The sequence below is a fragment of the Mycobacterium genavense ATCC 51234 genome, from assembly GCF_000526915.1.
GTDB classification, from domain to species: domain Bacteria; phylum Actinomycetota; class Actinomycetes; order Mycobacteriales; family Mycobacteriaceae; genus Mycobacterium; species Mycobacterium genavense.
This window is the reverse complement of the sequence record NZ_JAGZ01000013.1, coordinates 1-56,740: the sequence shown is the minus strand read 5'-3', so window position 1 is coordinate 56,740 and position 56,740 is coordinate 1. Positions and strand designations below refer to the sequence as shown.

The following is a 56,740-nucleotide window of genomic DNA, read 5'->3' as shown; positions in this document are numbered from 1 at the left end:
TGGGGGGTGCTGTCGGAGGCCTCGCCGTTGTTCGCGCCGTACAACGCGTCCAAGGCCGCCCTGTCCGCGGTGAGCCGCGTCGCCGAAACCGAGTGGGGCCGACGGGGTGTGCACTCGACGACGCTGTACTACCCGTTGGTGGCCACCCCGATGATCGAGCCGACCAAGGCCTACGACGGGTTGCCGGCGCTGACGGCGGAGGAGGCCGCCGAGTGGATGGTCACCGCCGCGCGCACCCGGCCGGTGCGGATCGCGCCGCGGATGGCGATCGCGGCCCGGGCGCTCGACACCATCGGGCCCCGGTGGGTGAACACCCTGATGCAGCGCCAGAACCTGCAGCCCAACCGCGCCTCCGACGGTTGAGCGTGGTCGGACCACAGACGTGATAGACACGAGGCCATGGAGATCTTGTTCAGCCGGATGCTGCTGCGGCCGGCTGATTATCAGCGGTCGTTGACGTTCTACCGCGACGAAATCGGACTGGCCATCTACCGCGACTATGGCGCCGGCACAGTGTTTTTCGCGGGTCAGTCGTTGCTGGAGCTGGCCGGCTGGAGCGACACCGACCACTCCGGCGGACCCTTCCCCGGCGCGTTGTGGCTGCAGGTCCGCGACATCGAGGCGACCCAGGCCGAACTGACCGGGCGCGGGGTGCCGATTGCCCGTGCGGCGCGCCGCGAACCGTGGGGCTTGAAGGAGATGCACGTGACCGATCCGGATGGCATTACCCTCATCTTCGTCGAGGTCCCGGGCGACCACCCGCTACGCCGCGACACCCGGGGTGAACAACAAGGAACGACCGGTTGACTGACAGGTAACATCTGGCGACGGTTCAAAAATTACCTGAGTTTCACCGCGGTCAGCATTCGACAATTTAATCCCCCTACCACCAGAATCAGGCCCTGTGGACATACAACTGTTCCTCTTGATCATTGTCGTAGTCACGGCATTGGCTTTCGACTTCACCAACGGCTTCCATGACACCGCGAACGCGATGGCGACCTCGATCGCCAGTGGCGCGCTGAAGCCCAAAACAGCCGTCGCGCTCTCCGCGGTTTTGAACCTGATCGGTGCGTTCCTGTCGACCACCGTCGCGGCCACCATCGCCAAGGGCCTCATCGATTCCAGCATCGTGTCGCTGGAACTGGTGTTCGCCGGCCTGGTCGGCGGCGTCGTCTGGAACCTGCTGACCTGGCTGTTCGGTATCCCCTCGAGCTCGTCGCACGCGCTGGTCGGAGGCATCATCGGTGCCACGATCGCGGCGGTGGGAACGCGCGGGGTGATCTGGTCGGGCGTGATGTCCAAGGCGATCATCCCGGCCATCGTGTCGGTGTTCGTGGCCCTGCTGGTCGGCGCGTGTGCCACCTGGGCGGTCTTCCGGATCACCCGCGGCCTGCAGAAGGACCGGACCGAAGCCGGGTTCCGGCGCGGCCAGATCGGCTCGGCGTCGCTGGTCTCGTTGGCGCACGGCACCAACGACGCGCAGAAGACGATGGGCATCATCTTCCTGGCGCTGATGTCCTACGGCTCGGTCAGCAAGAGTGCCGCGGTCCCGCCGATGTGGGTCATCGTGTCCTGCGCCATAGCGATGGCCACGGGTACCTACCTGGGCGGCTGGCGAATCATCCGCACCCTGGGCAAGGGGCTCGTCGAGATCACGTCGCCGCAGGGCATGGCCGCCGAATCGTCTTCGGCCGCAGTCATTCTGCTGTCCGCTCACTTCGGCTACGCGCTGTCCACCACCCAGGTTTGCACCGGCTCGGTGATGGGCAGCGGACTGGGCAAGCCCGGTGGCGAGGTCCGCTGGGGCGTGGCCGGCCGGATGGCCGTCGCCTGGCTGGTGACGCTTCCGCTGGCCGGCCTGGTCGGCGCGATCACCTATTGGATCGTCCACTACATCGGCGGATACCCCGGCGCCGTCGTCGGGTTCGGGCTCCTGGTCGGGACCTCGGCCGCCATCTACATCCGGTCGCGCAAGAACAAGGTCGACCAGCACAACGTCAACGACGAGTGGAAGGGCGACCTGACCGCCGGCCTTGACGAGAACAAGCCGCCCAGCGGTGCCAAGGTGGGCGCCACTGCCGGTTCCGACGACGTGAGTGTGGGGTAGCGTCCGATGAGCGAATTGAGCGAGTGGTTTAACTACGAAGCAACCCTGAAGATCCTGATCTTCAGCATGCTGGCCGGCGCCTTCCTGCCCGGGCTGTTCGCCGTCGGGATCCGGCTGCAGGCACTCGGCTCCGGCGGCGTCGGCGCTGACGGCACCACGTCGCAGCCGAACCCGGTGCTGTCCGGCCTGGCTTGGCTGATCTACGCGTTGGTGGTGGCCGTGATCATCATCGGCGTGCTGTTCATCGCCCGCGACTTCATCGCGCACCACACCGGGTATCCGTTCCTCGGGGCCAAAGTAGCATCGAATCGTCGTCCCGAACTACCGAGCCCCCGGGCGGAGTTGATCGAATGAACCGATTCCTTAACTCGGTCGTCTCGTGGTTGCGCGCGGGCTATCCGGAGGGCATTCCGCCGACGGACACCTTCGCCCTGCTGACGCTGCTGGCCAACCGGTTGACCAACGACGAGGTCAAACTCGTGGCCAACGCGCTGATGGAACGCGGCGACTTCGACAACATCGATATCGGCGTGATGATCAGCAAGCTGACCGACGAGCTGCCGTCGCCGGAGGACATCGAGCGAGTCCGGGCCCGGCTGGCCGCCCAGGGCTGGCCGCTGGATGACCCGCACGATGACGAGCACGACGACCTCGAGGGCGGAGCGCACGCATAGCAGTTCTGCGTGCGCTCACCGTCTCGCCCGGCTCGGCTGCCGCAGTGCTGCTACCCGCGTTGGAGCGGGTGCTGGTGGGTTGCGAGTCGGCCTTCGTTGCGGTGCAACCGGATTGCGAGCTGCCCGCATTGCGGATAGGCGAGGCGATCGACGACGACGTCGCGTTGGTGGTCACGACGTCGGGCACCACCGGTAAACCCAAGGGCGCCTTGCTGACTGCCGCGGCACTGGCCGCCAGCGCGGCCGCCACCCATGACCGTCTCGGCGGACCGGGCAGCTGGCTGCTGGCCCTGTCGCCGCATCACATCGCCGGAATCCAGGTGCTGGTGCGCAGCGTCCTGGCCGGTTCGGCGCCCGTCGAGCTGGACGTCTCCTCCGGCTTCGACACCGCCGAATTACCGAGTGCGGTAAGCAAATTGGGTACCGGCCGACGGTACACCTCGCTGGTCGCCACCCAACTGGCCAAGGCTTTGGCCGACCCGCCGGCCGCGGCCGCGCTCGCCGAACTGGACGCCGTTTTGCTCGGCGGCGGGCCGGCACCGCGACCGGTGCTCGAAGCCGCGGCGGCCGCGGGAATCACGGTGGTGCGCACCTACGGGATGAGCGAGACCGCGGGAGGGTGCGTCTACGACGGTGTACCACTGGACGGACTGCGGCTGCGGGTCGACGACGGGCGCATCGTCATCGGGGGCGCCACCGTGGCCAAGGGCTATCGCAACCCGGTTGATCCCGACCCGTTCGCCGAGCCGGGCTGGTTCCGCACCGACGATCTGGGCTCGATCGATGCCGGGGTGCTGACCGTGCTGGGCCGCGCCGACGACGCGATCAGCACCGGCGGGCTGACGGTGTTGCCGCACCCGGTCGAGGCCGCGCTGGGCACCCACCCCGCCGTCGCCGACTGCGCGGTATTCGGCCTCGCCGACGACCGGCTGGGGCAACGGGTGGTCGCGGCGATCGTGGTGCGGGACGGGTTCGGCCCGCCGACGCTGGACGCGCTGCGCGCACATGTCGCCGGCACCCTGGACGCCACCGCCGCGCCGCGCGAGCTGCACATCGTCGACGCGCTGCCGCGCCGCGGCATCGGCAAGGTGGACCGGGCGGCGCTGGTGTGCCGGTTCGGCGCCGGTCAATAGGCTGGTCGACCGTGAGGATTGCCCGCCGGGACATGCTGGCCGTCGCGGCCAGCGCCGCCCTGGTCGCGGCGGCGGTGGTGCTGCCGTCGCTGGGTTGGGGCGTCAGACCGCGCCTCGATCTCGGCCCGGAGCGCTTCGCCACGCATGAACAATCCGCACCGCTGTTCGGCGCCTGGGAGGTGCACGCCAGCTGGGGAACCGGGCCGGCGATTCTGCTCGCGGTGGCCGTCGTGGTGTGGGGACCCGTTGTCGCACAGCGACTTTCGTGGCGAACATTGACGCTGGGCAGCTGGGTGCTGGCCTGCGGGTGGGCGTTCGCGCTGGCGATGGTCGACGGCTGGCAGCGCGGCTTCGCCGGCCGGTTGACCACCCGGGACGAATACGTGACCCAGGTGCCCGGCATCACCGACATCCCGGCGACCGTACGCACGTTTTCCACCCGGATTCTCGACCACCAGCCCAACTCCTGGATCACCCATGTGTCCGGGCATCCGCCCGGCGCGCTGTTGACGTTCGTCTGGCTAGACCGGCTCGGCCTGCACGGCGGCGCATGGGCGGGTCTGCTGTGCCTGCTGGCCGGCTCGAGCGCCGCGGCGGCGGTGCTGGTCGCCATCCGCGCGCTGGGCGACGAGCGGACGGCCCGGCTGGCCGCCCCGTTCGTCGCGCTAGCGCCGACCGCGATCTGGGTGGCGGTCTCGGCCGACGGCTACTTCGCCGGTGTCGCGGCGTGGGGCATCGCACTGCTGGCGGTGGCCGTGCATCGACAGGTTCGCTTTCCTGCGCTGGTCGCGGCCGCCGCCGGGTTGCTGCTCGGCTGGTGTGTCTTCCTCAGTTACGGCCTGGCGCTGTTGGGCCTGCCCGCAGCGGCGGTGTTGGTGTCGGCCAGCGACTTTCGACGCGCGCTGCGGGCTCTGGCCCCGGCCGGCTTGACCGCATTGGCGGTGGCGGTGACCTTCGCCGTCGCCGGGTTTTACTGGTTCGACGGCTATACGCTTGTCCAGCAACGCTATTGGCAGGGGATCGCCCACGACCGGCCGTTCCAGTATTGGTGGTGGGCCAACCTGGCCTGCGTGGTATGCGCGATCGGCCTGGGCGGGGTCGCGGGCATCACCCGGGTGTTCGACGCTGCCGCCATCCGCCGCCGTTCGGGATTGCACTTGCTGTTGCTGGCCATGCTGGCCGCGATCGTCTGCGCCGACCTGAGCACGCTGAGTAAGGCCGAGATGGAACGGATTTGGCTGCCGTTCACGATCTGGCTGACCGCCGCGCCCGCGCTGCTGCCGGTGCGGTCGCACCGGCTGTGGCTGGCGATCAACGCCGTCGGTGCGCTGGTGGTCAACACCGTGATGGTCACGCACTGGTAGGTGGACGTGGAAGATCAGCCCGGGCTGGCGCGCCGGCTCAATACGACCGACGCGGTGGTGATCGGGCTGGGTTCGATGATCGGCGCCGGGGTGTTCGCCGCGTTCGGCCCGGCCGCGCGGGCCGCCGGCGCGGGGCTGCTGATCGGGCTGGCGCTGGCCGCGGTGATCGCCTACTGCAATGCCACCTCGTCGGCGCAACTGGCCGCGGTGTATCCGACATCGGGTGGAACGTATATCTATGGCCGTGTTCGCCTCGGCCCGTGGTGGGGTTTCATCGCCGGGTGGGGATTCGTGATCGGCAAGACCGCGTCCTGCGCGGCGATGGCACTCACCGTCGCCGCCTACGCGGTTCCCGGCGCGGACGTATGGGTGCAGCGACTTGTCGGGATCGCCTCCGTGGTGCTGCTGACCACGCTGAATTACCGCGGCGTCACCAAGACCGCAATGCTGGCCCGGATTCTGTTGGCCTGCATCCTGATTGCCCTGGCCGCCGTCGTCGTGGGCATCGCGCTGGGCCGGCCGGACCCGTCGCAGCTGAGCGGCTCCTGGTTCCGCGGCTCGATCTACGGGGTGCTGCAGTCGGCGGGGCTGCTGTTTTTCGCGTTCGCCGGGTATGCGCGGATCGCGACGATGGGTGAGGAAGTCCGCGACCCGGCCCGCACCATCCCCCGGGCGATCACCATCGCCCTGGCGATCGCGGTGGCGATCTATCTGGTTGTCGGGGTGGCCGCGCTGCTAGCCGCCGGGCCCGAGCGGCTCGCGAATGCCGTTGCGCCACTGGCCGAGGCGGTACGGGCCGCCCGCGCCCCTGCCGCGCTGGTGCCGGTGGTCTCGGTCGGGGCGGCGCTGGCCAGCCTCGGCGCACTGCTGGCGCTGATCGCCGGGCTCGGGCGCACCACGCTGGCGATGGCCCGGCAGCGGGATCTGCCCGGCTGGCTGTCGGCCGTACACCCGACCCACCGGGTGCCACACCATGCGGAGCTCGCGATCGGGGTAGTGGTCTGCCTGCTGGTCGGCACCGTCGATTTGCGTGGCGTGATCGGCTTTTCGTCGTTCGGCGTGCTGATCTACTACGCGATCGCCAACGCCGCCGCGTATACGTTGCACCGGCGCCGCGTGGTGAATGCTTGCGGGCTGGCCGGGTGCCTGTTGCTGGTCGCCACCTTGCCGTGGGCGTCGGCGGCCGCCGGGCTAGCGGTCTTCGCCATCGGGATCGCCGGGCGCGCCGCGGTTTCGAGCCGACGCGCCTAGCGCACGCAGCCCCGGCGTTTGATGGGTCGGCCATCGGTGCACAATCCCGCGCTGACCGCCAGCGGCGCCGCTCAGTTCGCGACGATCTCCGCGATGTCATACTGCCCGAAACAACTCGAGGAGGGTATCGGCGGGAAGGGTTGAGTGCGCGGCTTCAGGCGGTCGTTAGAGTCCGGCCGCGCGGGTGACGCGGGCGAAGCGACTGCCGGGCCCGCAGGCCTCTCGCACCGTGGCGACGTCGGCCAGCACGTCGAAGTCGCTCGGCTGGCGCACCGCTATAACATCAACACCGTTGTCGTGCAAGGCTTTTCGTGTGAGATCGGCCGTGTCGGGTACCGACATCGGCACGGTCCGCAGGCATTCGGCCTTGGCCGGGCTGCGCACCCCGAGCACCCACCAACCGCCGTCGTCGGCCGGCCCGAGCACGGCCGGCGCGGTTAGCAGCCGGCGCGCGCAATCGGTCAGGAATTCGGCGGTCACCTGCGGGGTGTCCATGCCGATCTGCAACACCGGAAAGCCCTCGGCGGCGTCGGCGTGGGCATTGGCGAAGCGGTCGGCGAAGCCGTCACCGCGTTGCTCGATCACGGTGAACGACTCGAGCCGCCACCGGATCTGCAGCGCGGCGGCGGCCGCGTCCAGGTCGCCGGTCAGCGCCACGACCCACGAGCGCACCGCCGCGGCGGACACCGCATCCAGCGTGTCCAGCAACGCCGCGGCGGCGATCTCGGCGGCGACCCGATCCCCGACCGTGGCGGCGAGCCGGGTCTTGGCCAGGCCCGGATCCGGCGCCTTGGCGACCACCAGCAGCTCGGTCATGATATCACTTTCCAGAAGTCCAGGATGGCGGTGATGCTGCCGCGCAGCGAACCGCTGACCTTCGACTTGCCGCCCGTGCGGGGGCCGTAGCTGACGTCGAGCTCGACCACGCGCCACCCGGCCGCCGCCGCGCGCACCAGCAGTTCCAGCGGAAACCCCGAGCGCCGATCGACGACGCCCAGACTCAACAACGCCTCCCGCCGGGCGACTCACATCGGCGCGATGTCGTGGACCGGCAAGCCGTGGCGGGTGCGCAGCCGCCAGCTCATCACCACCGTGCCGCGCCACCCACGGCCAATGCAGCCCGGCCACGGGCCGGCGTCGACCGGTTGCCAGGTCCGCGCCCTGCTCGAGCGCGGCGACCAATCGCGGCAGGTCGCCGGCGTCCATCGAGCCGTCGGCGTCGATGACCGCGACGATCGGAGTCGTCGCGGCGACCACCCCGGCGTGCACTGCCGACCCGTATCCGGGCCGAGGTTCGGCGACGACGTCGGCGCCGTGCCGGACGGCGACGCCCGCCGTGTCGTCGGTGCTGTTGTTGTCCACCACGAGCGCCCGATAGTCGTCGGGGATCCTCGCCAGCACCCCCGGCAGCGACTCCTCCTCGTTCAGACACGGCAGCACCACCGTGACCAGTTCGCCGGGCATCGCTTGGCGATCAGGATCCGGACGACGAGTGACCGCCCCCGCCACCGGATGGCACCCGCGGGGCCATGGTCTGCGGCGGCGGCTTCGGCGCGACGGTCTGCTGCTGGGTAGGCGGTTTCGGCGCGACGGTTTGCTGCTGGGTGGGCTGTTGCGTCGGCTGCTGGGTGGGTTGCTGCGTGGGCTGGACCGTCTGTGTCGGCTGGACCGTCTGGGTCTGCTGGGTCTGGGTTTGCGGCTGGGTCTGGGTCGGTTCCGTCGGGGCGACCGTGGTGGGCGCGACCGTCGTCGTCGGCGTGATCGGCGTGTAGGGCGTCGTCGTCGGGGCGACGGTCGGCGTCGGCGTGATCGGGGTATACGGCGTGGTCGTCGGCGTCGACGGTGTGGTCGGCGTCAACGTCGTCGGCGGCGTATACGGCGGATACCACGGCGGCTGTGGTCGCCAGCCCGGGTACGGGATGATGACCGGCACCGGGATCGGGATGGGCCCGTTGGGGTTCGGCACCGGCCCGGGAACAACCGGTGCGACCGGCGCACCCGGAGCGGGTGCCGGGCCGACACCGGGCACGGGAGCCTGCGGCACGGCCGGGGCCGGAATGACCCCACCCTGGTAGCCGGCGTTGGGCGCTTCGGGCGGCGGCGGGGGCACCGGCGCCTGCTGCTGGGTCGGCAGCAGCGGCATGAACTTGCCCGGGGCGGCGTTCTGGTGGCCGATCACCGGCTGCTGGGCCGCGGTCGGCCGGACGGCAACCACCACCGCGACGGCCAGCGAGGCCACCCCGATCACCGCGAACGCGATCACGGCATTGCCGACCAGTAGCGACCGTCGGCTCAGCTTCAGCGGGCCGGTCTCGGCGTCGGGATCGTCGGAGTAGAAATCGTCGAACTCGTCATACTCGCCGGGCAGCAGGTCGTCGTCATCGTCGGCCATCGAGTAGGCCAGCTGCTCGTCGGCCGCGGGGGGATCACCGAACCCGGCCGGGGCCAGCGCGGTCTCGTCGCCGGTGAGCCCCGGGGCCAGCGCGGTGGCACCGCCGGTCAGCCCGGCCGCCGGGGCCATCGCGGTCGCATCGCCGGTTACCGGTGCGGCGGCGATCGCGGCGCCGCGGGCCAGCGCGAAGGTGGGGTCTTCGGGAATCTGCACCCGCACCGTCGCGTCGCGAAGCTGGTCGGCGACCCCGGCCAGGTCCGACGACGAGCCCACCAGGAACACGTCGTTGTGCGCGTCCGGGTGCGCGCCGAGGCGGGCCATCATCGTGTCCAACGTGCCGGTCGCGTCACCGCCCAGCAGTTCGCTGGCCAACATCGTCAGCGGCGCGTCCGGATCGCCGTCGGCCGCGCTCACCACCGACAGCGTCGCGGTGTTATCGTCCACCACCAGCGCGCCGCCGGTACGCTTCGCCGCGCGCATCAACGCCGTCACCGCCTGCGACTGCGACAGCACCGCGACGTTGTGGACGCCGGAATCCTCCAGCGCCCGACGCAGCTGGTCGGCGGCGGGGTGGTCGGTCCAGCACAGCCGGGTCCCGACCAGCCGGTGGTTGTCGTTCGCCAGCAGCCGATTGGTGCCGACCACAGTTTCGGTGAGTTGCGCGATGGGGTTGTTAGCCAGGTCGACGACGGACTGGTCGATCACGTCATTGCCGCCCGCACCCGCTCCGACAAGCGCCAAGCGGGCGACGGGGCCGGTGACGGCGACCCCCAAAACGACGTCCATCCCTGCTCTCCTTCGGCTGGCCAGCCCCGCAGCCAGATTGTCCCGGCATCATTACACTTCGGTACCGTCGGCAGTAACAATCATTCAGGCGGCCCCGTTCGCCTACAGGCGCAGCGTAGCCGCGTTCCCAGACTCGGGCAGTCACACCCGTGTCGCCGAGGCGGAGATTATGTTTCCAAGTAGGCAACGAAGTCGTCTCGGCAGGGGGTTCCCTGGCCGCCGAAGCGAATGTGCACCGTCAGTGACCGTCCTCGATACCCGGGGGGAACCGTGAGCCAGAGCAGCGACGAGGCGCCTACCGGCCCCATCAGGGGGGTGGCAGCGCAGCGCACCGCGGCGGGCCCGCCGGTTGCCGCGGCGACCGCTGGGCAGCGTAACACCGTGGCCGACCTGACCGCCGCCGTCTTGCTGCTCGCCGCGCCGCTGCTGCCGTGGAACCTGTACTTCGGGATCGCGATCCCCGACAGCAACAGGACCTTGTTCGTGGTTCTGATCGCGGTGACGCTGCTTTCCCTGATCGCGATCGCTTTGCCGGGTTCGGGGCGGACGGTCGGCGGGATTCGGCTGGCGCTCAACATTCCCTATTTGCTGCTGGTGCTCGCCTTCGTCGGGTTCGACGCGTTCGAGACCGTCCGCTTCGGCGGGACCGTGACCGTGCCGGGCGGTGTCGGGCCCGGCGCCTGGCTGGGTGTCGCCGGCGCCCTGCTGAGCGCGCAGTCGGCCGGCCGGTCCGCGGCGGCCGACGACGACACCGTGGCCGGGCGGCACCGGTCCGTCCAGATCATCGGCTGCGTCGCGATGGTGGCCGCGGCGCTGAGCTTCGGCTTCACCCTGTACTGGCGGGTGAAGTACGCGCTGGGCGACGCCGGCGACTTCGGCAAGCAGAACATCGCGGTGATCGTGACGGCGACGGTCTACGGCCTGGTCGCGTTGATCGCCGTGCTCGTCGCCTCGCGGTGGCTGCTCGGCGGCACCCGGGCGTCGCGGCTGGCGACGATCGCGCTGGGCGTCTCGACGCTGGCCGCCGGCATCGTCGTCTGGCTGCTCCCGGTCGGCCGTGACATCGACGCCTTCCACGGCATCGCGCAGAACACCTCGACGGCCGGCGTCGGGTTCGAGGGCTATCTGGCGTGGGCGGCGGCGGCGATTGTCGTGCCGCGCACCCTGTTCGACCGGGCCGCCACCGTGTCGTCCGAGGAGAGCGCGTGGCGGGCGGCGGCCCGCACCGGCCTGCTGCTGATCGTCGTGTGGAGCCTTGGATCGGTGGCGATGCGGGTCACCGACCTGGCCGTCGCGGTGAGCTTGAATTACCCCTATTCGCGCTACGACAGCGTGGTGCTGGCCGCATTCGATGTGGCCACCGCGGCGCTGGCGGTCTGGCTGCGGAACATCCTGGGCAACCCGTCGGCCTCCGCCCGGCTGATCACCACGCTGTCCGGACTCGTTGCGGCACTGAGTATTTCGCGAGTCATCGTGGGCGTCATGCTGGCACCACGGTTCGCCGAAGCGCCCAATGCGGTGCGAAATCCGGTCTACGGAAACGATCTTGCCCAGCAGATCACCAGCACCTTCGACGTCACGCTGTCCGTGCTGGCCATCCTGGTGGCGGCGATCATCACCGGACACTTCAACCGACTGCGCCGCCGCCGTCGTGCCGCCCGCAGGCGTGCGGTCGCGCAGAACGCCGAGGCCCCGACGACCCACATCCCGACCGGCGTCGCGCCGCCGTCGGCCGGTGTGACCACCCGGATCCACACCGGCGAATCACCCACCGCCGCAATACCGCAACCGGCCGGCGCACCGCGGATCTTCCGCGGTGACGACTCGGCCACCCGGCAGATTCAGATGCCCAAGCCGCAGATCTACCGGCCCCCGTCTTAGCGCAGCGGCGCGAACGCGAACTCGCGCAGGCCCTCGCGCGGATCGATCGCCGCGCGGAAACCCAGCACCTGCGCGGCGCGAGCGGGATCGGCGACGATGTGGCGCACGTCACCGCTGCGATACTGCCCGGTGATCACCGGAGACACCACCTCGCCCCGCGCCTGGCAGATCGCGGTGGCCACCTGCAGGATCGAGATCGGTCGACCCGAGCAGACGTTGACCGCGGTGAAGCCGTCGCGCTCGGCGTGGGCAGCCGCGACGTTGGCTGCCGCCACGTCGTCGACGTGCACGAAATCCCGCATCTGGCCACCACCCTCGAAAACCCTTGGCGGCTCGCCCCTTTCCAGCGCCGAGCGGAAGATCGCCGCCACCCCGGAGTAGGGCGTATCGCGCGGCATGCCGGGGCCGTAGACGTTGTGGTAGCGCAGCTCCACCACCGAACCGCCCGTCGACTCCGACCACGCCAGCACGTAGTGCTCCTGCGCGGTCTTGCTGGCGGCATACAGGCTGCGCGGCCGCAGCGCGGCGTCCTCGTCGACCAGCTGCCAGGCCAGCTCCTCACCGCCCAGTGGGCAGCGGTGCTCGAAGGCCCCGGCGTCGAGGTCGGCCCGCCGGCGCGGCAACGGGTCCACCGACCCGTGCCGCGGGCACCGGTAGCGTCCCTGCCCGTACACCACCATCGACGACGCCAACACCAGGCGACGCACCCCGGCGGCGAACATCCCCGCCAGCAGCACCGTGGCGCCGTAGTCGTTGTGCCCGCCGTAGGCCGGCGCGTCGGCCGCGTCGACGCCGGCGCCCACCATCGCGGCCTGATGGCACACCAGATTGACACCGTCCAGCAGCGGGGCCAGCGCCTCGGCGTCCCGGACGTCGACGCGGTGACATCCGTTCGGCAGCAACGAGTTTGGGCCGTGCGCGGCGGGCAGCAGCAAATCGACGCCGATCACCTGATGACCGGCCGCGCGCAATGCCGCATCCACCCGAGACCCGATGAAACCGGCCGCACCGGTCAGTAGCACCCTCACGGCAGCTCGAACGGCAGCGTGACGCCGGTGTGCGACAGACAGTGCGCGCAGTCGCGCTCGGCGGCCACCCGGCCGATGGCGTTGCGCACCAGCGCCTTGAACGGCTCGATGTTCTTTTCGAATTCCGCCATGACGTCCACCGTTTTCACACCCTCGCCGTGGTTGACCCCGGCGTCCAGGTCGGTCACCAAAGCGATTGCCGCATAACACATTTCGAGCTCACAAGCCAGGACGGCCTCCGGGTATCCGGTCATGTTGACCAGCATGAAGCCCGCCGAGGCGAACCACTGGCTTTCGGCGCGGGTGGAAAATCGCGGCCCCTGGATCACCACCATGGTGCCGCCGTCGACCACGTCGGGCAGGCCGGCGGCAGCCTGGCGCAAGGTCGGGCAGTAGGGGTCGGCGAAGTCGACGTGAATGGAGCCCGAGTCGAAGTAGGTGTCGGCGCGGCCGTTGGTGCGATCCACCAGCTGGTCGGGCACCACGATCGAGCCCGGCCCGTAGGCGGGGTTCAGGCTGCCCACCGCGCACGGCGCGAAGACCCGCCGCACACCGAGCGTGCGCAGCGCCCACATGTTGGCGAGGTAGGGCACGGTGTGCGCCGAGTATTCATGCGTAGCACCGTGCCGGGGCAGGACGGCGACCTCGTGCTCCCCGATGGTGCCCACGGTCAGCGGCGCGCTGGGCGGGCCGTACGGGGTGTCCGGGGTGACGTGGTGAACGTCGGAGCCGAAGAACGTGTAGAAGCCGCTGCCGCCGATCACTCCGAGCATCCGACCATTGTGGTGCATAGGGCAGGATGGCCTGGTGGCCAGTGTTGGGCAGTGGATCTCGGGGGCGCGGCCGCGGACGCTGCCCAATGCCGTGGCCCCGGTCGTCGCGGGAACCGGCGCGGCGGCCTGGTTGGGATCGGCCGTGTGGTGGAAGGCGCTGCTGGCGCTGGCGGTCTCGCTCGCGCTGATCGTCGGCGTCAACTACGCCAACGACTACTCCGACGGCATCCGGGGCACCGACGACGTCCGGACCGGGCCGGCGCGGCTGGTGGGCTCGCGACTGGCCCGACCGCGCGCGGTGCTGACCGCCGCGGTGGCGTCGCTTTCGGTGGGCGCGGCGGCCGGCCTGGTGCTGGCGCTGACGAGCGCGCCGTGGTTGATCGCGGTCGGCGTCGCGTGCATCGCCGGGGCGTGGCTGTACACCGGCGGCTCGAGGCCCTACGGGTACGCCGGTTTCGGCGAGATCGCCGTGTTCGTGTTCTTCGGCCTGGTCGCCGTGCTCGGCACCCAGTACACCCAGGCGCTGCGGGTGGACTGGGTGGGCGTGGTGCTGGCGGTGGCCACGGGTGCGCTGTCGTCGTCGGTGCTGGTGGCCAACAACCTGCGGGACATCCCGACCGACGCGCAGGCGCACAAGCTCACCCTCGCGGTGCGCCTCGGCGATGCCCGCACCCGGGTGTTCTACCAGGGGCTGCTGGCGACCGCCGGACTGCTGACCCTGGTGCTGATGCTGGCCACGCCGTGGTGTGCGGCGGGGCTGGTGGCCACCCCGTTGGCGCTGCGCGCCGCCGGGCCGGTGCGCTCCGGGCGCGGCGGGCCCGAGCTGATTCCGGTGATGCGGGACACCGGGCTGACGATGCTGGCGTGGGCGGTCGCGGTGGCCGCGGCGCTGGCGCTGGCCGACTGACACCGAGAGCGCGCTCGACGCCCGGGGTGTGCACCCACGGCTCTGAGTGTGTTTTCGCGGTGCCCTGAGCGCACACGCGAAGCGGCGCCGCACTCCCGATCGCGGCATTCGTTCGCCAAGACGACTTCGGAATTCCAGTAACACGCGTTAGCGTCGATGTGACAGCCGTTACACCACCGAGCGAGGAGCGCAATGCAGCAGATCGCCGCGACCAGTGGGCCCAGGAACGTCGGACTGCTCAGCGTCGGGGCGTACCGCCTGGAACGCGTGGTCACCAACGACGAGCTGTGTCGCAACATCGACTCGTCCGACGAGTGGATCTACTCGCACACCGGCATCAAGACGCGCCGCTCGCCGCTCACGACGAATCCGTGACGTCCATGTCGATCGAGGCCAGCCGCGAGGCGATCGCGAAAGCCGGACTGCACGCCGGCGACATCGACGCCACCAGCACCCAGTTCTTGCAGACCCCGGCCAGCGCCCCAGCGGTCGCTACGGGATTGGGCGCGACCGGGGTGCCCGCATTCGACATCTCGGCCGGATGCGCCGGCTTCGGCTGCGCAGTCGGGGTGGCGGCCGACATGATCCGCGGCTGCATCGTCGCCAAGATGCTGGTGATCGGTTCGGAGAAACTGTCGCCGACCGTGGACATGCTCGACCGCAGCAACTGCTTCATCTTCGCCGACGGCGCGGCCACCGTCGTGCTGGGCGAGACACCCGAGCAGGGCATCGGGCCCACCGTCTGGGGCAGCGACGGCGAACAGACGATGGCCATCCGCCAGGACATCGACTGGATCACCTATACCGAGAACCCGACCGGGCCGCGCCCGTTTCTGCGACTGGAAGGCAGCGCGGTGTTCCGTTGGGCCGCTTTCGAAATGGGCAAAGTCGGGCGCCAGGCGATGGACGCCGCGGGGGTGCGGTCGGATCAGATCGACGTGTTCATCCCGCATCAGGCCAACGCCCGGATCAACGAGGTGCTGGCCAAGAACCTGGACCTGCTCTCCGGGTCGTCGCCAATGACATTGAGCACACCGGAAACACGTCCGCGGCGTCCATCCCGCTGGCGATGGCCGAACTGCTCGCCACCGGGGCGTCCAAGCCCGGCGATCTCGCCCTGCTGATCGGGTACGGCGCCGGCCTGAGCTATGCCGCCCAGGTAGTGCGGATGCCCAACTACTGAGCGTCGGGTTCGTCGTCGACCGGCTCACCGCGCAGCCGGGCCCGCAGCTGCTCGCGTTCGGCGCGACGGCGTTCACCGGAAACGGCCAGCGCCGCGGTGGCGCGCCGGCGCAGCGGGCCGAACAGCCAGATGCCCAACGGCATCGCGATGATCAATGCGAACAACGCCGCGACGACGACGGGGAACTGGTCGACGCCGAGCAGCCGCGCCGCGAGATAGATCACTGCGGTGAGCGCCACCGCCAGCAGCAGCCGCGCCAACGCGTAGAGCAAAACGTCGACAACCACGCGTTCTCGCGGGCGCTGCTGCGCACCCTCCGCCGGGCTGTTCCCAGTGCTGTTGTCGCTCGGCCCTTCTGACACAGCTCGAGCCTACGACGCGGGTATATTCGCTCACAGGAGGTGTGGAGTGCTCTACCTGGTGGTCGTCCTGGTGTTGGGGACGCTGATCTACATTGGCTGGCGTACGGCGCGATCGCAGGTGCACCGACCGAAGACGCGTGTCATCGGACCCGACGACGATCCAGACTTCCTGCGGCGGTTGGGAAACGGGGACAACAACCCCCGCTGACCCCCTTCGGCGACAACGGCAGCCAAGCTCGTCAACGCTTCACGAGTCTCCCGGCGCATCTGGTCCAGATGGATCTCGGCGCCCTCGTCGAGATGGGCGTCGTAGGGCACCAACCGCACCGCGCGGCAGCGTCGCGAGAAGTGGTCGATCACCATGTTCATGTCGACCTTGCCGGTCCGCGGGCGCACCGCGTTGATCACCGCGATCGAGTTGCGGGCCAGTGCTTCGTGGCCGTGGGCGTCCAGCCAGTCCAGCGTCGCCGAAGCGCTGCGCGCCCCGTCGATGGAACCCGAACTCACCACGATCAAAACGTTGGCGTTCTCCAGCACCGACGACATCGCCGAGTGCAACAGGCCGGGCCCTCAGTCGGTGATCACCAGGCCGTAGTAGCGCTCCAGGATGCCCAGGGTGCGGGTGTAGTCGTCGGCGTCGAATGCCTTCGATACCGCCGGATCGCTTTCGGACGCCAGCACTTCCAGCCCGCTCGGGCCCCTCGAGGTGTAGCGGCGGACGTCGCTGTAGCGCTCGACGGTGCCGGCGTCCTGCAGCAACTGACGGACCGTGCCCGCGGTCTCCAGCGGGACCTTCTGGCTCAGGGTGCCGCGGTCGGGGTTGGCGTCGACGGCCACCACCCGGTCGCCGCGGATCTCGGCGAAGGTGGCACCCAGCGTGGCGGCGATCGTGGTCGTGCCGACGCCGCCCTTCAGGGAGATCACCGCCACCCGGTAGGAGCCGCGCAGCGGCCGGTTGACCTGTGCCACCAAATTGTTATGCCGCGCGGCCCGCGGGCTCTCCCCCAGGTTGATCGTCCGGCCCGACAACACGTAGACCAGGCGCCGCCAGCCCTCCGAGGGCGGCGGCTTGATCGGGCGCAGCAGCATGCCGGTGGACAGTTCCGGGTACGGCGTGTGCGGCAGGTGCTCGGGCCGGTACGGGGCCGGCGCTGCCACGGGCTGCTCGGCCTGGCCGTTGTAGTAGGCGCCGTAGCGGTCGGATCGACCCGCGGGATCCCGGTCACCGGGGTGCAATCCCAGGGTGGCATCCCGGCCGGCGGCGGTGCTTCCCGGCGCTCGGTGGCCGGCACCCGACGCTCGGTGCGAAAGCCGGCGAAGACCCGGATCGGTGCGTCGGCATTGGGGTCCGCGGACACCTCGCCGGCGGACGGCTGCTCTTGCGGATTCAAGTCAGTCGCCGGATGTTCCGGCGCCCCCACGCCACTCGATAACTGTTCGGACACGTGCATTCCCCCTTGTTGCGGTCTCACTCCCTAGCTGTCAGCCCACGCCGGCATACGAATGCAGGCCCACGGTCACCAGGTTAACGAAGAACAGGTTGAAGACCATGGCCACGAACCCGGCCACGTTCACCCAGGCGGCCTTGCGGTCCCGCCAGCCCGCGGTCGACCTGGCATGTAGGTACGCCGCGTAGATCACCCACGCGACGAACGACACCGTCTCCTTGGGATCCCAGCCCCAATACCTGCCCCAGGCTTCCTCGGCCCAGATGGCTCCGAAGATGACCCCGAAACCGAAGACCGGGAACGCGAAGATCGTGGTGCGGTAGGCGATGCGGTCCAGGGTCTGCGCGTCGGGCAGCCGATGCACAATCCGGGCCAGCGCACCCTGGGCGGCGGGGTCGCCTAGCCGGGAGGTGCGCAGCAGGAACAGGATGCTGGCGATTCCGGCGACCAGGAAGACGCCCGAGCCCAGGCTGACCACCGAGACGTGGATGGGCAGCCAGTAGGACTGCAGGGCCGGCATGACGGGCGCGGCGTTGGTGTAGAGCCAGCGGTCGGACACCGTGAGCAGGATCAGCACCGGCAGCAGCAGGAAAACCCAGAGCGGGCGGACTTGCGGGCGGCGCAGCACGATCGCACCGGCGATCAGCCCGCACAGGCAGGTGAGGTTGATGAACTCGTACATGTTGCCCCACGGGACCCGCATGGTGGCCAGGCCGCGCAACACCAGGCAGGCCAGCAGCAGGCCGATGCCCAGGTAGACCACCGCGAGCCCGGCCCGCCCGACGCGTTCGTCGAACGACCGCCGGTCGACGTCTGCGACGATGCCGGGCGTGGCGCTGTCGGCGGCGACGGCTCCGGCCAACACGCGTGCGCGGCTATCGGCACGCCGGCCGCCGACGTAGGCGAGTTCGAAGGCCAGCAACAGCAGCGCGACGACCAGAGCCACCACCGCCGAGGTGAACGCCCAGTCGGAATAGCGCGCCAGGCCGATATCGACGTGCGTCGTGTTCATGAGACGTCCACCTGTGAGCTCCTTGCCGACGCTGGGGAACCGCCGAGGTCGGCCAACAGCCGCTCGGTCAGCCTTTCGAACTCGTCGCCCCACCCGGAGTTATCGGTGCGGGCCAAGCCGCCCAGCTCGACGTTCACCGTACCGGGGCCGGCTGCCTCGTCTCCGGCGACCGGAACGAGTCGCACCCAGACCCGGCGCCGGCGCACCAGCAGCGAGACCAGCAGCCCGGCCATCATCGTGATCGCGAAGACCAGCACCCAGGTCTGGCCGGGGTCGTGGGAGACCTGCAGGTTGACGAACGGCACGGCGCCGTCGAAGTGGATCGTGGTGCCCGCCGCGGGCCCCTGGTCGATCCGTACCTCTTGGCCCGCGCGCAGGTTGACCCGCTTCTCCTTGGTCAGCCGGCCCTGCTCGATCAGCTGCGGGTCCAGGGTGAACAACGACTGCGGACGCCCGGTGTCCAGGCCGGTGTCGCCCCGATAGATGTCGACGGCTACCGCGGGGGCGTCGAGCGCGGGGAATCGCGACGAGAGCAGTGCGCCGTCGAGTTGCTCGGTGGGCGCCAGCAGGCCCTGGATCGCGATCTGGTGCGCACGACGCTCGCCGGCGCCGGGGTAGCTGCCGGCCGGCGGGTCGATGCGCACCACCCCCGACGAGAGCAGGGTCTGCGGGTTGTCCGGCCGCCACTGCACGGTCGAGCTGCGCGTCTGCCCGTCGGGGAAGGTGACGGTGAAGGTGGGTGCGTAGCCGTGGCCCTGCAGGTACACCCGGTCGCCGCCGACCCGCAGCGGATGGTTGACCTCCAGCCGGTAGGGCCGCCAGCTGTTGGCCACCAGGTCGCAGCCGTCCTGGTAGTCGATATCGGCGGCGAACGAGGTGGCCTGCCCGGACGGCAGGTAGTGCGCCTGAAAGTCGTTGACCCGCACACAGATTGGGTGTAGCGACGTGCCGTCGACGGTGTTGCCGGCCCGGAACGAGTCGAACGCGGCCGGCGAGGCCGAGCAGAAGCCGGGGCCGCCGTCGGCGATCACGATGACGTTGCCCTCGTAGCCGAACAGCTTGCCGACGGCGACGGCGACCAACAGCCCCAGCAGCGAGAAGTGGAAGACGATGTTGCCGAATTCGCGCAGGTAGCCCTTTTCGGCGGACACCTCGACGACGTCGTCGGCGTGGCGGATCGCGGTTCGCCAGCCGTGCAGCCGCGCGGCGACCTTGTTCGCGACGGCGTTCAGGTCGGCCTCGTCGGCCAGGGTTACCCGCGAGCTCGCGTGCTTGGGCAGCCGAGCCAGATTGCGGGGCGCGGCAACGGGGGTGGCACGCAGGCTGCGGGCGTGCTCGATCATCCGCGGGGTCAGGCAGCCGACCAGGGAGACGAACAGCAGCACGTAGATGGCGGTGAACCAGAAGCTGGAGAACACGTCGAAGGCCTGCAACCGATTCAGCCACGGGCCGATCGTCGGGTGGGCGGCCAGGTAGTCGTCGACCTTGCCCGCGTTCAGGCTGCGCTGCGGCAGCAGCGCCCCCGGTATCGCGCCCAACGCCAGCAGACACAACAGCACCAGCGCGGTGCCCATCGAGGTCAGCGCGCGCCAGGTGTTGCGCGCCCAGGCTAGTAACCGTCTCAAATCGGCAACCTCACGTCGCTGACGAAGGCGTCGCGCAGCCAGGAGACGAAGTCGTTCCACACGCCGGTGACCAGCAGCACCCCCACCGCGATCAGCAGGGCGCCGCCGAAGATCTGGATGGCGCGGCTGTGCCGGCGCAGCCAGCCCAGCCCGGCGACCGCGCGGGCCGAGCCAAATGCCAACAGCACAAACGGTATTCCCAGTCCCAGGCAGTAGGCGCTCACCAGCACGATGCCGCGCGCCACGTTCGCGCCTTCGGAGGCCGAGGCGACGGTGATCACGCCGGTCAGCGTCGGCCCCAGGCAGGGCGTCCACCCGAGCGCGAACACCGCGCCCAGCATCGGCGCCCCGGCAACCGTCGTCAGCTGTTGCGGGCTGAACCGGACCTGGCGCTGCAGGGCCGGAATCAGCCCGACGAACACCAACCCCATCGCGATGGTCAGCACGCCGCCGACCCGCTGCAGCACCAGCTGATTGGTGATCAGCGTCGTGGTCATGCCGAGCACGGCGACGGTGCCCAGGACGAACACGGTGGTGAACCCGGCGACGAACAGCCCCGCCGATCCGGCGACGCGCCACCGGGCCGCCGGCGGGGCCTTGACCGTGCCGGGCTGCTCTTCGAGTCCGACTTCCTCGCCCACCACCGCGGCCAGATACGACAGGTAGCCAGGCACCAGCGGCACCACGCAGGGCGAGGCGAACGACACCAGCCCAGCGAGCATGCAGGCCCCCAGCGCCACCAAAAGTGGCCCGGCGGAAGCGATTTGCGCGAACCCGGTCACTTTTCTGCGGCCAGCTTCCGCACGACGGGCTCCAGGTCGGACGCCAGCAGCTCCCGCAGAAACACCGCCGCCACCCGGTGCTGGCGGTCCAGCACCAGCGTGGACGGGATGACGGTGGTCGGGTACTTGCCGCCGAAGGCGATCAGCGTGCGCATGGCCGGGTCGTAGATCGACGGGAAGGTGACGCCGCGATCGTTGACGAAGTCCAGGGCGGCCTGCCGGTTGTTGTCGCGCACATCGATGCCCAGAAACGACGCCCCGGACCCGCGGGTCGCGTCGTACACCCGCTGCAGCTGGGTGACCTCGGCGCGACACGGCCCACACCACTGGCCCCAGATGTTGATGACGACGACGTTGCCGGCGAAGATCGGGTCGTCCAGCGACAGTGGGTGCGCGGGGTCGGACAGGTCCGGGCCGGACAGCGGGCCGGGGCGGCTGCGACTGGCGGGCGGGTCGTAAAAGATGTCGGTTTTGCCTCCGGGAGAAACGAATTCGAAGGTGCCGCCCTGCGCGACGGCGTCGTGACCGGCCGAGCAGCCGGTCAGCAATCCGGAGATTGCCAACACGGCCACGGCGATCAGCGGCCGCGACATGCTCAAGCGCCCGCCGGTTGGGAGTATTCGATGCCGACCAGCCGGGCGCCGTCGTAGACCAGGGTGGTCAGCGAGGCCAGGTCGCACTCGCGCCGCCGCGGATCGTGCCAGAGGCGCCGACCGGTCAGGTGCAGCCGCAGCGTCCACACCGGCAGCTGGTGGCTAACGCACACCACCTCGTGGCCGGCGCCGCGCACCCGCGCCTTGTCGACCGCGGTGGCCATGCGGGCCGCGATCTCGCGATAGGGCTCGCCCCACGACGGCGTGAACGGGTTGCGCAACTGCCACCAGAACCGCGGGTTCTGCCAGGCGCCATCGCCCGGACTCATCCGCTTGCCTTCGAAGAAGTTGGCCGACTCGATCAGATCGGGGTCGGTGTCGACGGGCAGGTTGAGCCCGGCCGCAATGGATGCGGCGGTCTCCTGCGCCCGCTGCAGCGGCGAGGCGATGACCGCGACGATGTCGCGGCCGGCCAGCGCGTCGGCGACGGCCGCAGCTTGCGCTTTTCCCTTGTCGGACAAGCGAAATCCCGGCAGTCGCCCGTACAGGATGCCGTCGGGGTTGTGCACCTCGCCGTGGCGCATCACATGCACCCGGGTTTGTTCGGCCATCAGGGTCGCTCCTCCTGGGCGGCGGCTTGGGCGGCTCGTGGTAGGGCGTCGGCGATCCGCTCGAAGGCCTCGTCGTCCAGCGCCGCCGAGACGAACCACGCCTCGAAGGCGCTGCACGGCGGGTATACGCCCGCGTCCAGCAGGGCGTGGAAGAACGGCGGGTAGCGCCAGGTCTGGCTGTTGCGGGCGGACGCGAAATCGGTGACCGGCGCGTCCGCGAAGAACACGCCGAGCATATTGCCGGCCCGCGGAATCTGGTGTGGCACAACGACATTGGTGAGCGCCTCGGCGAACAGCCCGGCCAGGCGATCGGCATTGGCGTTCAGTGCGGCGTACACAGCGTCGTCCGCGGTGCGCAGCGTGGCCAGCCCGGCGGCCATCGCCACCGGGTTACCCGACAACGTGCCGGCCTGATACACGGGTCCCAGCGGCGCAAGGCGTTCCATCACCTCGGCCCGGCCGCCGAACGCGGCGGCCGGCAGCCCGCCGCTCATCACCTTGCCGAAGGTGAACAGGTCGGCGGCGACGGGATCGAGTCCGTACCAACCACTTCGGCTGACCCGGAAGCCGGTCATGACCTCGTCGACGATCAGCAGCGCGCCGTGCTCGGCGGTGAGCGCCCGCAGCGCCGCGTTGTAGCCCGCGCCCGGCGGGACGACGCCCATGTTGCCGGGGCTGGCCTCGGTGATCACCGCGGCGATCTGGTCGCCGAACTGCGCGAACGTCTCACGTACCGCGTCAATATCGTTGTACGGCAACACGATTGTGTCGGCGGCCGCGGCGCCGGTGACACCGGGCGACGACGGCAGCCCCAGCGTCGCCACCCCGGACCCCGCGTCGGCGAGCAACGCGTCGACGTGCCCGTGGTAGCAGCCGGAGAACTTGACGATCTTGGCCCTGCCGGTGAACCCGCGAGCCAGCCGCACCGCGCTCATGGTGGCCTCGGTGCCGGAGTTGACCAGCCGCAGCCGCTCGACGGGTGCGACCCGGCCGATGATCTCGGCGGCCAGCTCGGTCTCCGCGGGGGTCGGCGCCCCGAAGGACAGACCGTTCGCGGCGGCCCGGGCGACGGCGTCGACCACGGCGGGGTGCGCGTGGCCCAGAATCATCGGGCCCCACGAGCAGACCAGGTCGACGTAGCGATTGCCGTCGGCGTCGGTGAGCCAGCAGCCGTGCGCCTCGGTGATGAAGCGCGGCGTGCCGCCGACCGCGGTGAACGCGCGCACCGGCGAGTTCACCCCGCCCGGGATGACCGCGCAGGCGTCGTCGAACAGACCCGCCGACGTGCGTACCGCGGCGGCTGCCTGGTCAGTGCTCCCCATGACCACCAGTGTCCCAGCCGGCGAACAGCGATCAACTACAGGGTGTAAGAGTTCGGCGACGGGTTGAGCAGGCCGTGCATCGCGGGTTGGATGAAGGCATGCAACTTCCTCAAGGGCTTGCTCGCTTCAACCGACACGTCACCAACCCGATTCAGCGGATGTGGGCCGGCTGGGCCCCGTCCTTCGGCATCATCGAGCACACCGGGCGCAAGTCCGGCAAGCAGTTCCGCACCCCGGTGACTGCGTTCGACGCCACCGTCGACGGCAAGCCCGGCATTGCGGTACTGCTCACCTACGGCCCGGACCGCGACTGGCTGAAAAACCTCAAGGCCGCCGGCGGCGGGAAGATGCGCCGCCACGGCAAGACCTTCGGCATCACCAACCCGCAGGTGGTAACCCGCGACGAAGCCGCCGAGCACGTGAACGGCCGGACGCGGCGGGTATTCGGGCGGATGCCGTTCGAGCAGGCGGTGCTGTTCAGCAAGACGGCTTAACCCCCCGGACGCGGGTGATGGCGTAGACCGCCAGCACCACGGCCCACGACAGCAGCGACAGCCACAGCTGGCTGCGCGCCGCATGGTCGAACGCCATCTGCACCAGCACGGCGGTGATCCCGGCCAGCGTAAGGATCGACAGCACCGGGAAGAACCACATCTTCAACGGCAGCTGATCGGCGGGGGTGCGGCGGCGCAGGATGATCTGCGACAGCGCGATCAGCCAGTAGACGAACAGGATGATCGCGCCGGAGGAGTTGGGCAGGAACAGAAACACGGTGTGCGGCGCCAGCCATGACATGATCACGCACAGAAAGCCGACCGCCGAGGAGAACACGATGGCGAGGTGCGGAACCCCGCGCCCGCTGAGTTTGACCAGCCGCATCGGCGCGTGGTTTCGGGCGGCGAGCACGAACAGCATGCGCGACGCCGTGTACAGACCGGAGTTCAGCGATGACAGCACCGCGGTAAGCACCACGGCGTTCATCACCTGATCGGCCCCGGCCAGGCCCATCTGCTTGAACGCCGCGACGTACGGCGACGTGCCGACCTCGACGGAATCCCACGGCAGGATCACCACGAGCAAGAACACCGAACCGACGAAGAAGATCGATATGCGCGCGACCACCGATCGCGTCGCGCGCTGGACCGCCTGCGCCGGCTCGCGGCTCTCGGCCGCGGCGATCGTGACGATCTCGGCGGCCACCATCGAGAAGATCACCACCACGATGGCGGCGAACACCGCCGCGACGCGCTTCGGGAGAAACCCGCCGTGTGCGGTCAGGTTGGCGAACCCGCCGTGGTGTCCCGGCCACAGGCCGAGCACGAATACCGCGCCGATGCCGAGGAAGACGATGATCGTCGCGACTTTGATTCCGGCGAAACAGAATTCGAACTCGCCGAACGACGTCACCGAGAACAGGTTGGTCGCGGTCATCAACAGCATCAGGCACAGCGACAGCAACCACAGCGGCGAGTGAAACCAGTAGTCGAGCACCTTGCCACCGGCGACCGCCTCGAACCCGACGACGATCACCCAGAAGTACCAATACAGCCAGCCCACCGAAAACCCGGCCCAGCCGCCCAGCGCCTTGGCCACGTAGTCGGCGAACGACCCGGTCGACGAGTTGGCCGCGGCCATCTCGCCCAGCATCCGCGTCACCAGGACGATCAGCACGCCGCACAGCGCATAGGTCAGGAACGCGGCGGGCCCGGTGTCGCGGATCACCACGCCCGACCCGACGAACAGCTCGGCGCCGATCACGCCGCCGAGCGCAATCATGCTGAGCTGTCGCTGCGAAAGCCCTTGGCGCAGCTCCGGAGGGCTACTCACGGCTTCCATGTCCTGGGCCTCCCAGCGTGCCCCCGGGGTCGTGTTGGTGATTAACCACAACACATCGGCGGCCGGTGCACCAATCGATCGGACAGCCGCATCAGTCCAGGCGGGTGGCCACCACCGACCACACCGGAAAATGCACTCGGTGGTCTTCCAGCAGCGGGTCGATGACGCCGAGCCAATGCACCAATGGCTTCATTCGGCGCAGGATCTCGTCCTGTCCCTCGTCTGCCATCGTCTTCATGGTCTCGAATGTCTCGGGGAGAAGCCGCCCCTGGTAGGTGGCGACACCGAGGTAGTCGATGCGCCATCCGCCGGCACCCAGCACTCGCTCGAGGTTGTCGGCGGGTATCGCGGTCCACTGCAGGCCGTTGACGTTGTGCGGGCTGAACTCGAACATGTACAGCCGGGCTCCGGGTCTGGTCGCACGGTGCAGCGCCTGCGCGTACCGCGTCTGGATGGCTTCGTCGTTGAGGAACACATGGTAGAAGGCACTGTCGACGACGGTGTCGAACCGGCCCTCGAACCCGTCCAGTTTGGTGGCGTCGGCCACCTGGAAATCCACGTGCACCCCGGCTCGCTCGGCGTTGCGCTTGGCCCGCTCGATGGCGGTGGGTGAAGCGTCGATGCCGGTGGCCGAATAGCCGTGGGACGCAAAGTGAATCGCGTGATAGCCGGGGCCGGTGCCCGGGTCGAGCACCTCCCCCTTCATCGCGCCGTCGGCTACCAACTGTTCGACGACCGGCTGCGGGCCTCCGATATCCCACGGAATTCGCCCGTCGGTGTGTTCTGCTTCGTCGTACAACGGCTCGAATCCACCGACGTTCCCGTCAGACGTCATGAACTTCCCGTTTCCTCACTGACCTCGGCACCTGGAGCTTCCCGCCAATAGTTCACCAGGGCCTGCTGCGCGGCAAGCCGGAGTTGCTTGCCCAGCGTCCGAGGCGCTTACAGGTACAGGTCCCGATCCCGGATCAACGCCGTGGCGATCACGCTAATCACCGCCGTCGCAACCAAATACCCGCACGCCAGCCATGGCACGCCGCCGGCCGCCGCGATCAGCGCCGTCAGGATCATCGGCGTCACCCCGGAGGCGTAGATGCCCGAGAACTGGTAGACGAACGACAGACCGGTGTAGCGGGTCTGGGTGGGATACAGCGACGAGAACAGCGTGCCCTGGGCACCGTAGAACAGTGCGTGCACGACGCCGAACACGACCACCATCGCCGGCCCGAACGGGACCAGGTTCATGGTGCCGAACAAGGCGAACGCCGGGAACGCCGCGAGCCCGTAGCACGCCACCCCCGCCAGGTACACCCGCCGGGCGCCGTACCCGTCGGTCAGCGCGCCCGACACGGGCAGCAGCACCGCCATCACCAGGGCGGCGATGGTGACCACGACCAGCACGGGCACCTTGTGCAAGCCCAGCGCCCCGGTGGCATAGCTGATCGCGAACACGCCCCAGGTGTTGAACGCCGAGCCCTCGGCCCAGCGAGACAGCAGGCCCAGCAAGGTGTTTCGCCTGGAGCGGGCGCCGCGGAAGATCTCGCGGATCGGCACGGTGGATGCCGCTTCGAGGTTGCGCAGTTCCTGAAAGGCCGGTGTCTCGTCGACCCGCCACCGCACCAAGACCCCGACCACGACCAGCACCAGGCTCAACAGGAACGCGATGCGCCAGCCGTAGGCGAGGAACTCCGCCGACCCCAACTCGACCTGCAGCAGCGCGAAGATGCCGGTGCCCAGCGCCAGCCCGATTTGCGGAATCGCCCCGAACCGGCCGCGCCGGTCGCCGGGGCTGTGTTCGACGGCCAGCAGCACCGCGCCGCCCCACTCCCCGCCGAGCGCGAAACCCTGCAGCACGCGCAGCACCAGCAGCAGGATCGGCGCCCACACCCCGATCGCGGCGGCGCTCGGCAACACCCCGATCAGCGCCGTCGCGAGACCATGATCAGCATCGTGAGCGCCAGGCTGCGCTTGCGGCCGATCCGGTCCCCGATGTGGCCGAACACCAGGCCACCGACCGGCCGCATGACAAAGCCCACGGCGAACGTCGCGAACGCCAGCAGCGTGCCCACCAACGAGCTGGCGTTGGGATAGAACAGCTTGCCGAACACCAACCCGGCGGCGGTGGCGTAGAGGAAGAAGTCGTACCACTCGACCGTGGTGCCGAGCAGACTCGCCGCGACGACCGTGCGCAGCCGCCGACGGCGATCGCCGTCGGATTCGTCGAGGGTGTCCGCCGGGGCGGGGGCCGGCAGCGTCGTGGCCATGGCTATTGCGCCGAGGCTGCCGCGAACGGCGTCGACGAGGCCGGCTGGGACTTGCGGTTGGGGTGTTTCCACACGCCACGGTTCTCCAGCAGGGGCAGCACGCCCTCGCCGAACCAGTACGCCTCTTCCAGGTGCGGGTAGCCCGACAGGATGAAGTGGTCGATGCCCAGGTCTGCGTATTCGATCAGCCGCTGCGCGACCTCTTCGTGCGACCCGACCAGTGCGGTGCCCGCGCCGCCGCGCACCAGGCCGACACCGGCCCACAGGTTGGGGGCGATCAGCAGCCGATTGCTGTTGCCGCCGTGCAACTTCAGCATCCGGCGCTGTCCCTCGGATTCGCTGCGGGCCAGGCTGGCCTGTACTCGCTCGATGTCTGCCGGGTCGATCGCCTCCAGCAGCCGGTCGGCTTCGGCCCAGGCCTGCTCGGCGGTCGGGCGGCTGATCACGTGGATGCGCAACCCGAACTGCAGGGTCCGGCCGGCCTCGGCGGCCAGGCCGCGAATCCAGTCCAATTTCTCGGCGACGGCCGTCAGCGGTTCACCCCAGGTGAGGTAGACGTCGGAGTACTTGGCGGCAACGGGCCCGGCCGATCCCGACGAGCCACCGAAGAACACCGCGGGAATCGGGTCGGGCGGGTTGTTCAGTTGGGCGCCGTCGACGCGGATGTGTTCACCGGCGAAGCTCACCGGTTCTTTCGACGTCCACAGCCGGCGAACCACGTCCAGGAACTCGGCGGTACGCGTGTAGCGCGCCTGCTTGTCCAGATAGTCGCCGTAGGCCTGTTGTTCGTGCGGTTCGCCGCCGGTCACGACGTTGAGCAGCAGCCGTCCCTGCGAGTGCCGCTGAAAGGTGCCCGCCATCTGCGCGGCCAGGGTGGGGCTGAGCAACCCGGGGCGGAATGCGACCAGGAACTTCAACGTCTCGGTGCGCTCGATCAGCATCGCCGTCGTCAACCAGGCGTCCTCACACCACAATCCGGTCGGGGTGAGCACGGCCTCGAATCCGTTGTCCTTGGCGGCGGCGCAAATCTGGTGCAGATAACGCAAAGTCGCGGGCCGGTCACCGTGCATCGACGAGCCGTGCCCACCGGCGACGAGATTGCGAGAATCCCCGTACGTCGGCAAAAACCAGTGAAATGCCAGGCTCATCCAATCCTCTTCCGCTTCGACGGCACGCACCAAAGTTCCAGGGTCGCGGAGCCCGGCGCCGCGCACGAGGGTTGAAACCTGCCAGATTCAATCCGCCATTCAATCCGCCGCGACGTCGCCTGCCGCACGTCACTACTCGATGACTGCCGCGTCACGATGCCCTTGCAAACTCGGCGACAGGGTCGGAAAAGCCCAGTGGGCGCGGCATTATGACGCTCGTGCCTGATCTGAACCGCCGCGCGGTGCTGCGAATGGGCGCCAGTGCCAGCGTTGCGGCCGCGGGCGCGTGGGCTTTGAGCGCCTGGCTGGACCCGCTCGAACCGCAGGCGGCGCCACTGCCCGCCCCCTTCGAACCGTCGACCGCGAGCAGCAACCTGCCCACCACGCTGACGGGTTCGTTCATCTCCAAGGCGCGCGGCGGCGTCAAGACCAATTGGGTGATCACCCTGCCGCCCGGACAGACCTCGCAGAGCGGGCTGCTGCGCCCGGTGATCGCGCTGCACGGCAAGGACGGCGACGCGAACATGATGCTGGATTGCGGCGTGCCGGACGCCCTGGCGCGGTTGGTCAAGGAGGGCAAGTCGCCGATCGCCGTCGTGGGTGTCGACGGCGGATCCGATTCCTATTGGCACAAACGGGTCGACGGCAGCGACTCCGGCGCAATGGTTCTCGACGAGCTGTTGCCGATGCTGGGCACGATGGGTCTGGATACCTCCCGGGTCGGTTTCATGGGCTGGTCCATGGGCGGGTACGGGGCGCTACACCTGGGCGCCAAGCTGGGGCCGGCGCGCACCGCGGGGATCTGCGCCATCAGCCCGGCGCTGTACACCTCGTACGCCGATTGCGCGCCCAAAGCGTTTGACAGCGAAGAGGACTGGCGGACGAACAGCGTGATGGGGCTGCCGGTGTTGTCCCAGATTCCGCTGCGGGTGGACTGCGGGACATTCGACCGTTTCTATCCGGCGACACGCCAATTCGTTAGCCAGCTCAGCACGCCACCGGCGGTAAGCTTCACGGTCGGCGGACACGACATCACCTGGTGGCGTTTGCAATTACCCGGCGAGCTTTCCTGGCTGGCGACCTAGCGAGGCATCCCGAAAGAGGCATGGCAGTCCGGCAGGAAACCGCGTACAGCCCGCCCTCATCAGCGGGCGATAGCCCCACCCGACAAATTCAGCGACGCGGATTCCGCCCCGACATCGAGGGCCTGCGGGCCGTGGCGGTAATCGCCGTCGTGCTCTACCACGCGGGCATCCCCGGGACCGCCGGCGGCTTCATCGGCGTGGACGTCTTCTTCGTCGTCTCCGGCTTCCTGATCACCGGCCTGCTGTGGCGCGAGGTCAGCACCACGAAAAGCGTTGCGCTGGGCCGTTTTTACGGAGCCCGGGCCCGTCGGCTGTTGCCGGCCGCGGCCACGGTCGCCGTCGTCACCGCCGTCGCGGCGGCCGCGGTGCTGCCGCCGTTGCAGGCACGCAGCGTGTTCGTCGACGGCATCGCCAGCGCGCTGTACGTCGGCAACTACCGGTTCGCCCAACAAGGCACCGACTACCTGAACGCGCAGGCGCCCTCGCCGTTCCAGCACTACTGGTCCCTCGGCGTCGAGGAGCAGTTCTATCTGGTGTGGCCGGTGTTGATCATCGCTACCGCGTGGATGGTCGGACGCATCAAGCGCGACGCGGTGGCGCGGGCGGCGCCCTACGCGGCGGTGCTGGCGCTGGTCGCCGCGGCCTCGCTGACGACGGCCGTGCTGTGGACGCGCAGCGCGCCGCCGTGGGCGTTCTACTCGCTGCCCACCCGCGCCTGGGAGCTGGCCGTCGGCGGACTGGTCGCGCTGCCGATCGAGCAGTGGCGCCGGCTGCCGCTGCTGCCCGCCGCGGTCGCCGGGTGGGGCGCGGCCTGGCGCTGATCGTGCTGACCTGCACGCAGCTCGCCCCCGCCACGCCCTACCCCGGCACGGCGGCGCTGCTGCCGGTGCTGGGCACCGCGCTGGTGATCGGCGGTGGCTGCGTCACCCGCAGCCTGGGGGTCGGCCGGCTGCTGTGCCGGCCGTCGATGCGCGCGATCGGACGGGTGTCGTACTCGTGGTACCTGTGGCATTGGCCGGTGCTGTTGTTGATGCCGCGACTGCTGGGCGATCCCGCCGGCCTGGCGGCCCGACTGGCCGCGACGGCCGTCTCCGCCGGGCTCGCGGTGAGTACGTTCCATCTGGTGGAGAACCCCGGCCGGTTCGCCGCCGGCCTGCGCCGGTCGGCCAAGACCAGCCTGGCCGTCTCCGGGATCGCCAGCGCCGCCACCGCATCCGCATGCGCGCTGTTGCTGACCGTGATACCGGTTCCGGTCGGCCACGGCCCGGCCGCGGCGAAGCCCACCATCATGGCGCTGCCCGCCGCCGGTCCACAGCAGGCGGCCGTCGCGGCGGCCCTGGCGCAGGTGCGTGACGCGGTCGCGGCGGCGGCGGCGGGCCTGCGGGCGGTGCCGTCCAACCTGGACCCGCCGCTGGCCCAGGCGCCGGCGGACAAGGCCGCCGTCTTCGTCAACGGGTGCGTGCGGTCCTGGCGCGACATCGGGCAAAACGAGTGCGCGGCCGGCGACATCGGCTCTGCGACAACGGTCGCGCTGATCGGCGACTCGCACGCGGCGATGTGGAACCCGGCCTGCCAGCAGGTGGCCGAGCAGCGACACTGGCGGCTGGAGACGATGGCGAAGGTGACCTGCCTGATTCAGGACCTGCCCATCGACAACCCGTATCTGGGCCGCGAGTACACCGAATGCGAACAATGGCGCACCCAGGTCCTGGCCCGGGTGGCGGCCGAGCACCCGCGGCTGGTGGTGCTGGACATGAGCCGGCGCTACGGCGGCGACTTCGGCTTCGTGTCCTACGACCCGGCATGGATCGAGACGCTGGGCCGCACCGTCGCACAACTTCGTCGCAGCGGCGCGACGGTCCTGGTCCTCGGCCCCGCGCCGGATCCGCAATCGTCGGTGCCCACCTGCCTCTCCGGGCATCTGGACGACGCCACCGCCTGCGCGCCAAGCCGTTCGGTCGCGGTCAACGACGGCGGGATCTCCGCCGAGCGCGCCGCGACCACCGGCAACGGCGGTCACTATGCCGACCTCACCGACCTGTTCTGCACCTCCGAACGCTGCCCGGTGATCGTCGGTAACACGCTGGTGTTCCGCGACGGCAACCACGTCACAACCGAATATGCGCAGTTGTTGGCACCGGTGCTGGGCTCACTGGCAGACGGAGCCATAACGGACGGATGACGTTGCGATGACTTTCTTTGCGAATGAACCCCACCACGAAACCGAACGTGTTACGAATGTAAGGGTTTTGGAGGTTTGAAATGTCCCCGCTGTTGTTGGTCTGCATCGCGGCTGCTACGCCAGTCGTCGGAATTGGCGTGATGCAGCTGCAAGCTCGCCTGGAGCAGTGGGACTACGAGCGGCACGCAGAAGACTGATCGCCCACGATTGGCTGAAAAGCCTTGCGCGGCTGGCACTTTGACGCGCAGCCGGCCCTACGCCGGAGCGCTTCGCTACCTGAATAGCTGCGTGCGAATCAGCGGTGCGATCTTGTCGGCCAGGTACCGATGCCCGGCGTCGTTGGGGTGCACGCCATCTGGGCCGATCAGGTCTGGCCTGTCGACGAACCAGTGGGCGCCAATCGGGTCGACGAATGCCGCCCCCGCGGCGCGGGCCTCGGAGTTGAGTATGTCGCGAATCTGCAAGATGTCCGGCGGCACATCGGCGGTCGGCCAGGGTGGCCCGATCACCAGGAATCTGGCGGTCGGTGTCAGGATGCGCGCGATCTGGAAGGTGTCGCGGGCCCGGCCGGCCAGCAGGCCGGGGTCGGTGCCCTGGTCGTTGCGGGAGCCGAAAAACACCACCAGCACGTCGTCGGCTTTGACCGACCTGACGGTCAAGTCCTCGAAGATGCTGCCGTGGTCACCGGGCACGGCGTAGCCGGCTCTGCCTTCGGCCGCCACATCGGCGTCGATCTGCAGACCGCGCTTGGTGAGCGTCTGCCAGGTCAGGGCGGTCCACGCGTTCGGCCCCAGGCCGCCCTCGTCGGTGCCGGTCGTATACGAGTCGCCGACCACCGCGATGTGGGTCAGCCGGCCATCCAGCGTCAGCACCTCGTAGGGCCGCGCCCGTGCCGGGTGTGCCACGGCTTCCAACAGCAGGCCGACCAGCAGGGCGAGGTTGACGACGAACGCGGCCAGACGACTCACTGCTACCTCCACCTCCCCCCGGGCGCGGCATGGCCTCTCACTGCACCGACCTCCGGAAATGGTACGAATAGCCGATGCGAACCGGCGGTCAATGCGCTGTTGCGCATGTCTCATCCTGGACCGAGTCGATCAGCATGCCCCAAACTACCAGGGCGGCGCTGCTACCGTCGTCGAACCCACGCCTGAGAGGTCATGGGGCACAGCATGATTCGCGGGTGGTCAGGACGCCGTGCGCTCGGTGACCGGTTCCCGGCCGCCGTCGATCTGGTGCACCTTGACGGGGGTGGACTCGGTGGGCTGCGCGGCGGGACGAACGTCGACCATCCTGCGCATCCAGCGTCGGGCGGGCTCCTCCACGACGTGATACAGCAGACTCGACAGCGCCAGGGCGATCGCCAAAAGGCCCAGCACGTTCCACTTCCAGGGCGAATCGGACTGCCACGGGGTGAGGCCGAATTGCTCGACCGCCCATCCCCAGGACGTGTGCACCAGCTCATGCACCATGTACAGGCAGAACGAGATCTGCCCGCCGTAGACCATCACCCGGGTGGACAGCAGCCTGGGCAGGCTGCCCAGGCCGACCGCCAGCGTGATCACCAGGGGGACGAACAGCACGTCGACCACGCCACCGCTGTCGTTTTCTACGACCCCGCTGATCGAATGGGCGTCGAACCAATACAGCACGCCGACCACGGCGACCAGCAGCAGCAGCGACACGTATCCGGCGATGTGGCGACCGCGGTCGGTCAGCCGCAGCCGGCGCACGGCGGCGCACGCCAGCGCCCCCGCGGCGAACTGCGTCACGATCCGCGGCAGCCAGCTCCACGGCGTGTAGAAGTGACCGCTGGCCAACAAAATCACCACCGGGGGGAGGGAGGCCGCGACGGCCAGCCACATCAGGGTGCGCGCCCGGGTGGCCAGCTTCATCCGGAAGATCACCAGCGCGAGCACGCCAAACAGCAGGTAGGCCAGCCACTCGGCGCTGATCGACCAGGCCGGCCCGTCCCAGCTGGTGCCGTCGAAAAACGGCTCGAACCACAGCTGCACCAGCAGCACCTGACGTATGTAGCTGACCGCGGTCAGGTCGTTGGCCTCGGGCAGCCGCACGTGGCCGACATGCAGCGACAGAATGACCAGCAGCGCGGCCAGGTGCATCGTGACCAGGTACACCGGCCACACCCGGGCCAGCCGCAGCCACAGGAAGTGCAGCGTCTCGCGCGTCGACCAGGACCGGCCCATCCGGTCGAGGTAGTTCCAGGTCAGCACGAACCCGCTGAGGATGAAGAACAGGTCGACGCCTTGCGCGCCGCAGTTGAGCACCGGCGCCAGGTTCTCGCGGAAATCGGGCGAGATGTCGCTCAGCATCGGCCGAAAATGAAACAGCACCACCCACACCGCGGCGACGATCCGGAGTCCCGTCAAGGCCTTGATCTCGCCCTTGATCTCTCCGCTGCGCACGACGCTCTTTCCGTCTAGACGTGGTAGTTCGTTCGCCTGCTGACGCGGCTGACCGGGCATATCGCCCTATCCCAAGCCCCCCGACTCGCAACCGGTAGCCAGAGCAGCTTAACAGCGCGGCGGCCCGGAGCGTGTGACGGCGACGGTGTGCCCGGCGCTTATACCTGCGCGCGCACCGGGCCGTCACCTTTTTAGCAAACAGTTAGACGTAACTGTCGGTCTCCTTAAGTTTGGCGGGCACCGTTGGAGCTAGTTCGGTCGGCGGCGTGTCGGCCTGCGCAACGGCACGGGGATTGGGGCGTTCATGACTATCGCTATGACCACTCGACAGGGCGGCCTCGACTGCGGTGGCGCCCAGGTTCGCGCGCACTGCCGCCACCTCGCCACCGTGCTGACGATCCGGGGCGAGATCGACGCCGTCAACGTCGACCGGGTCAGGGACTGCTTGCGCCGGTTCGTCGTCGGGGACAACCCGCTGGTGCTCGACATCAGCGCCGTGAGCCACTTCGCCGGTGCCGGCTTCTCGCTGCTGCACACGTTCGACGAGGACTGCCGCCGGGCCGGGATGCAGTGGACGCTGGTCGCCGGCGCCGACGTGATCGAGCAGTTGGTCGTCGGTGACGGCGATGCCGCGTTCCCGATCGCGCACTCGGTGCCCGAGGCGTTCTGCGACCTGGCCGACGCCGTCGTCTACCGCCGCCGGCTGGCGCTGCCGCTGATCAGGAAGACGGCGTAACGCCGCGGCGCACGCGCCACAGCCTCGCGGACCCGAGAACCGCCAGCACCCCGGCGATCATCGCCAGCAGCATGGCCAGCAGCAGCCACTGCGGGTTGTACACCAAGGCCGTGGTCGACGGCTGCCCGTCCATGACCGGCGCGACGTTGACGATGTGCCGCGCGTGCAACCAGCTCACCCCGACACCGGCCAGTGCCAGGCAGGCCAGCACAAGTTCGGCCAGCGCGCGAAAGCGGGCCATCACAGCTCGGATCCGGGGTCGTCGTGGTGATCGAGGTCGGCGGCATCGGATCGGGCCGGCTCCACCCGCTCCTGGACCAGCGGCGTCAACGCATCCCGAAGATGACGATGGCGTTTCGCCCAGGCCTGTGCGGTGCGGCCCTCGGTGAGCTTCAGCCCGATCCCCGTCCGGCCGCGCGGCACCCCGACCAACTCACCCATCGCGCGCGCCTCCTGCCACTTCGCCAGCGGCCGAACGGATTTCACCGGATTCTCCGCCTCCGGAAAGACCTTGACGATCTCGCGCACCAGGATGGTCTCGGTGCCCTGACGCAGGGCGTCCTGGGTCAATTCGACCGAGACGTGGATCCGCGCGGCCTTCACCTGCAGCGCCACGAACGCCGACACCATCACCAGAAAGGTCGCCGGGACCCACAACGAAATCGCTGCGCCACTCCACATTTCGATCAGGATCATCGACACCGCCGCGGCCCGACCGCTCAGCACCCACAGCCAGCTGGCGCCGGGCTCGTAGAACAACGGCTTGGGGTCGCCATCTCTCGCTGTGGTCATCGGAGCCTGATCCCCTGATTGTCTACCGCCGATGCGGCCGCTAGGAAAGCCAACCCGCCGCCTCCGCGGCAAAATAGGTCAGCACGAAATCGGCACCGGCGCGCCGAACGCTGATCAGCGATTCGAGCGCGGCGGCGCGCCGGTCGATCCAATTGTTCGCCGCCGCAGCGCAAATCATCGCGTACTCTCCCGACACCTGATAGCCGGAAACCGGCACCGGCGAAACCTCCGCCGCGGCGGCCACCACGTCGAGGTAGCTCATCGCGGGCTTGACCATGATGATGTCGGCGCCCTCGTCGATGTCCAATTCGATCTCGCGCAGCGCTTCTCTGGCGTTGCCGGGTTCTTGTTGGTAGGTGCGACGGTCGCCGGACAGGCTGGAGCTCACCGCCTCCCGGAACGGTCCGTAGAACGCCGACGCGAACTTCGCGGCGTAGGCCAGGATCACCACGTCGGTGTAGCCCGCGGCGTCCAGGCCGTCACGAATCGCGCCGACCTGCCCGTCCATCATCCCGCTCGGACCCACCACATGGGCGCCCGATTCTGCTTGCGCCACAGCCAATTTCACGTACCGCCGCAGGGTGGCGTCATTGTCGACCCGACCCCGGGCGTCCAGCACCCCGCAGTGACCGTGGTCGGTGAACTCGTCGAGGCAGGTGTCGGCCATCAACACCGTGGCCTCACCGAGATCCTTGGCCAGGTCGCACAGCGCGAGGTTGAGGATGCCCTCGGGGTCGGTACCGGCCGAGCCGGTCGCGTCCTTGTCCTCGTCGAGCGGCACGCCGAACAGCATCAGCCCGCCCACTCCGGCTGCCACCGCGTCGGCGGCCGCGCGGCGCAGCGACTCGCGGGTGTGCTGCACGACGTCGGGCATGAACGGGATCGGCCGCGGTTCGTCGATCCCGTCGGCGACGAACATCGGCAGCACCAAATGCCTTGGCTCCAAAGATGTTTGCGCCACCAGGCGACGCAACGCCGGGGTGGAACGAAGCCGGCGCGGGCGCTGCCGCGGGTAGGCCATCACGGGCTCCCGTGGCGACCTGGGGGCACCTCCCGCTTGCGGGGGACTGCGCCCGGCTGCGCCGCGCTTGCGATCGCCACGAGCTAGCGCCTGCGGCTCTTCTTACGCGGCGGCGGCAGCGCGCCCTCGGCGCGCAACCGCGCGGCATGCTCGGCCAGCGCGTCGACCAGAGGCCCGACGGCAGCGGTCTCGGGCTGCACGTCGACCCGCAGGCCGAACTCGGCGGCGGTCTCGGCCGTCTTGGGACCGATGCAGGCAATGATGGTGCGCGCGTGGGGTTTACCGGCGATGCCGACCAAGTTGCGCACCGTCGAGCTGGAGGTGAAGCACACCGCGTCGAAGCGGCCCGTCTTGATCATCTCGCGGGTGGCAGCCGGCGGCGGTGCCGCCCGAACCGTCCGGTACGCGGTGACATCCTCGATCTCCCAACCACGTTCGCGCAGGCCCTCGGCCAGCGTCTCGGTGGCGATGTCGGCACGCGGCAGCAACACCCGGTTGACCGGATCGAAAATGCTGTCGTACTCGGGAAAGTCGTCCAGCAGACCCAGCGAGGACTGCTCCCCGGCCGGCACCAGCTCGGGACTGATCCCGAAGGCCCGGACCCGGTCGGCCGTCGATTCGCCGACGCAGGCGATCTTCACGCCGGAGAAGGCGCGGGCGTCCAGCCCAAACTCCCCGAACTTCTCCCACACCGCGCGCACCGCGTTGGTGGAGGTGAACACCACCCACTGGAATCGGCCGTCGACCAATCCCTTGACGGCCCGCTCCATCTGGGCGGGGCTGCGCGGCGGCTCGACCGCGATGGTCGGCACCTCGACCGGCAGCGCGCCGTAGGACGTCAGCCGCTCGCTCATCTCCCCGGCCTGGTCCTTGGTGCGCGGCACCAACACCGTCCAGCCGTACAGCGCCCGGCTCTCCCACCAGTTCAGTTTCGACCGCCTGTGCACCGTCTTGCCGATGGTGACCACCAGCGGCCCGGTCAGCGGGCCCGCGGGGTCGCCGGCTCCGGCCACCACCGCCGCGTCCGTCAACCCGTTCAGCGTGGTCTCCACCGAGCGCTGCTGACAGGTGGTGCCCTGGGCGGTGACCACGCACGGCGTGGTGTCGGCCAGCTCGTGCTCGATCAGCGCGCGGGCCGCGGCGGCCAGATGCGTCGGGGTGGCCTGCAGGATCAGCGGTCCGGGGGCCGCCGCCAAGGCTTCCCAATCCACCTGCGGGTCGCGCACGTCGGCCAGCGTGTGCGAGGAGCCCAGCGGCAGGCCCGCGTAGGTCGGCACCGCGCTCGTCGGCGACAGCCCCGGCACGATCTCCACGGGCAGGTGGGTGCGCGCGACGGCGTTCACCTCGCTGATCACCGCGTCGAGCGTCAGCGGGTCACCGGACACCAGCCGCACCACGTCGACGCCCGTGCGGGCCTCCGCGGTCAGCGTCTTGGCGACCTCGGCGGGCTCACCCAGCGCCGGACGGATGTCGGCCCCGCCGGACAGCACCGTGGCCGCCGGCGGCTGATCCGCGTCGGGTGAGCCGTCGGTCGTCGCGGGCGCCGGTTCGGCGGGCGCCGGGCCCGAGACGGGCGGCAGGTCCTTGCCGATCAGTGCCAGCACCGGTTCGGGTACGTCGGGATCGGTGAACACCAGGGCCGCATTGGCCAGCACGGTGGCCGCCCGCGTGGTCAACAGTCCCGGATCACCCGGGCCGGAACCCACGAACGTGATGCGGCCCGGTCTCGGCTTGCGCCCTCGCGTCGTCATTGTCGCTCCCAAGTCATCCCTTTTTGAGGTCATTTAGTTACTCGTGCGCGGGGTCTCGCCGCGCTTGCCCGATCAGCTCTTCCGCACCCAACTCCAGCAGCTCCGCGGCCACCGAGAGCCCCAGTTCTCGGGCCCGCTGGGGAGCGCCGATGCCGGACGCGCAAATCACGTCGGACCCATCGAGCGCCGCCACGCAACCGCGCAGCGACAGCTCGTCGAAGACCCGGCCGTCCTCATCAATGGACTCGACCACCTCGGCGATCGCTCCCACCGGTGCGGAGCAACCCGCCTCCAGTTCGGCCAACAGGGCTCGCTCGGCAGTGACCGCCGCGCGCGTGTCAGAGTCGTCCAACTCCGCCAGCACCGCCGCCAGCCGGCTGTCCTCGGCGCGGCATTCGACGGCGAGCGCGCCCTGAGCCGGTGCTGGCAACATTTGCACCGGCTCTAGCGTCTCGGTGACATCAGCGAGACGGCCCAGGCGAGCCAATCCGGCCCGGGCCACCACGATGGCGTCTAGATCACCACTACTTACCCTGTTCAACCTGGTATCTAGGTTGCCTCGTAGGGGGCGGATTTCCAAACCGAGACCCAATGCTCTAAGCTGTGCGGCCCGCCGCGGGGATGACGTGCCGACCAGCGAACCTGCCGGCAACTCGCCGAGCACCAACCCGTCGCGCGCCACCAGCGCGTCGCGCGTGTCATTGCGTGCCGGGATGGCGGCGATGTTGAACCTCGGGTCGTCGGCGGTTGGCAAATCCTTGTGCGAGTGCACGGCGGCGTCGACCCGGCCGTCCTGGATGGCCTCACGCAGCGCGGTGGTGAAGGCGCCGACACCCAACGTTTCGATGGGCGCCGCCGACCGGTCGCCCGCGGTGCTGACGATCACCAACTCCGCGGGGTGACCGTTGGCGATGAGAGCGTCCCTGACGACGGAGGCCTGGGTGGTGGCCAGCAGACTGCCCCGCGTGCCGATACGGATCACGTGCGCCAATCGGGTTACTCGGCGGATTGCTGCGTGCCGGCGTCGAATCCCGTTGGCACCACCGGTAATTCACCTGCAGCCACGGCATCGACGGCGGTCTGGTCGAGTTCGAAAAGCTCGCGCAGGGCTTCGGCGTAGCTGTCGCCGCCAGGGGCGCTGGCGAGTTGCTTGATCCGCACCGTGGGCGCGTGCAGCAGCTTGTCCACCACCCGCCGGACCGTGCGAGCCACCTCTTCGCGCTGGGCGCTCTCGAGCCCGGGGAGCCGGTTTTCCAGCCGCAGCAACTCGGCTTCGACGACGTCGGCGGCGCGCTGGCGCAACGCCGTCACGGTCGGGGTCACCTCGGCCATCCGCTGTCCGGCCAGGTAGGCGGCGACCTCGGCGGCCACGATGTGGCGCGCGGCGTCGACGTCGCCGGCGGCGGCGTGAGCCGAGGGTTCGTGCTGGACGCGGTCCACGTCGACGACCCAGACGCCGGGAAGTCCGGCCACCGCGGGGTCGACGTCGCGCGGCATGCCCAGGTCGCAGATAAGCAGCGGGTTGCCCGCTTCGTCGCGCTGCGCGGCGGCCAGGGCGTGGTGGACATCGGCCAGCGACACCACGGGGCTCACCGCGCCGGTGCAGCTGACCACCACGTCGACGTCGGCCAGTGCGTCGGGGAGCCGCTCCAGCGTCAGCGCCTGGGCGCGCACGCCCGAGTCGCGGATCTTGCGGACCAGGCGTTGCCCCCGAGCCAGCGACCGGTTGAGCACCACGATGCGGGCGATACCGGCCCGGATCAGGTGGGCCGCCGACAGCGCGCCCATCGCGCCGGCGCCGACGACGACGGCGGTCTTGCCCGACAGTCCGTCCACCTTGCGCCCGGCCAGGCCCAGCGCGACCGAGACCACCGAGGCGCCGGTGGCGTCGATGGCCGTTTCGGAGTGCACCCGCTTGCCGACCGACAGCGCGCGTTGGGCCAGCTCGTGCAGCACCCGCCCGACCGTGCGATTCGCCTCGGCGGCGGCGTAGGCCCGGCGCACCTGCCCGAGCACCTGCTGTTCACCGACGACCGCCGAGTCCAGGCCGCTCGCGACGGCGAAAAGGTGCTCGACGGCGGCCTCGCTGTAGCGCACGTAGGCGTACTTGGTGAGGTCGCCCATCGTCATTCCGGAGTGTTCCGACAGCACCTGCCCGATGACGGCCAAACCGCCGTGGAACGCGTCGACCACCGCGTAGACCTCGACCCGGTTGCAGGTCGAGAGCACCATGGCCTCGGTGACCAGCGGCGACTGCAACACCCGGTCGACGATCTTGTTGCGGTCGGCTTCGTCGAGGCTGAGTTGTTCCAGAACGGAGACCGGCGCACTACGGTGCGAAACCCCGAAGAGCAAGATGCTCACGGCAGCATCACCTGGCCAGCTCCCTCGCTACTCCAGTAACTGAACTGCTGTCTACGGTAAACGTTTATTCGGTGGGCTACCAAATAATGAGTCCACTCCCCCGGGCCGGTGGTCACGGCGTTATCGAGCGAGGTCGGCCCGCAGCCGCGGCTCGTCGATCTCCCAGTAACTGTGCTCGCGGCCATCCAGCAAAATCACGGGCAGCCGGTCGCCGAACTCAGCCCGCAGCCCGGGGTTGCCGGCCGCCGCGGCGGCGTCGACGTCGGTGGCCGTCAGGTCGAAATCCAGCTCCCCGGCCAGTTCGGCCAGCCGGGCGTAGGCCTTTTTACAAATGGTGCACCCGGCGCGGGTCAGCAGCTCGATCTTCGGGCGATCGGTCATGGCACCAGTGTGCCTGTGCGCACTCACGGGTGAATTGTGGGCGGCCCCGGCACTCATTAGGTTGCGGCTATGGCTGCAGGCAGCGAGCTGCGCGTCGATCCGCAGATGATGGACGGTTTTGCCAAGTCCCTGCTGGGTGCCGCCGAGAACCTGCGCAGCCGGCTGGCCGAGCTGGACGGTCAGGTCGGCCAAATGCTGGGCGGCTGGCAGGGCGGGTCGGGAAGCGCCTACGCCGCCGCATGGGAGCTGTGGCAGCGCGGGGCCGTCGAGGTCCAGACGGGATTGTCGGTTTTGGCCAGCGCGGTGGCCCAGGCCGGTCAGGCCTACCAGCACAACGAGACCGTTTCCACGCAGCTGGTCCGGGGGTTGCACCGTGGCTGAGGCGTTTCGGGTCGACCCGCAGGCGTTGGCGGAGTCCGTGCAGCGGATGGCCGAGTTCGGCCGCTATCCCGAAAGCATGCTCACCGAAATCGACTCGCTGGTAAGCAATTTGCACGTGACGTGGACGGGCGAGGGCGCGACCGCCCACGCGCAGGCCCACCAACACTGGGCCCGGGGCGAGGCGATGATGCGCGCCGCGCTGGCCCAGTTGCACGCGGCGGGCGCGACGGCCCACGGCAACTACACCAGCGCCATGGCCAAGAATCTGGCGATGTGGTCGTGAACTGACGGTGGATCACGTTGGCGGCCAAGGGTGGCGGTAGCGCTCGCCGCGGAGACTTCGTCACCCACCCGTTCTGGTCCTCACTGTAACAATATACGATCACATACGTGTGATACGTTTGTATATCTGACTTGCATTGTGATGCTGGAAGTAGGTTCTCGTGCTGGAAGTGATCAGCCATCCGCCGACCCGGTTCCCGGGCACATGAACCCGATGGATCGCTCTGGCGCGGATGCCAAGGAGGGACCTGGCGGTGCCGAGGTCGACGAGCCGGGCGGCGAAACTGCCCGTGACATAACGGATTCGGCGCGTGTTATGCCTGCAGCCAGTCGGTCACGTCGCAAACCTGGCTGGATTGCGGTGGCCGCGGTGGTGGGGGTGCTTGTGTTGTCAATTGCGGCTGGCTTGAGTGCGGGATCGCTTTATGCGGAGCATCGCCGAAGTGTCGCTGCCACAGAGGCATTGCAGGCCGCACAGCGCTACGTCAGCCTGCTGACCAACATCAACGCCGACAAGCTCGTCGGGAAGTCGGACGAGATCCTCAATGGCTCTACCGGCGAATTTCATGAAAAGTTCAGCAAGGCCAACGGCAAGTTGGGGACGCTGCTGGCGAACAACAATGTAGTGGCGCGGGGCGAGATCGTCGAGGCTGCGGTCAAGGGTGTTACCCCCACCCGGGTGGTGGTGCTGATGTTCATCGATCAGTCGGTCAGTACCCGCAAGAATCCGGAACTAACAATTGAGCGGAGCCGCATCAGGATGGTGATGACAAAGGTGAGCGGTCAGTGGCTGGCGAGCAGGGTCAACCTGATATGAGGACTGCGGCGATAGGCGCGCGACGGCTGATATCTGCGATCACGGCCGAGGCGCTCATCGTGTCCGCGCTGTTCAGTCTGGCGATTGCGATGTCGGTCGGGCAGTCAAAAGCGGAAGACGTTGACTGGCAAGCGATTGCGCAATGCGAGTCAGGTGAAAACTGGGTGGCCGATACTGGAAACGGGTTGTACGGCGGCTTGCAAATCAGCCAGGCGACATGGAACGCCAACGGGGGTGTCGGCTCGCCGGCGGCAGCAAGCCCGCAGCAACAGATCGAAGTGGCCGACCGGATCATGGAGACGCAAGGCCCCGGCGCATGGCCCAAATGCAGCTCGTATAGCCGCGGCGCGTCGCCGGTGAGCTCACTGAAACATGTGCTGACGTTCCTGACCGACGAGAGCGGCGGCTGCCATGGACTCGAGGTGAAAGGCTGACGCTCGGGTCGGCCGGACCGGGACGCGACACCTCGCCGCACCCGTATGAATGCCATTGGAAATCAACATGTTTAGAAATATCGATCGGCACGCCTAGCGGCTGGGGCGTTGGGCAGCCGCTAGGCGCACGATTGCCGGCGCGCTGGAATCGCCCTTAGGCCGTCGACTCTTCGACGGCCTGTGCGGCCAACCCGTCCCGCCCACTTCCATGACCGTTGCTGAGGAATCCGCCGTGATTGCCCAGAGCCTCGATCAGACTCTTGACCTTGACGGCCTCGTCCTCGGTCGGGATCTCACCGGCTTCCAAATCGTTGAGCAAGTCCACGTTCAATCCGGCCCCATTGGCGGTCTCTTGTGCGGTCAGTTTGGCATGCAGGCGGGCGACGTAGAGTTGCTGGCCAAGCGTGGCGGCCGGAGCGGACGCGGCCCGCTCCATCAGTTCGTCGTAGCACCGACGCGCCTCGCTCAGCGCAAGCATCACCCGAGGAGTAAGCCGGCGGCGGGTTGCCGCTTCGGACAACGTCTTTCGTAACTTTCGTAGGCTTACGCGGATGACCTCAACCCGCGGCCGGAACTCGCCGTTGTTATCGTCCGGCAAAGCTTCGATCGCCGTTAGGTACATGTGCATCGCGGCTTCGGCCATGCCGGAGATGATCGACGCTTCACCTTCGTCCGGGTTTTCTTTCCCCACCGTGTGTCCTCGGCTTCCTATAGCTGTTGGCCCGGCAGAACTACACCCTCCGCCGCGGCGAGCGATCATATTTGTGATACCTGATTATATATGGCGTTACACCAGGGAGTGTCGCCTCTTGTGCCCGTAGCTGCTCTACGAATTTGCCTGGGAGCCAGTCCGGATCCCTATCGGACGCCATGGTGGCGGCTGGTGCACGGACATCGAATATGGTGACCGGCCGGCGACCTCAGCATCAGACCTACGGGCGCTACCCAGCCTCCGCGAAATCCCAGCCAACCCTAGACACGACAAAAGGCACGCGAACGGCCTAGCGCTGCGATGGCAGCTGCCGGGTGATCCGCACTGCGCCGTGTGACAACTGTCTGAAGGCGGAATGCTGTGCACTACAACATATTACTGGAAGTTGGCCCGGGGCAGCCTGGCTGCACTCGTTAACGCAGAGCGGCCCGGACGGGTCCGCTGGGGATGTCCGGGCCGCTCTGGTCGGTCAGAGGTGGTGCAGTATTTGCTGCAGGGCCGCAATCAGTTCATCGATTACCCATTCCGCACCCGCGAAGACTGCCTCGATTACCTTGACCGGCACTATGATGATCGCTTCGGCGGTCTTGATTACGGCCTCGACGATCTCATGGACGATCGGGAATTGGCGGCGGAGGCGGAATGTCCGCTGGCCACACACCACCGGGTGTTAGTGGGAAGGCAGGCTGTAGCGGCCGGAATGGGTAGGCCGGCTTCAGTGTCGGCTCCCACGAGCCCGATGGGGTGGGGTGATAACCCGGCCGGAAGTGGAACGGATATGCCGGCCTCAAACCCGGCCACCCCTCACCCGACGGCGTCGGCTGCCACGCAGGCTCCAACGGTCTAAACGGATATGCAGGCTTCAAACCCGGCCACCCGGTCCCCGAGGGCGTCGGCTGGAACGACGGGTGCAGCGGCCTAAACGGATACGCAGGCTGCAGACCCGGCTCCCAGGAACCCGACGGTGTCGGGTGATAACTCGGACGGAACTTAAAGGGGTACGCCGGCTTCAAATCCGGCCACCCTTCACCCGACGGCGTCGGCTGGAACGATGGGTGCAATGGCCTGAACGGATACGTTGGGTTTGGCGTTGTTGGCTTGAGCCCTTATTCGGCGGCTACTTCCGTCTCGGCGTAAGAAGCACCGGAGTTGGTGAGGGTACGGACGAATTCCTGGTGAAATGTCGTGGCTTGAAGGCTGACTTTCTGGTACGAAACAGCGTGTCCGCCAAAGAGTTCAGCCAGTTGGGCCGACACCGAGTCAGACGCGGGGGGAGCCACACCCGTTGTCGGCGCGGCCGCGGTAGCGGAAGCTTCCTCGATCGAGGATCCTATGGCGGCGACATCGCCTGCGGCGGCCGCGAGTTGCTCGGGCGCCACACTTACCAACGACACAACACTTACTCTCCTGTCCTATTCAGATGTCCACATCAGCACCGATAGACAAAGCAAGTCCGCCGACACCTACGAGAGGACGTCATCGGCGGGCAGATTCGGTTCGCCATGCCAGCCGCAGCGTGGATGCAGCTGATAGTTGCGCTGGGTAGCCGGCGTGCGAGTTGCTCCCGCCCCTTGACCCCATACATCGTGGCGCAGCGTGGAGGCAAGATCATCAGAGGAAACTCTGAATGCCGGCCAGTTGGGTTGTCTTACGCAATGGGCCGCACGGGGTTCAACCTGTGCCGATCACAGGGCGGTGTCGCCGAGTCAAGCGCTTCCCTCGTCGTCCACGCGGCGACGCTGAGCCTTCAGCGCACGTGTGGTGTGCGCAGCCGACGCTACGGTATGCACCTATCCGCGATGCAATCGCTAGTGGCGGCGGAACCGCACGCGACGAGAGCTGTTATGCGACGCCCACTTCAGCGCATCTTGTGCGCTATGTCGCGTAGCGATTCTTGACGGCGGGAGGCGTCCAGCGCCCGTCGAGGATCTCGGCGGTCGGCCAGTAGGCGCGCAGCAGGAGTGAGAACTCGTTGTCCGGTGCGGGCAGCCAGTTGGGGATGTCGCCGCATCGGGGCGGTTGGGCGCCGATGTACAGGGTCAGCGAGCCGTCGTCGTTTTGCCGCAGGTTTCGGGTCTTCGTGCCCAGTGAGTAGCGGCCCTGTTCGTTGGGGTGGAAGAAGTGGTGCTCGTTGTACACGGTCAGCGACCAAAAGCCTTGCGCAGGTGGAAGTTGATTCGGGAGAAAGGTGAGTGAATAGCGGTTCGCCCCCCGTCAATCGCGCCGCGTCGGAATCGAAGTCTTGGTAGAAGTAGGCGGTCTCACCGCTCCGATTGACGAACATGCTCGATTTGGCCACGGCGGTGCGAGTGAAGTAGTCGGTGCCGAACTGCGCACCGTTGGTCACCTGTGTCCAGTGATGCGGCAGCGCCAGGCCGTAATTGCTGAATTCAAACAGTGGCGCGACGAGTTGTCGGTCGCTGTGGTGGGCGGCCGCAGTCACCGCATCGTCGATGTCGGGGTCACAGCGAGCGGCATCCAGCATCGCGCGGATTTGGTGGTAGAGGCTGTGTTCCCCGGCGAGTGGCGGCACTTCGTCAAGTACTGCGGGCAATGTGGAGAAGAAGGTTTCCGGGTCTACCCAGGACGTTTCGCTGTCGCGGGCATGGTCGGGGCCGACGGGGTAGATCGGGATGCGGGACCAGTCAACGGATTTGGTGTGCCCATCGTATTCAGACAACGGGTAGCCGTTGATTTGGTTGATGATCGGCTGGATAGCCACCCAGTCCACGACCGTGTCGTCCATGAACAGCCGCGGACGGGTCGCCCCGATGCGTGTGGGGCAGCGAAAGACTTCGGTAATCCCGTCGGGGACCGGGCCATCCCAATCGGTATGTGCTAGAAGGTAGAAGCCGGGTTGGGTCGCGTACATGGCGCCGAGTTCGGCGAAGCTGTCGGTGCGTTGGTCGACGGCCTGATAGACCCAGAACCGGTCGCCGAAGTCGGGTATCTGGATGACGACGGGTTCGATCTCGAGGTCCAGGAAGCCCTGCCCGTAGACCAAGTCTTGGTTGGGGCAGGCGATCGCCCGCATACTTGGGTCGATGTAATCGCGCAGCATGCATAGCCGGTTCGGCGGCGTGACGGGCAGGAAGCCCCCGGCCAAGCCTGGGGCGGGAATCGCCTTCGCGCTCATGAGGCGGTTGTGCATGTTGACCATCGGCCATGCCCAGAAGTAGGCGAACCGAGCGATTTGCCCGGCATATTCGGCAGATATTCGCGTGCCGACAACCGGGCCGGGAATCGTCGTGCTCATGGGCCCTTTCGGGTTCGGCGCGCCACCGGGGGACACTGCCTGCAACGCGGGCCGATGTTGCCTCGAACTACTTCGGTATGAGGCTTAGCCCGTTTGCGGTGTCCATCGCGGCGCGTACTCACTCCCCGTTAGCCACCGCCGGGGCGAGCAGGTCTTGACGAACCATCTCGACGGCGGCGCCCTTTCCGCTGGCGGTGAACGCCGGGGCTGTCAGGCAATAAGGCCGGTCAGCGGTCGCGATGGCCAGAACGACGTCCGACCCGGCGACGCCGTTGGCGCGGGCGGTGTTCTCCACCCACTTCAGGGGTTGAAGGCCTTCGAAACTGTCGACGTACACCATCCACAGGCGGGCACCACGGTCGGTGTAAAGCTTGTCGGAGGTCTGTTGCAGAATGCCGGCCTCGAATTGGGTCAACACCCCCGACCCGTCGGTGACGTATCGCGACAGCTGAACCGGGGGATGGATTGCGATTCTCAGAAGTCGGCGGTCCGGAATCGTGTCCAGGCTTGCTAAACAAGAAGGCGGCGACAGCGACCAGTGCAACCCCGACGATGGACGCGATGACGGACAGCAGCCCGGCCCGGCGGTTGCGCGGCTTCTTCGAATTGTCTGTGGCGGCAGCCGACCCGCAGGGCTGAGTCGTCCCGTCGTGGAAATCTCCAGTGTCGTCGCCCTCGCCGTCGAGCAGGCTGATCAGAGCAGCGGCGAAGTCCCCGCACGTCGCATAACGCTCGCTGGGCTCCTTGGCCAGGACTTTGGTGAAGACACCGTCGAGAGATACTAGGTCGGCACGACGCTCGCTGATCAGTGGCGGCGGTGCCGACAGGTGCGCGGCGATGACCACGGCAGTGCTGGGTGCCTGGTACGGCGACGACCCGGTGAGCAGGTGGAACGCGGTACAGCCCAGCGCGTATTGGTCTGCCGTGCCGTCGAGACTGGCGCCTTGCAGTTGTTCGGGTGCACAGTAGTCCACGGTTCCCACAAACGTGTCGGCCTCGGTCAGGCCATCGCCGCCGCCGAGTGCCCACGAAATCCCGAAGTCGGCCAGCATGATTCGCCGGGGGTTGGTGCCGTCGCTCAAAAGGATGTTGGCCGGCTTGACGTCACCGTGCAGCACGCCGCGAGCGTGGCCATAATCCAACGCATCGGCGACCGCGAAAATGATCTCCCAGACAACGGCTTTCGGGATGCCGCTCGGGTACTGGGTGCGCAATAGCGTCGCGGCGTCGGTGCCCTTCACGTATTGCGTCGAGATCCACAAGTGGCCGTTCGACTCGCCACGGTCGTAGACCGGGACGATGTGGCCATGCCGCAAAGCTGCGGCCGAGTCCGCTTCGCGGAGGAACCGCAGGCGGAATTCGTCATCGCTCGTGAGCTGAGGCGGCAATACCTTCAGCGCGTCAGAGCGCGGCAGGTGTGGATGCTCGGCCAGATAGACCTCTCCCATGCGGCCGTGACCTACCTTGCACTGAATTGTGTAGCCAGCGAACAGGTCCCCCGGCACCAAGCATCGGCAGCGCCCATACCTTCTCGTATCTCTATATATGTCTATGCCGATCATATATTATCGTGGTAGCACCTCACGACATCCATCCGGCGAACGTGGTGCACAGCAAGTACCCGTTGAAGCACGTGTGATCAGGGTGATCGCGCATGCCGCGACCGTCGTTATTTTCGGTTGACCATTTCGGCCATCACCTCCGATCGATGACTCAACAGCACCAGCGGCACCAGCGCGAACGGGATGCCGAACGACAACACCACCTGCGATAGTACCAGGGCCTGCGTCGTGTCTGTGGCCAGAGCCAGGACGATCAGTGACGGGAGCACCGTCAGGGCCCGCCGCACCATGAGGGGAATCCGCCAGTTCATGAACCCGGCCATCACGACCTGACCGGCGTAGGTGCCGACGCTTGACGACGACAGCCCAGAGATCAGCAGCGCGACGGCAAACGCGAACGCTACGCCCTGTCCGAGGTGGGAGGCGAGATGGCGGTGCACCGAGCCCAGCTCGGTAATGTCGGTCAGTCCGGGCCGGTGAAAAAGTGCCGCTGCGATGCAGAGCATCGCGAGGTTGACCAATCCTGCCAAGCCCAGGCCGACGATGCAGTCCCAGGTGCTGAAGCGCAGCAGGGTGCGGCGGTCCTCGATGGTCACGGCACGCACCCGGTCGATGTGAAGAGTCGAGTGTCGGTAGACCGCGTGCGGCATGACGGTGGCGCCGACGATACTGACTGCCAGGCTTACGCTTTCGCTGTCGGTCAGCCGGGGAAAGAGACCGGCGCTTAGTTGCCCGTACTGCTGATGGCCGACAATCACGAACATGTAGATGACGCCGATCCTCACAAGGGCCACCATGGCGATGATGGCGAGTTCGAAGCGCCGGTATCCACGCTGTTGCAAAGACAGAAGCCCAAATGCCGCGCCCGCGGTCACGATCCCCGCGGCCAGCAGGGGCAAGCCGAAAACCAGGTTCAATCCCACTGCTGCGCCGACGAACTCCGACAGGTCGGTTGCCATGGCGACGATCTCGGCTTGGAGCCACAGCATGACGTTGACGCGTCGGGTGTACTGGTGACGGCACAATTCGGCCAGATTTCGCCCGGTTGATAGGCCCACTTTGGCGGCCAGATACTGGACGAGAATTGCCATGATGTTGGCCATCACGACCACCCACACCAGCTGGTAGCCGTAACTGCCGCCGGCGGCGAAGTTGGTGGCAAAGTTTCCCGGGTCCGCGTAGGCCACCGACGCGACGAAGGCCGGGCCGGTCAATGCGAGCGCGGTGCGGGCGCGCCCGCGGCGTCGGATCTCGGCGAGCGCGATACCGCCCTGTCGGTCCGTTACCGTCACCGGCGCACCCGAATTCCCGCCATTAGCTGCCTCTCCCGATCTCGAGGCGGGTCAAATCCGGCCGTCGGGGAACATGGTCCGCACGGCCTGGGTGATCGTTGCTCGTGCCGTCGCGTCGTCGGCGGCCTGAAGCGACTCGACCACCATGATGTAGCGGTGGTCCTCGCCGATCACTCCCGTCGACAGATGCACCCACGCCCCGGCGAGACAACACATCCAGCCTTGCTTGACGGCGACCGGTTCGGCGGGCAACCCGTCAGGAATCCCGAACCGCTGCGGATAGCCGTCATCGCCTCGCGGGGTGGATTTGGCCAAATTGTCGATGATGACGGCGGCTTGCTGCGCCGGCAGTTCGCCCGATCCCTCCAGCAGCATCTCGTAGTAGCGGATGAGGTCCGTGACCGTGCTGGTGGTGTTCCACCATCGTCCGTCTCGGGGCGGGCCGGTCGATGTCAATCGGTATCGGGTGGCGACCCGCGTGATGATGTCGCTGCCGCCGCGCTGATTCCAAAACTTTTCGGCGGCTTGGTCGTCCGAGGACTGCAGCATTCGGCTCAACATACGTTGGTCGTCATCGGAAGGCATTGTGTGACTTTGGGATTGCTGCATCAGCAGGTCGTCGGCGATAAACAGCTTGGCCACCGACGCGGTGCCGGCAATTCGCGGGTTGCCATGCACGACCAGCTGGTGCGTGTTGCGATCGAGTACGGCGGCCGACAGCGCAGCGCAATTGGCCGCGGCGTCGTCAGTGGCTCGCTTGAGGCGCGCCTGCAGTCCGACGAGACTGGGACTCGGCTCGGTCTGCGGCGCGCGGGACACTGTGGTGCCGTCGAACAGCAGCTGGACCGAGTTCGCTTGTGGCAGCTCGCGACGCGACGCAGTGTAGGCCGCGTTGTTGGTCTCCTTCGCGTGCACGCCGGCGGTGTCGCAACCCACCACCGCCAGCATCACCGCTGTCACGGCCACGACCACTAACAGCGGGCCTGCACGTCTCATAGCTCTTCTCGCACAATTTGGTTCGGTTCGGCGTCACAGTGGGGAGCGAGAACTCCACAACGTAGCGCTTCGAGCGACCCTGACTGTGCGCTGCGCGGTCGCTCGACGCCCTGCAAGGATGCCGAGAGAGCGGCACGCACTACATCGGTCGAATGGCCGATATCCGGTGACCGCAGCGCACGCAAGCGTCGCTATGTCACCAGGCAGTATGTCGCTGTCGTCCAAGTACTTTCCTTTCGGGATGGGTCGCCGTGCGCTGACGGCCGGTATCGCACGCCGCCTGCGGCGTGGGTTCGCTAATTGCTCAGCGTGTCAAGGCATTTAGCGGCTGCATAGCAGATCTGCCCAGGAGGCCACGTCAGGGTGCTGCTTGAGTAAGGCTTTGCGCCCACGCTCGGTCATGACGCCCCATACTCCGTACTCCACTTTGTTGTTTAACGCATGAGCCGCGCATTGACGCAGCACCGGGCAGCCGTAGCAGATTCTCGCCGCGCGCTGCTGCTGCGCCTGCCCAACAAACAGCGCGTCGGGATGGCTGTTGCGACACAAAGCTTCTGCTTCCCAGGTCTGGTGTTCCACACCGGTGCTGGGCGGAGTCGCTGAGCAGTTTCTGACTGGCAGCGTTCGCGTCTGTCCTGCCATTGTCACTGCTTTCCTTGCTGCCAACGATCATCGCCGCGTGCCTTCAGATGGCCGACTGAATCGATACCACGGGATGACACTAAAGTTGTGGAGCGCCTTGGCAACGACAACCCTTCAGCAGCGCAACCGAGGTGTGCGAGTGCTTATCGTATTCTACTGACAGGATCATATACGATCGTGATCTTGGGTACAACTGAGCAAGGTCGTGCCAGCAAGTGATCCGCAGGTGGAGTCGTGTGGTGCACTGCCGGCTCGCGGCAGTCGCGGGACTAACCGGAATAGGACTTCAGCAAGACTTTGAGGGTCCGGCCCAGATGTTCGGTGGTGACGCGCTCGGCGCCCTCGGTGTCACCGTTGCGAATGGCGGCGACGAGTTTGCGATGATCGCGATTGACCTGTTGCCTAAGTGCGGGTTTGGCCCGAACCGCGGTGGCGACAGGCAACATCGACCTGTTACGCAGCGATTCGACCAGGCAATACAGCAGAGGCCAGGACTCGCGCAGTGGGTCGGTGAGGTGGTCGTGGAAATTTACGTTCAGCGCCGCCCAGTTGGCCACGTCCTGCTCGTCGTCCATCTGGGTGGCCACTTTCCCCGCCATGATGGCAGCCACCACGCGGTCTTCTTCTTCCATGGCGGCGACTTCGGCCATCGCCCGCACTTCGAGCATTTCGCGCAGCATATAGATTTCGGTGAGTTCGGCTGTGGTCGGGGCGTGCACACGGGCACCCTTGTGGGCATCGATGTCGACCAAGCCGGTCGCGGCGAGGTCTCGTAACGCCTCACGCACCGGTGTGACGCTGGTGCCGATCCGGTCGGCGATGTCGGTAAGCGTAAGCCGTTGCCCCGCGGTGAGCTCGCCGCGCAGGATCATGTTGCGCACCGTGTCACGCGCCAGGTCTACCCCCGTTTGCCGGGACGCGCTCGATACGCTCTGCAGCGACAGCATTCACCCTCCACTCACCCCAAGCAGATCAGCTGATCATATGCCTTTCTGATGATGATATAGGTCCGTGGACGGGTAAGGCTGCAGTGACTGTTGCGCGCCGGTTCGGCTACGGCTTGGAGAAACTCCGTCAGAGCGCGTACAGCGCCGGTAGGTTGACGACGATCGCCTCCTGGGTGGTGCGGGCGATGACGACCTCCGCCGGTGTGGTCAGGTCGGGGTTTTCTTCCCGATGCGGCACGTACGGTGGGACGAAGATGTAGTCGCCGGGGGCCGTGGCGATACGCACCTCCTGGTCGCCGTCGTGGAACACGAACTCGGGGTGTCCGCTGCGGATGTAGATAGCGGTTTCCGATTCTCCGTGGTGATGATTTCCTGACGCTGTTTGGGCCCCGACGTGCACCTCGCCCATCCACAGGTTCAATGCTCCGACCGGTTTGCCGCTGACCGCGGCAAACCGCTGCATGCCCTGTGTTTGCGCAGTGCCGGCGTCGAGTTCCGAAGCCTTGATGTGGTGGAGACGCTTCCTGCAGAGTGGTGCGATCCGATGCCGAGAAGTCGGGATGGAACTCATCCTGGGTGTTCATACTCAGCCCTTTCTGAAAGTGTTACTGCAGCAGCACAAATCGGGCCGCCGTCAATCGCGTGGTCGTTAGCTGCGTGGCTGTTGCGACGGGGCCGGTGCTCAATAATTGAGCGCCGGAAAACCCATCAGTTTGGCAGCTATGCCGTCCAGGATCCGCCGCAACTCGTGGAAAGGGTCTTGCAGTTTGGGTGGCAGCGTCGATACCAGCGCCGGAATAAGACCGCCCGTCTGCGGACCGTTCGTATATGGTATCCATCGGGTGACGCCGCCGGACGTGTAATTGTTCACCACATAGTCGCCGGGTGCGAAAAGACCACCCAAGTGAACATAGAAGTCATTCGAACTAGGTCGGCTTCCGTCGTGCTTGGTGATCGGAGGCAGTTCAATGTAGTCCTGTCCGAACAGCAAAGCCTTCGACACGTTGAATGGGGTCTCCAAAATGTCGGCGATACCCTTTACGACATGCCCCGACGTCAGTGCATCGAATGCTCCTTGAACACCGTTTTCAAATGCCTCCAGCGAAACGATCGGGGCTCCTAACAGATCAAGCTTCCAGAGCAGCAGCGGATTCATCTCAAACGACCAGTCAAAGTTGAATCGCATCTGCCACCCGGAAGCCAGAAGCTCCAACGGATTTGCCAGCAAGTTCTGCACAAGCTTGCCCGTTACCCCCAAACCCAACGGCTTAAGCAGGTCGGCGAGGTTTTGCATCTCATCCGCCGGAATCTGCATCACATGCCACAAGGCCGGTAGGGCGCCCTGCCAGGTATACCAATACGCACCGTTTGCAACGTGCGACTGTAGACTCGTAATAAATAAGTGGCCGCAGCCTTTGAGGACGTCGTTCATGGCGTCTTTGATGTTGCCGTGCAGCAGGTCTTTGACGGACTGCACGAACGCGTCGGGTAGGCCGAGGATGGCGTTGAGTTCGTCTTTGACGAAGTCGACCAGCGAGGTGCCGATCAGCTTGAGGTAGCCGATCTGGTTTTTGATGATCTGCTCGATCAGCTGGCCGATGTTCTGCACGATCCCGCGCGAGCCGTTCAGCACACCACCGAGGAGTTCGTTGTGCGGGGTGAAAAGCCTTGGCGCAAAGCCGTTGTGGGCCTTAAAGCCGGGTAGACCCGGGTGCCACAACCGCGCCCCTGCCGGCAGGCTGTGCCGCGGGGTGACCAAACGCGGATCCGCCATGCCCGGGCGCCACAGACGCGACGGCTCCGGGCGCCACAGGCGCGAACCCGCGCCCTCGGCGAGCCGGTGTTGACGCGCACCCAACACCTGCAACCCACCACCAGCACGGCCCCTACCCAACCCGGCCGCACTGTCGGCCTCGGCCTGCGCGTAGGCCGCACTGCTGCGGGCCAGGGTGGACACGAACTCCTGATGGAACACCTCGGCTCGGCTACTGACCGTCTGGTAGGTCTGCGCATGCCCACCAAACAACGCCGCCAACTCCGCCGACACCGAATCCGCCGCCGGAGCCACCACCCCCAATGTCGCACCCGACGCAAGCGCATTGGCTTCGCTGATCGCTGAGCCGATCCCCGATAGATCGCTGGCGGCAACCGACACCAGCTCCGGAGCAACACTTAACAGAGACACAATCAAACTTCCTTACTCCAGAACGGTATTCGAACAACGAGCCCGACGACCGGGAGACGAAAAGAGATGCCGATCGAAGGCCCAGATGTGCGGACCTTTCGGCGCTCAGCGGGGAGCCGGCCCACGCCAGCCGGCCGGCCCCCACTGTGGGTTGTTAGGCCCAGTTGCTGCCGACGGTGGCGTCGGTGGTGGCCATGTGGTCGCCGGCGTTGGTGATGTTGTGGCCGTGGGTGTTGGCGGATTGGTAGATGACGGCGAAGTTGCGGCCGAGTTGGGTGATGAATTCTTGGCAGGCGGTGGAGCCGGCGCCGCCCCAGAAGTCCCCGGCGGCGAGGACGTCGGCGATGATGGCTTGGTGTTCGGCTTCTAGGGCTGCAGCTTGGGCGCGGATGGTGGCGCCGTGGGCGGCGACATCACCGAATTGGTAGTTGATCGTCATGATGAACGTGTGTTCCTTTCTGTGAAAGTGTTTGTGCGGCAACACACTGTGGCCGCAGTGAATGGGGTGGGGTTAGCCGCGCAGGATCTGCTGGGAGGCGTGTTTCTGGGTTTCGTAGCGGGTGGCGTCGCGCAGCAGGTTGTCACGCACGTCGCCGAGGATGGTCACGATGTTGGTGAACGCCGTGTTGGCCTGGCTTAGGGTGTCGTGCGAGGTGGCCTGGGCGCTGCCGCTCCAGCCGGAGCCGGCGATGTTGAGCGAGGACGCCCACATTTTGCGGGCCTCATCGGAGATGGTTTGGGCGTGGGTGTCAAAACGGCCCGCCATGGCCCGCATCGCGGCGGGGTCGGTCATAAAACGAGAAGTCATTTGCCTTCTACTTCCTTTCCGGTGCACCCACACAGGGGCCGCGGCCGGCCCCGCCGGCACCGGGCATGCCGGCGGCTCCGGCGGCGGCCAGGGGTGCTCCGGCACCGCCCATGGGCATCATCGGCATGCCGCCCATCGGGGCGGCCCCACTCATACCGGCGGGCACCGCGTTGACACCCGCGGCGCCCACCCCGGCAAGGGCGGGCACCCCGGCGGTTTCACCGGCCAGCGGAGCCGCCCAGGAGGGGGGCACCGACAGTCCGCCGATGGGGCGGGCCCCACCCAGACCGGCGGCCACAGGCCCGGACACCCCGGCACCCGCCGCGGCCGCGGGTGCCTCGGCCAAACCAGCAGCCGCGGCGGCGGTGTCGGTCGGGGCGGTGGCGGGGGTGCCGCCCATCATGGAGGTCAGCGGCATCATCGCCATCGACGCGCCGGTCATGGCGCCCTCTTCGACCATCGAGGCCGCCATCGACATCACCGACCCGCCGGCACCGCCACCACCGGTACCCGGGGTGACCGGGCCGGCGCCCCCGCCGGTGGCGGTGCCGCCATGCCCACCGGTCGGGGTCAATCCACCCGTGGGGGTCAACCCCGAGCCGGTCGGCGTGAAGTTGGGGTTGATCACCGGCTTAGTCGGGGTGGCCCCGCTGCCTTTGGCCGGGGGTGCGGTAAACGGCGCCAGCCGCTGCGACACGGCGTGCACGGCGGCCTGATAGCCCGACATCGCGGCCACATCCTGGGCCCACATCTGCCCGTACTGGGCCTCGGTGGCCGCGATCGCTGGGGTGTTTTGCCCCAACACATTCGACGCCACCAGCGAGGCCAGCAGGGCCCGGTTCGCCGCGACCGCCTCGGGGTGCACCGTGGCCGAGCGCGCGGTTTCAAACGCCGCCGCCGCGGTCCGCACCGCGGCCGCGGCCTCCCCGGCGGCTGCGGCGGTGGCGTGCAACCAGCCCACATACGGGGCCGCACTGGCGGTCGTCGCCGCCGCGCCCACACCCCGCCACGACCCACCCTCGGTGGTCTGGGTGATCACCGAGGCAAACGACTCCGCCGCCCCCGCCAAATCCGCGGACAAACCATCCCAACCCGCAGCCGCAGCATGCAACGGCCCCGAACCCACACCGGCATACATCCGCCCCGAATTAACCTCCGGAGCAAACACCACAAAATCCAACACCAAACCACTCCTTCACCAAC

General features: G+C 67.8%; 54 protein-coding genes and 8 pseudogenes (1 of these 62 cut by a window edge). 21 read left to right on the top strand and 41 right to left on the bottom strand.

Translation table 11 applies throughout. The features are described 5' to 3' along the window. From T428_RS0121585 to T428_RS35010, 9 genes and pseudogenes are all read left to right on the top strand, one after another. On the top strand, positions 1-363 hold the 3' portion of the coding sequence (locus T428_RS0121585) for an SDR family oxidoreductase (protein ID WP_036468640.1). It extends 522 nt beyond the left edge of the window; the window shows 363 of its 885 coding nt (coding positions 523-885); its start codon lies beyond the left edge, outside the window; the stop codon is at positions 361-363. 36 nt (positions 364-399) lie between these two features. Beyond that, a complete protein-coding gene (locus T428_RS0121580; RefSeq protein WP_025738107.1) occupies positions 400-807 on the top strand; it encodes a VOC family protein in 408 nt (135 codons plus the stop codon). A 97-nt stretch (positions 808-904) separates the two neighbouring features. Continuing rightward, a complete protein-coding gene (locus tag T428_RS0121575) occupies positions 905-2,110 on the top strand; it encodes an inorganic phosphate transporter (RefSeq protein ID WP_025738106.1) in 1,206 nt (401 codons plus the stop codon). A gap of 6 nt (positions 2,111-2,116) precedes the next feature. Then, the gene (locus T428_RS30085) at positions 2,117-2,464 is read left to right on the top strand and encodes a hypothetical protein (protein ID WP_051465316.1); all 348 of its coding nucleotides are present in this window, start codon (positions 2,117-2,119) and stop codon (positions 2,462-2,464) included. Then, entirely contained in the window at positions 2,461-2,784 is a 324-nt protein-coding gene (locus T428_RS0121565; RefSeq protein ID WP_025738104.1) for a DUF3349 domain-containing protein, read from the top strand. The genes T428_RS30085 and T428_RS0121565 overlap by 4 nt, the downstream gene beginning before the upstream one ends. A 68-nt stretch (positions 2,785-2,852) precedes the next feature. Beyond that, a complete protein-coding gene (gene menE / locus T428_RS0121560) occupies positions 2,853-3,917 on the top strand; it encodes an o-succinylbenzoate--CoA ligase (protein WP_025738103.1) in 1,065 nt (354 codons plus the stop codon). Positions 3,918-3,928: 11 nt separating this feature from the next. Next, complete coding sequence (locus T428_RS0121555; protein ID WP_025738102.1) at positions 3,929-5,281, top strand: hypothetical protein; 1,353 nt, start codon at positions 3,929-3,931, stop codon at positions 5,279-5,281. Next, a complete protein-coding gene (locus T428_RS0121550; RefSeq protein ID WP_025738101.1) occupies positions 5,282-6,532 on the top strand; it encodes an APC family permease in 1,251 nt (416 codons plus the stop codon). It abuts the gene before it with no gap. 39 nt (positions 6,533-6,571) lie between these two features. Continuing rightward, a pseudogene (locus T428_RS35010) lies at positions 6,572-6,676 on the top strand (DUF732 domain-containing protein); the annotation flags it as partial. Between the two features lie 21 nt (positions 6,677-6,697). Here the strand turns inward: T428_RS35010 and T428_RS0121540 are convergent. From T428_RS0121540 to T428_RS0121535, 3 genes and pseudogenes are all read right to left on the bottom strand, one after another. Next, the gene (locus T428_RS0121540) at positions 6,698-7,348 is read right to left on the bottom strand and encodes a TIGR04282 family arsenosugar biosynthesis glycosyltransferase (RefSeq protein ID WP_025738100.1); all 651 of its coding nucleotides are present in this window, start codon (positions 7,346-7,348) and stop codon (positions 6,698-6,700) included. Beyond that, positions 7,345-7,996 (bottom strand): annotated as a pseudogene (locus tag T428_RS32370) (glycosyltransferase family 2 protein). Before T428_RS32370 ends, T428_RS0121540 begins: the two are co-directional and overlap by 4 nt. Positions 7,997-8,006: 10 nt before the next feature. Beyond that, positions 8,007-9,710: a DUF7159 family protein gene (locus tag T428_RS0121535; RefSeq protein ID WP_025738099.1), complete on the bottom strand. Its 1,704-nt coding sequence runs from the start codon at positions 9,708-9,710 to the stop codon at positions 8,007-8,009. 228 nt (positions 9,711-9,938) lie between these two features. Between T428_RS0121535 and T428_RS0121530 the strand changes: the two genes are divergently transcribed. Continuing rightward, positions 9,939-11,591, top strand: a complete 1,653-nt coding sequence (locus tag T428_RS0121530) for a DUF7937 domain-containing protein (protein ID WP_084298832.1) — start codon at positions 9,939-9,941, stop codon at positions 11,589-11,591. Here the strand turns inward: T428_RS0121530 and T428_RS0121525 are convergent. Both T428_RS0121525 and T428_RS0121520 read right to left on the bottom strand, forming a co-directional pair. Then, positions 11,588-12,619, bottom strand: a complete 1,032-nt coding sequence (locus T428_RS0121525) for an NAD-dependent epimerase/dehydratase family protein (RefSeq protein WP_025738097.1) — start codon at positions 12,617-12,619, stop codon at positions 11,588-11,590. The two genes, T428_RS0121530 and T428_RS0121525, sit on opposite strands and share 4 nt — an antisense overlap. Next, a complete protein-coding gene (locus T428_RS0121520) occupies positions 12,616-13,392 on the bottom strand; it encodes an S-methyl-5'-thioadenosine phosphorylase (RefSeq protein WP_245605024.1) in 777 nt (258 codons plus the stop codon). The genes T428_RS0121525 and T428_RS0121520 overlap by 4 nt, the downstream gene beginning before the upstream one ends. A 34-nt stretch (positions 13,393-13,426) precedes the next feature. Between T428_RS0121520 and T428_RS0121515 the strand changes: the two genes are divergently transcribed. Together T428_RS0121515 and T428_RS30080 are read left to right on the top strand one after the other, a co-directional pair. Further along, a complete protein-coding gene (locus T428_RS0121515) occupies positions 13,427-14,299 on the top strand; it encodes a 1,4-dihydroxy-2-naphthoate polyprenyltransferase (protein ID WP_025738095.1) in 873 nt (290 codons plus the stop codon). A 192-nt stretch (positions 14,300-14,491) separates the two neighbouring features. Beyond that, a pseudogene (locus tag T428_RS30080) lies at positions 14,492-15,482 on the top strand (beta-ketoacyl-ACP synthase III). Here the strand turns inward: T428_RS30080 and T428_RS0121505 are convergent. Next, the gene (locus T428_RS0121505; RefSeq protein ID WP_025738094.1) at positions 15,476-15,844 is read right to left on the bottom strand and encodes a DUF4229 domain-containing protein; all 369 of its coding nucleotides are present in this window, start codon (positions 15,842-15,844) and stop codon (positions 15,476-15,478) included. The pseudogene T428_RS30080 and the gene T428_RS0121505 sit on opposite strands and share 7 nt — an antisense overlap. 46 nt (positions 15,845-15,890) lie before the next feature. Between T428_RS0121505 and T428_RS33755 the strand changes: the two genes are divergently transcribed. Then, positions 15,891-16,052 (top strand): hypothetical protein, encoded by a 162-nt coding sequence (locus tag T428_RS33755; RefSeq protein WP_211243992.1) that lies wholly within the window; start codon positions 15,891-15,893, stop codon positions 16,050-16,052. On the opposite strand, the pseudogene T428_RS35005 reads toward T428_RS33755, so the two are convergent. From T428_RS35005 to hemL, 7 genes and pseudogenes are all read right to left on the bottom strand, one after another. Further along, positions 15,995-17,295: pseudogene (locus T428_RS35005) on the bottom strand (MinD/ParA family ATP-binding protein); the annotation flags it as partial. The gene T428_RS33755 and the pseudogene T428_RS35005 sit on opposite strands and share 58 nt — an antisense overlap. Positions 17,296-17,326: 31 nt before the next feature. Further along, entirely contained in the window at positions 17,327-18,304 is a 978-nt protein-coding gene (ccsB, locus tag T428_RS0121495) for a c-type cytochrome biogenesis protein CcsB (protein WP_025738093.1), read from the bottom strand. Beyond that, positions 18,301-19,878: a cytochrome c biogenesis protein ResB gene (locus T428_RS0121490; protein ID WP_051465322.1), complete on the bottom strand. Its 1,578-nt coding sequence runs from the start codon at positions 19,876-19,878 to the stop codon at positions 18,301-18,303. The genes ccsB and T428_RS0121490 overlap by 4 nt, the downstream gene beginning before the upstream one ends. A 47-nt stretch (positions 19,879-19,925) precedes the next feature. Beyond that, entirely contained in the window at positions 19,926-20,711 is a 786-nt protein-coding gene (locus T428_RS0121485) for a cytochrome c biogenesis CcdA family protein (protein WP_025738091.1), read from the bottom strand. Continuing rightward, entirely contained in the window at positions 20,708-21,304 is a 597-nt protein-coding gene (locus T428_RS0121480) for a TlpA disulfide reductase family protein (protein WP_025738090.1), read from the bottom strand. The genes T428_RS0121485 and T428_RS0121480 overlap by 4 nt, the downstream gene beginning before the upstream one ends. A 2-nt stretch (positions 21,305-21,306) precedes the next feature. Continuing rightward, on the bottom strand, positions 21,307-21,915 hold the full coding sequence (locus T428_RS0121475) for a histidine phosphatase family protein (RefSeq protein ID WP_025738089.1): 609 nt from the start codon (positions 21,913-21,915) through the stop codon (positions 21,307-21,309). Beyond that, entirely contained in the window at positions 21,915-23,237 is a 1,323-nt protein-coding gene (gene hemL / locus T428_RS0121470; protein WP_025738088.1) for a glutamate-1-semialdehyde 2,1-aminomutase, read from the bottom strand. The genes T428_RS0121475 and hemL overlap by 1 nt, the downstream gene beginning before the upstream one ends. Before the next feature lie 98 nt (positions 23,238-23,335). Here hemL and T428_RS0121465 point away from each other — a divergent pair, with 98 nt between their 5' ends. Further along, positions 23,336-23,731, top strand: a complete 396-nt coding sequence (locus T428_RS0121465; protein WP_025738087.1) for a nitroreductase family deazaflavin-dependent oxidoreductase — start codon at positions 23,336-23,338, stop codon at positions 23,729-23,731. On the opposite strand, the gene T428_RS0121460 is transcribed toward T428_RS0121465, so the two are convergent. The 4 genes and pseudogenes from T428_RS0121460 to T428_RS0121445 all read right to left on the bottom strand — a co-directional run bounded on the left by T428_RS0121460 (position 23,715) and on the right by T428_RS0121445 (position 28,485). Further along, positions 23,715-25,064, bottom strand: coding sequence for an amino acid permease (locus T428_RS0121460; RefSeq protein WP_025738086.1), 1,350 nt, complete (start codon positions 25,062-25,064; stop codon positions 23,715-23,717). The two genes, T428_RS0121465 and T428_RS0121460, sit on opposite strands and share 17 nt — an antisense overlap. Before the next feature lie 100 nt (positions 25,065-25,164). Next, a complete protein-coding gene (locus tag T428_RS0121455; RefSeq protein WP_025738085.1) occupies positions 25,165-25,908 on the bottom strand; it encodes a class I SAM-dependent methyltransferase in 744 nt (247 codons plus the stop codon). Between the two features lie 107 nt (positions 25,909-26,015). Beyond that, positions 26,016-27,337, bottom strand: a pseudogene (locus T428_RS30070) (MFS transporter). A 2-nt stretch (positions 27,338-27,339) separates the two neighbouring features. Beyond that, complete coding sequence (locus tag T428_RS0121445; protein WP_025738084.1) at positions 27,340-28,485, bottom strand: LLM class flavin-dependent oxidoreductase; 1,146 nt, start codon at positions 28,483-28,485, stop codon at positions 27,340-27,342. Between the two features lie 209 nt (positions 28,486-28,694). Here T428_RS0121445 and T428_RS0121440 point away from each other — a divergent pair, with 209 nt between their 5' ends. Both T428_RS0121440 and T428_RS30065 read left to right on the top strand, forming a co-directional pair. Further along, positions 28,695-29,570 carry an alpha/beta hydrolase gene (locus T428_RS0121440; RefSeq protein ID WP_025738083.1) on the top strand — a complete coding sequence of 292 codons (876 nt, stop codon included), beginning with the start codon at positions 28,695-28,697 and terminating at the stop codon, positions 29,568-29,570. A 20-nt stretch (positions 29,571-29,590) separates the two neighbouring features. Then, a pseudogene (locus tag T428_RS30065) lies at positions 29,591-31,752 on the top strand (acyltransferase family protein). Between the two features lie 272 nt (positions 31,753-32,024). Here the strand turns inward: T428_RS30065 and T428_RS0121425 are convergent. Both T428_RS0121425 and T428_RS0121420 read right to left on the bottom strand, forming a co-directional pair. Then, positions 32,025-32,720 (bottom strand): Rv0518 family GDSL lipase, encoded by a 696-nt coding sequence (locus T428_RS0121425; RefSeq protein ID WP_025738082.1) that lies wholly within the window; start codon positions 32,718-32,720, stop codon positions 32,025-32,027. Positions 32,721-32,939: 219 nt separating this feature from the next. Further along, the gene (locus T428_RS0121420; protein ID WP_025738081.1) at positions 32,940-34,178 is read right to left on the bottom strand and encodes an acyltransferase family protein; all 1,239 of its coding nucleotides are present in this window, start codon (positions 34,176-34,178) and stop codon (positions 32,940-32,942) included. Positions 34,179-34,482: 304 nt separating this feature from the next. Here T428_RS0121420 and T428_RS0121415 point away from each other — a divergent pair, with 304 nt between their 5' ends. Next, the gene (locus T428_RS0121415) at positions 34,483-34,914 is read left to right on the top strand and encodes an STAS domain-containing protein (protein ID WP_025738080.1); all 432 of its coding nucleotides are present in this window, start codon (positions 34,483-34,485) and stop codon (positions 34,912-34,914) included. On the opposite strand, the gene T428_RS0121410 is transcribed toward T428_RS0121415, so the two are convergent. The 7 genes from T428_RS0121410 to T428_RS0121380 form a co-directional block, all read right to left on the bottom strand. After that, a complete protein-coding gene (locus T428_RS0121410; protein WP_425412067.1) occupies positions 34,898-35,155 on the bottom strand; it encodes a hypothetical protein in 258 nt (85 codons plus the stop codon). The genes T428_RS0121415 and T428_RS0121410 overlap by 17 nt on opposite strands. Further along, positions 35,155-35,706, bottom strand: coding sequence for a hypothetical protein (locus T428_RS0121405; protein ID WP_025738078.1), 552 nt, complete (start codon positions 35,704-35,706; stop codon positions 35,155-35,157). The genes T428_RS0121410 and T428_RS0121405 overlap by 1 nt, the downstream gene beginning before the upstream one ends. Before the next feature lie 40 nt (positions 35,707-35,746). After that, positions 35,747-36,727, bottom strand: coding sequence for a porphobilinogen synthase (gene hemB / locus T428_RS0121400; RefSeq protein ID WP_084298831.1), 981 nt, complete (start codon positions 36,725-36,727; stop codon positions 35,747-35,749). 83 nt (positions 36,728-36,810) lie between these two features. Further along, entirely contained in the window at positions 36,811-38,478 is a 1,668-nt protein-coding gene (locus T428_RS0121395) for a bifunctional uroporphyrinogen-III C-methyltransferase/uroporphyrinogen-III synthase (RefSeq protein ID WP_036468633.1), read from the bottom strand. A 37-nt stretch (positions 38,479-38,515) separates the two neighbouring features. Next, a complete protein-coding gene (hemC, locus tag T428_RS0121390) occupies positions 38,516-39,460 on the bottom strand; it encodes a hydroxymethylbilane synthase (RefSeq protein WP_025738075.1) in 945 nt (314 codons plus the stop codon). Positions 39,461-39,474: 14 nt separating this feature from the next. Further along, positions 39,475-40,842 (bottom strand): glutamyl-tRNA reductase, encoded by a 1,368-nt coding sequence (locus tag T428_RS0121385; protein WP_025738074.1) that lies wholly within the window; start codon positions 40,840-40,842, stop codon positions 39,475-39,477. Between the two features lie 120 nt (positions 40,843-40,962). Next, positions 40,963-41,223 carry a glutaredoxin family protein gene (locus T428_RS0121380; protein ID WP_036468631.1) on the bottom strand — a complete coding sequence of 87 codons (261 nt, stop codon included), beginning with the start codon at positions 41,221-41,223 and terminating at the stop codon, positions 40,963-40,965. 69 nt (positions 41,224-41,292) lie between these two features. Here T428_RS0121380 and T428_RS0121375 point away from each other — a divergent pair, with 69 nt between their 5' ends. The 4 genes from T428_RS0121375 (at position 41,293) to T428_RS0121360 (ending at position 43,137) form a co-directional block, all read left to right on the top strand. Then, entirely contained in the window at positions 41,293-41,604 is a 312-nt protein-coding gene (locus T428_RS0121375; RefSeq protein WP_025738072.1) for a WXG100 family type VII secretion target, read from the top strand. Continuing rightward, on the top strand, positions 41,597-41,887 hold the full coding sequence (locus T428_RS0121370; RefSeq protein WP_025738071.1) for a WXG100 family type VII secretion target: 291 nt from the start codon (positions 41,597-41,599) through the stop codon (positions 41,885-41,887). The genes T428_RS0121375 and T428_RS0121370 overlap by 8 nt, the downstream gene beginning before the upstream one ends. A gap of 213 nt (positions 41,888-42,100) precedes the next feature. Next, positions 42,101-42,703: a hypothetical protein gene (locus T428_RS32965; protein ID WP_169733689.1), complete on the top strand. Its 603-nt coding sequence runs from the start codon at positions 42,101-42,103 to the stop codon at positions 42,701-42,703. 89 nt (positions 42,704-42,792) lie between these two features. Next, positions 42,793-43,137, top strand: a complete 345-nt coding sequence (locus tag T428_RS0121360; protein WP_245605031.1) for a transglycosylase family protein — start codon at positions 42,793-42,795, stop codon at positions 43,135-43,137. Positions 43,138-43,291: 154 nt separating this feature from the next. On the opposite strand, the gene T428_RS0121355 is transcribed toward T428_RS0121360, so the two are convergent. From T428_RS0121355 to T428_RS0121285, 15 genes and pseudogenes are all read right to left on the bottom strand, one after another. Then, positions 43,292-43,780: an XRE family transcriptional regulator gene (locus T428_RS0121355; protein WP_245605023.1), complete on the bottom strand. Its 489-nt coding sequence runs from the start codon at positions 43,778-43,780 to the stop codon at positions 43,292-43,294. A 538-nt stretch (positions 43,781-44,318) separates the two neighbouring features. Further along, positions 44,319-44,513, bottom strand: coding sequence for a hypothetical protein (locus T428_RS0121350; RefSeq protein ID WP_025738067.1), 195 nt, complete (start codon positions 44,511-44,513; stop codon positions 44,319-44,321). A gap of 442 nt (positions 44,514-44,955) precedes the next feature. Further along, positions 44,956-45,243, bottom strand: coding sequence for a PE family protein (locus tag T428_RS32360; RefSeq protein ID WP_084298830.1), 288 nt, complete (start codon positions 45,241-45,243; stop codon positions 44,956-44,958). Positions 45,244-45,707: 464 nt separating this feature from the next. After that, positions 45,708-46,883: a DUF1254 domain-containing protein gene (locus T428_RS30060; protein ID WP_211243991.1), complete on the bottom strand. Its 1,176-nt coding sequence runs from the start codon at positions 46,881-46,883 to the stop codon at positions 45,708-45,710. A gap of 340 nt (positions 46,884-47,223) precedes the next feature. Further along, entirely contained in the window at positions 47,224-47,523 is a 300-nt protein-coding gene (locus tag T428_RS35000; RefSeq protein WP_025738066.1) for a TPM domain-containing protein, read from the bottom strand. 475 nt (positions 47,524-47,998) lie between these two features. After that, a pseudogene (locus T428_RS34995) lies at positions 47,999-48,553 on the bottom strand (serine/threonine-protein kinase); the annotation flags it as partial. Between the two features lie 221 nt (positions 48,554-48,774). After that, entirely contained in the window at positions 48,775-49,881 is a 1,107-nt protein-coding gene (locus T428_RS30050; RefSeq protein ID WP_245605022.1) for an Nramp family divalent metal transporter, read from the bottom strand. 129 nt (positions 49,882-50,010) lie between these two features. Continuing rightward, on the bottom strand, positions 50,011-50,955 hold the full coding sequence (locus T428_RS0121315) for a hypothetical protein (RefSeq protein WP_025738065.1): 945 nt from the start codon (positions 50,953-50,955) through the stop codon (positions 50,011-50,013). Between the two features lie 321 nt (positions 50,956-51,276). Then, positions 51,277-51,597 carry a WhiB family transcriptional regulator gene (locus T428_RS32355; protein WP_084298828.1) on the bottom strand — a complete coding sequence of 107 codons (321 nt, stop codon included), beginning with the start codon at positions 51,595-51,597 and terminating at the stop codon, positions 51,277-51,279. Between the two features lie 269 nt (positions 51,598-51,866). Further along, positions 51,867-52,478 (bottom strand): GntR family transcriptional regulator, encoded by a 612-nt coding sequence (locus T428_RS31405; RefSeq protein ID WP_169733688.1) that lies wholly within the window; start codon positions 52,476-52,478, stop codon positions 51,867-51,869. 193 nt (positions 52,479-52,671) lie between these two features. After that, a pseudogene (locus tag T428_RS30040) lies at positions 52,672-53,128 on the bottom strand (cupin domain-containing protein). A 98-nt stretch (positions 53,129-53,226) separates the two neighbouring features. Continuing rightward, the gene (locus T428_RS31400; RefSeq protein WP_025738063.1) at positions 53,227-54,729 is read right to left on the bottom strand and encodes a PE family protein; all 1,503 of its coding nucleotides are present in this window, start codon (positions 54,727-54,729) and stop codon (positions 53,227-53,229) included. A 154-nt stretch (positions 54,730-54,883) separates the two neighbouring features. Next, positions 54,884-55,168 carry a WXG100 family type VII secretion target gene (locus tag T428_RS0121295; RefSeq protein WP_025738060.1) on the bottom strand — a complete coding sequence of 95 codons (285 nt, stop codon included), beginning with the start codon at positions 55,166-55,168 and terminating at the stop codon, positions 54,884-54,886. A 72-nt stretch (positions 55,169-55,240) separates the two neighbouring features. Continuing rightward, positions 55,241-55,537: a WXG100 family type VII secretion target gene (locus T428_RS0121290; RefSeq protein WP_025738061.1), complete on the bottom strand. Its 297-nt coding sequence runs from the start codon at positions 55,535-55,537 to the stop codon at positions 55,241-55,243. Positions 55,538-55,544: 7 nt separating this feature from the next. After that, positions 55,545-56,720: a PPE family protein gene (locus tag T428_RS0121285; RefSeq protein WP_156943056.1), complete on the bottom strand. Its 1,176-nt coding sequence runs from the start codon at positions 56,718-56,720 to the stop codon at positions 55,545-55,547. Positions 56,721-56,740: the final 20 nt, after the last annotated feature.

Bases quoted from the DNA above. Each gene is read 5' to 3' on its own strand.
- T428_RS0121580 (WP_025738107.1), top strand. From the start codon at position 400: ATGGAGATCTTGTTCAGCCGGATGCTGCTGCGGCCGGCTGATTATCAG.
- T428_RS30085 (WP_051465316.1), top strand. From the start codon at position 2,117: ATGAGCGAATTGAGCGAGTGGTTTAACTACGAAGCAACCCTGAAGATC.
- T428_RS0121565 (WP_025738104.1), top strand. From the start codon at position 2,461: ATGAACCGATTCCTTAACTCGGTCGTCTCGTGGTTGCGCGCGGGCTAT.
- T428_RS0121540 (WP_025738100.1), bottom strand. From the start codon at position 7,348: ATGACCGAGCTGCTGGTGGTCGCCAAGGCGCCGGATCCGGGCCTGGCC.
- T428_RS0121535 (WP_025738099.1), bottom strand. From the start codon at position 9,710: ATGGACGTCGTTTTGGGGGTCGCCGTCACCGGCCCCGTCGCCCGCTTG.
- T428_RS0121530 (WP_084298832.1), top strand. From the start codon at position 9,939: ATGTGCACCGTCAGTGACCGTCCTCGATACCCGGGGGGAACCGTGAGC.
- T428_RS0121520 (WP_245605024.1), bottom strand. From the start codon at position 13,392: ATGCTCGGAGTGATCGGCGGCAGCGGCTTCTACACGTTCTTCGGCTCC.
- ccsB (WP_025738093.1), bottom strand. From the start codon at position 18,304: ATGAACACGACGCACGTCGATATCGGCCTGGCGCGCTATTCCGACTGG.
- T428_RS0121490 (WP_051465322.1), bottom strand. From the start codon at position 19,878: ATGGGCACCGCGCTGGTGCTGTTGTGTCTGCTGGCGTTGGGCGCGATA.
- T428_RS0121480 (WP_025738090.1), bottom strand. From the start codon at position 21,304: ATGTCGCGGCCGCTGATCGCCGTGGCCGTGTTGGCAATCTCCGGATTG.
- T428_RS0121475 (WP_025738089.1), bottom strand. From the start codon at position 21,915: ATGGCCGAACAAACCCGGGTGCATGTGATGCGCCACGGCGAGGTGCAC.
- hemL (WP_025738088.1), bottom strand. From the start codon at position 23,237: ATGGGGAGCACTGACCAGGCAGCCGCCGCGGTACGCACGTCGGCGGGT.
- T428_RS0121465 (WP_025738087.1), top strand. From the start codon at position 23,336: ATGCAACTTCCTCAAGGGCTTGCTCGCTTCAACCGACACGTCACCAAC.
- T428_RS0121455 (WP_025738085.1), bottom strand. From the start codon at position 25,908: ATGACGTCTGACGGGAACGTCGGTGGATTCGAGCCGTTGTACGACGAA.
- T428_RS0121445 (WP_025738084.1), bottom strand. From the start codon at position 28,485: ATGAGCCTGGCATTTCACTGGTTTTTGCCGACGTACGGGGATTCTCGC.
- T428_RS0121440 (WP_025738083.1), top strand. From the start codon at position 28,695: ATGACGCTCGTGCCTGATCTGAACCGCCGCGCGGTGCTGCGAATGGGC.
- T428_RS0121415 (WP_025738080.1), top strand. From the start codon at position 34,483: ATGACTATCGCTATGACCACTCGACAGGGCGGCCTCGACTGCGGTGGC.
- T428_RS0121410 (WP_425412067.1), bottom strand. From the start codon at position 35,155: ATGGCCCGCTTTCGCGCGCTGGCCGAACTTGTGCTGGCCTGCCTGGCA.
- T428_RS0121405 (WP_025738078.1), bottom strand. From the start codon at position 35,706: ATGACCACAGCGAGAGATGGCGACCCCAAGCCGTTGTTCTACGAGCCC.
- hemB (WP_084298831.1), bottom strand. From the start codon at position 36,727: ATGGCCTACCCGCGGCAGCGCCCGCGCCGGCTTCGTTCCACCCCGGCG.
- T428_RS0121395 (WP_036468633.1), bottom strand. From the start codon at position 38,478: ATGACGACGCGAGGGCGCAAGCCGAGACCGGGCCGCATCACGTTCGTG.
- T428_RS0121380 (WP_036468631.1), bottom strand. From the start codon at position 41,223: ATGACCGATCGCCCGAAGATCGAGCTGCTGACCCGCGCCGGGTGCACC.
- T428_RS0121375 (WP_025738072.1), top strand. From the start codon at position 41,293: ATGGCTGCAGGCAGCGAGCTGCGCGTCGATCCGCAGATGATGGACGGT.
- T428_RS32965 (WP_169733689.1), top strand. From the start codon at position 42,101: ATGGATCGCTCTGGCGCGGATGCCAAGGAGGGACCTGGCGGTGCCGAG.
- T428_RS0121360 (WP_245605031.1), top strand. From the start codon at position 42,793: ATGTCGGTCGGGCAGTCAAAAGCGGAAGACGTTGACTGGCAAGCGATT.
- T428_RS0121355 (WP_245605023.1), bottom strand. From the start codon at position 43,780: ATGGCCGAAGCCGCGATGCACATGTACCTAACGGCGATCGAAGCTTTG.
- T428_RS30060 (WP_211243991.1), bottom strand. From the start codon at position 46,883: ATGCGGGCGATCGCCTGCCCCAACCAAGACTTGGTCTACGGGCAGGGC.
- T428_RS0121315 (WP_025738065.1), bottom strand. From the start codon at position 50,955: ATGAGACGTGCAGGCCCGCTGTTAGTGGTCGTGGCCGTGACAGCGGTG.
- T428_RS32355 (WP_084298828.1), bottom strand. From the start codon at position 51,597: ATGGCAGGACAGACGCGAACGCTGCCAGTCAGAAACTGCTCAGCGACT.
- T428_RS0121295 (WP_025738060.1), bottom strand. From the start codon at position 55,168: ATGACGATCAACTACCAATTCGGTGATGTCGCCGCCCACGGCGCCACC.
- T428_RS0121290 (WP_025738061.1), bottom strand. From the start codon at position 55,537: ATGACTTCTCGTTTTATGACCGACCCCGCCGCGATGCGGGCCATGGCG.